The sequence below is a fragment of the Glycocaulis albus genome, from assembly GCF_014639075.1.
GTDB classification, from domain to species: Bacteria; Pseudomonadota; Alphaproteobacteria; order Caulobacterales; family Maricaulaceae; genus Glycocaulis; species Glycocaulis albus.
In genome coordinates this window covers 1-57,671 of sequence record NZ_BMFS01000005.1, presented here as the reverse complement: position 1 = coordinate 57,671, position 57,671 = coordinate 1, and the positions used below count along the sequence as shown (strand labels likewise).

47 protein-coding genes and 1 pseudogene (1 of these 48 running past the window's edge) are annotated in these 57,671 nt (G+C 63.7%); 22 read left to right on the top strand and 26 right to left on the bottom strand.

The window, feature by feature from the left end; genetic code table 11:
• The 3 genes from IEV75_RS06760 to IEV75_RS06750 all read right to left on the bottom strand — a co-directional run.
• A protein-coding gene (locus IEV75_RS06760) for a phosphomannomutase/phosphoglucomutase (protein ID WP_188451802.1) crosses the window boundary here: on the bottom strand, positions 1–1,375 show its 5' portion. The gene continues 152 nt to the left of window position 1, outside the view; only the first 1,375 of its 1,527 coding nucleotides appear in the window; it begins with the start codon at positions 1,373–1,375; the stop codon falls past the left edge of the window.
• 51 nt (positions 1,376–1,426) lie between these two features.
• Positions 1,427–2,425 (bottom strand): KpsF/GutQ family sugar-phosphate isomerase, encoded by a 999-nt coding sequence (locus IEV75_RS06755; protein WP_188451801.1) that lies wholly within the window; start codon positions 2,423–2,425, stop codon positions 1,427–1,429.
• A 114-nt stretch (positions 2,426–2,539) separates the two neighbouring features.
• On the bottom strand, positions 2,540–2,767 hold the full coding sequence (locus IEV75_RS06750; protein WP_188451800.1) for a hypothetical protein: 228 nt from the start codon (positions 2,765–2,767) through the stop codon (positions 2,540–2,542).
• A 260-nt stretch (positions 2,768–3,027) separates the two neighbouring features.
• Here IEV75_RS06750 and gpmA point away from each other — a divergent pair, with 260 nt between their 5' ends.
• Together gpmA and ribD are read left to right on the top strand one after the other, a co-directional pair.
• Entirely contained in the window at positions 3,028–3,753 is a 726-nt protein-coding gene (gene gpmA, locus IEV75_RS06745) for a 2,3-diphosphoglycerate-dependent phosphoglycerate mutase (protein ID WP_188451799.1), read from the top strand.
• Between the two features lie 11 nt (positions 3,754–3,764).
• A complete protein-coding gene (gene ribD / locus IEV75_RS06740; RefSeq protein ID WP_233351785.1) occupies positions 3,765–4,325 on the top strand; it encodes a bifunctional diaminohydroxyphosphoribosylaminopyrimidine deaminase/5-amino-6-(5-phosphoribosylamino)uracil reductase RibD in 561 nt (186 codons plus the stop codon).
• Here ribD and IEV75_RS06735 read toward each other — a convergent pair.
• Positions 4,322–5,398, bottom strand: a complete 1,077-nt coding sequence (locus tag IEV75_RS06735) for a glycosyltransferase family 4 protein (RefSeq protein WP_373290515.1) — start codon at positions 5,396–5,398, stop codon at positions 4,322–4,324. The two genes, ribD and IEV75_RS06735, sit on opposite strands and share 4 nt — an antisense overlap.
• 192 nt (positions 5,399–5,590) lie before the next feature.
• Here IEV75_RS06735 and putA point away from each other — a divergent pair, with 192 nt between their 5' ends.
• The 3 genes from putA to IEV75_RS06720 all read left to right on the top strand — a co-directional run bounded on the left by putA (position 5,591) and on the right by IEV75_RS06720 (position 11,992).
• Positions 5,591–8,737, top strand: coding sequence for a bifunctional proline dehydrogenase/L-glutamate gamma-semialdehyde dehydrogenase PutA (gene putA, locus IEV75_RS06730; RefSeq protein WP_188451797.1), 3,147 nt, complete (start codon positions 5,591–5,593; stop codon positions 8,735–8,737).
• 277 nt (positions 8,738–9,014) lie between these two features.
• Positions 9,015–10,895, top strand: a complete 1,881-nt coding sequence (locus IEV75_RS06725) for a ribonucleoside-diphosphate reductase subunit alpha (RefSeq protein WP_188451796.1) — start codon at positions 9,015–9,017, stop codon at positions 10,893–10,895.
• Between the two features lie 185 nt (positions 10,896–11,080).
• Positions 11,081–11,992, top strand: a complete 912-nt coding sequence (locus IEV75_RS06720; protein ID WP_188451795.1) for a DUF2219 family protein — start codon at positions 11,081–11,083, stop codon at positions 11,990–11,992.
• On the opposite strand, the gene IEV75_RS06715 is transcribed toward IEV75_RS06720, so the two are convergent.
• The 3 genes from IEV75_RS06715 to IEV75_RS06705 are packed head-to-tail and all read right to left on the bottom strand — an operon-like array spanning position 11,989 to position 15,076.
• Entirely contained in the window at positions 11,989–13,146 is a 1,158-nt protein-coding gene (locus IEV75_RS06715) for a trans-sulfuration enzyme family protein (protein ID WP_188451794.1), read from the bottom strand. The genes IEV75_RS06720 and IEV75_RS06715 overlap by 4 nt on opposite strands.
• Positions 13,143–14,105, bottom strand: a complete 963-nt coding sequence (locus tag IEV75_RS06710; RefSeq protein ID WP_188451793.1) for an alpha/beta fold hydrolase — start codon at positions 14,103–14,105, stop codon at positions 13,143–13,145. Before IEV75_RS06710 ends, IEV75_RS06715 begins: the two co-directional genes overlap by 4 nt.
• On the bottom strand, positions 14,105–15,076 hold the full coding sequence (locus tag IEV75_RS06705; protein ID WP_188451792.1) for a homoserine dehydrogenase: 972 nt from the start codon (positions 15,074–15,076) through the stop codon (positions 14,105–14,107). The genes IEV75_RS06710 and IEV75_RS06705 overlap by 1 nt, the downstream gene beginning before the upstream one ends.
• A 269-nt stretch (positions 15,077–15,345) precedes the next feature.
• On the opposite strand from IEV75_RS06705, the gene IEV75_RS06700 reads away from it, so the two are divergent.
• The gene (locus IEV75_RS06700; protein WP_188451791.1) at positions 15,346–15,795 is read left to right on the top strand and encodes an energy transducer TonB; all 450 of its coding nucleotides are present in this window, start codon (positions 15,346–15,348) and stop codon (positions 15,793–15,795) included.
• Between the two features lie 114 nt (positions 15,796–15,909).
• Positions 15,910–18,402 (top strand): sensor histidine kinase, encoded by a 2,493-nt coding sequence (locus tag IEV75_RS06695; protein WP_188451790.1) that lies wholly within the window; start codon positions 15,910–15,912, stop codon positions 18,400–18,402.
• Here the strand turns inward: IEV75_RS06695 and IEV75_RS06690 are convergent, their stop codons facing one another.
• From IEV75_RS06690 to IEV75_RS06675, 5 genes and pseudogenes are all read right to left on the bottom strand, one after another.
• Positions 18,403–18,681: a helix-turn-helix domain-containing protein gene (locus tag IEV75_RS06690; RefSeq protein WP_188451789.1), complete on the bottom strand. Its 279-nt coding sequence runs from the start codon at positions 18,679–18,681 to the stop codon at positions 18,403–18,405.
• Positions 18,682–18,742: 61 nt separating this feature from the next.
• Positions 18,743–19,552, bottom strand: coding sequence for an ImmA/IrrE family metallo-endopeptidase (locus IEV75_RS06685; RefSeq protein ID WP_233351784.1), 810 nt, complete (start codon positions 19,550–19,552; stop codon positions 18,743–18,745).
• 111 nt (positions 19,553–19,663) lie between these two features.
• Positions 19,664–19,825: pseudogene (locus IEV75_RS14050) on the bottom strand (helix-turn-helix domain-containing protein); the annotation flags it as partial.
• Positions 19,825–20,475, bottom strand: coding sequence for a hypothetical protein (locus IEV75_RS06680; RefSeq protein WP_188451787.1), 651 nt, complete (start codon positions 20,473–20,475; stop codon positions 19,825–19,827). The gene IEV75_RS06680 and the pseudogene IEV75_RS14050, both read right to left, overlap by 1 nt.
• 140 nt (positions 20,476–20,615) lie before the next feature.
• Positions 20,616–22,427, bottom strand: a complete 1,812-nt coding sequence (locus IEV75_RS06675) for a long-chain-acyl-CoA synthetase (protein WP_188451786.1) — start codon at positions 22,425–22,427, stop codon at positions 20,616–20,618.
• Positions 22,428–22,652: 225 nt separating this feature from the next.
• Between IEV75_RS06675 and IEV75_RS06670 the strand changes: the two genes are divergently transcribed.
• From IEV75_RS06670 to IEV75_RS06660, 3 genes are all read left to right on the top strand, one after another.
• A complete protein-coding gene (locus IEV75_RS06670; RefSeq protein WP_267905769.1) occupies positions 22,653–23,288 on the top strand; it encodes a helix-turn-helix domain-containing protein in 636 nt (211 codons plus the stop codon).
• Between the two features lie 150 nt (positions 23,289–23,438).
• Positions 23,439–23,882, top strand: coding sequence for a BLUF domain-containing protein (locus IEV75_RS06665; RefSeq protein WP_188451784.1), 444 nt, complete (start codon positions 23,439–23,441; stop codon positions 23,880–23,882).
• A gap of 233 nt (positions 23,883–24,115) precedes the next feature.
• Positions 24,116–25,576, top strand: coding sequence for a M20/M25/M40 family metallo-hydrolase (locus IEV75_RS06660; protein WP_188451783.1), 1,461 nt, complete (start codon positions 24,116–24,118; stop codon positions 25,574–25,576).
• Between the two features lie 142 nt (positions 25,577–25,718).
• Here the strand turns inward: IEV75_RS06660 and cydX are convergent, their stop codons facing one another.
• From cydX to IEV75_RS06645, 3 genes are read right to left on the bottom strand one after another with little or no spacing between them, the layout of a single operon-like run.
• Positions 25,719–25,850, bottom strand: coding sequence for a cytochrome bd-I oxidase subunit CydX (cydX, locus tag IEV75_RS06655; RefSeq protein WP_188451782.1), 132 nt, complete (start codon positions 25,848–25,850; stop codon positions 25,719–25,721).
• Between the two features lie 20 nt (positions 25,851–25,870).
• Positions 25,871–27,019: a cytochrome d ubiquinol oxidase subunit II gene (gene cydB, locus IEV75_RS06650; RefSeq protein ID WP_188451781.1), complete on the bottom strand. Its 1,149-nt coding sequence runs from the start codon at positions 27,017–27,019 to the stop codon at positions 25,871–25,873.
• A gap of 12 nt (positions 27,020–27,031) precedes the next feature.
• Positions 27,032–28,627 (bottom strand): cytochrome ubiquinol oxidase subunit I, encoded by a 1,596-nt coding sequence (locus IEV75_RS06645; protein ID WP_188451780.1) that lies wholly within the window; start codon positions 28,625–28,627, stop codon positions 27,032–27,034.
• A 1,085-nt stretch (positions 28,628–29,712) separates the two neighbouring features.
• On the opposite strand from IEV75_RS06645, the gene cydD reads away from it, so the two are divergent.
• Positions 29,713–31,398 (top strand): thiol reductant ABC exporter subunit CydD, encoded by a 1,686-nt coding sequence (cydD, locus tag IEV75_RS06640; RefSeq protein WP_188451779.1) that lies wholly within the window; start codon positions 29,713–29,715, stop codon positions 31,396–31,398.
• The gene (cydC, locus tag IEV75_RS06635) at positions 31,395–33,128 is read left to right on the top strand and encodes a thiol reductant ABC exporter subunit CydC (RefSeq protein WP_188451778.1); all 1,734 of its coding nucleotides are present in this window, start codon (positions 31,395–31,397) and stop codon (positions 33,126–33,128) included. The genes cydD and cydC overlap by 4 nt, the downstream gene beginning before the upstream one ends.
• A 3-nt stretch (positions 33,129–33,131) precedes the next feature.
• Here cydC and IEV75_RS06630 read toward each other — a convergent pair whose 3' ends face one another.
• Complete coding sequence (locus IEV75_RS06630) at positions 33,132–33,368, bottom strand: hypothetical protein (protein WP_188451777.1); 237 nt, start codon at positions 33,366–33,368, stop codon at positions 33,132–33,134.
• Positions 33,369–33,509: 141 nt separating this feature from the next.
• On the opposite strand from IEV75_RS06630, the gene IEV75_RS06625 reads away from it, so the two are divergent.
• On the top strand, positions 33,510–34,460 hold the full coding sequence (locus IEV75_RS06625; protein WP_188451776.1) for a radical SAM protein: 951 nt from the start codon (positions 33,510–33,512) through the stop codon (positions 34,458–34,460).
• Here IEV75_RS06625 and IEV75_RS06620 read toward each other — a convergent pair.
• Complete coding sequence (locus tag IEV75_RS06620; RefSeq protein WP_188451775.1) at positions 34,457–35,458, bottom strand: 2'-deoxycytidine 5'-triphosphate deaminase domain-containing protein; 1,002 nt, start codon at positions 35,456–35,458, stop codon at positions 34,457–34,459. The genes IEV75_RS06625 and IEV75_RS06620 overlap by 4 nt on opposite strands.
• A 153-nt stretch (positions 35,459–35,611) precedes the next feature.
• On the opposite strand from IEV75_RS06620, the gene apaG reads away from it, so the two are divergent.
• A complete protein-coding gene (gene apaG, locus IEV75_RS06615; protein ID WP_188451774.1) occupies positions 35,612–36,004 on the top strand; it encodes a Co2+/Mg2+ efflux facilitator ApaG/CorD in 393 nt (130 codons plus the stop codon).
• Between the two features lie 24 nt (positions 36,005–36,028).
• A complete protein-coding gene (locus IEV75_RS06610; protein WP_188451773.1) occupies positions 36,029–37,483 on the top strand; it encodes a TrkH family potassium uptake protein in 1,455 nt (484 codons plus the stop codon).
• Positions 37,484–37,495: 12 nt separating this feature from the next.
• On the opposite strand, the gene IEV75_RS06605 is transcribed toward IEV75_RS06610, so the two are convergent.
• From IEV75_RS06605 to IEV75_RS06595, 3 genes are read right to left on the bottom strand one after another with little or no spacing between them, the layout of a single operon-like run.
• Positions 37,496–38,464, bottom strand: coding sequence for an Hsp33 family molecular chaperone (locus IEV75_RS06605; protein WP_188451772.1), 969 nt, complete (start codon positions 38,462–38,464; stop codon positions 37,496–37,498).
• A 22-nt stretch (positions 38,465–38,486) separates the two neighbouring features.
• The gene (locus tag IEV75_RS06600) at positions 38,487–39,671 is read right to left on the bottom strand and encodes an aspartate aminotransferase family protein (RefSeq protein ID WP_188451771.1); all 1,185 of its coding nucleotides are present in this window, start codon (positions 39,669–39,671) and stop codon (positions 38,487–38,489) included.
• 23 nt (positions 39,672–39,694) lie between these two features.
• A complete protein-coding gene (locus IEV75_RS06595) occupies positions 39,695–40,540 on the bottom strand; it encodes an ABC transporter permease (RefSeq protein WP_188451770.1) in 846 nt (281 codons plus the stop codon).
• Between the two features lie 243 nt (positions 40,541–40,783).
• Here IEV75_RS06595 and IEV75_RS06590 point away from each other — a divergent pair, with 243 nt between their 5' ends.
• A complete protein-coding gene (locus tag IEV75_RS06590) occupies positions 40,784–41,341 on the top strand; it encodes a GcrA family cell cycle regulator (protein ID WP_188451769.1) in 558 nt (185 codons plus the stop codon).
• Positions 41,342–41,397: 56 nt separating this feature from the next.
• On the opposite strand, the gene phoB is transcribed toward IEV75_RS06590, so the two are convergent.
• From phoB to IEV75_RS06560, 6 genes are all read right to left on the bottom strand, one after another.
• Positions 41,398–42,084, bottom strand: a complete 687-nt coding sequence (gene phoB, locus IEV75_RS06585; RefSeq protein ID WP_188451768.1) for a phosphate regulon transcriptional regulator PhoB — start codon at positions 42,082–42,084, stop codon at positions 41,398–41,400.
• Positions 42,085–42,095: 11 nt separating this feature from the next.
• A complete protein-coding gene (gene phoU, locus IEV75_RS06580) occupies positions 42,096–42,812 on the bottom strand; it encodes a phosphate signaling complex protein PhoU (protein ID WP_188451767.1) in 717 nt (238 codons plus the stop codon).
• 53 nt (positions 42,813–42,865) lie between these two features.
• Positions 42,866–43,687, bottom strand: a complete 822-nt coding sequence (pstB, locus tag IEV75_RS06575; protein WP_188451766.1) for a phosphate ABC transporter ATP-binding protein PstB — start codon at positions 43,685–43,687, stop codon at positions 42,866–42,868.
• Between the two features lies 1 nt (position 43,688).
• Positions 43,689–45,428 (bottom strand): phosphate ABC transporter permease PstA, encoded by a 1,740-nt coding sequence (gene pstA / locus IEV75_RS06570; RefSeq protein WP_188451765.1) that lies wholly within the window; start codon positions 45,426–45,428, stop codon positions 43,689–43,691.
• A complete protein-coding gene (gene pstC, locus IEV75_RS06565; protein ID WP_188451764.1) occupies positions 45,421–47,124 on the bottom strand; it encodes a phosphate ABC transporter permease subunit PstC in 1,704 nt (567 codons plus the stop codon). Before pstC ends, pstA begins: the two co-directional genes overlap by 8 nt.
• A 132-nt stretch (positions 47,125–47,256) precedes the next feature.
• Positions 47,257–48,687: a sensor histidine kinase gene (locus IEV75_RS06560; RefSeq protein WP_188451763.1), complete on the bottom strand. Its 1,431-nt coding sequence runs from the start codon at positions 48,685–48,687 to the stop codon at positions 47,257–47,259.
• A gap of 190 nt (positions 48,688–48,877) precedes the next feature.
• Between IEV75_RS06560 and IEV75_RS06555 the strand changes: the two genes are divergently transcribed.
• The 6 genes from IEV75_RS06555 to IEV75_RS06530 all read left to right on the top strand — a co-directional run bounded on the left by IEV75_RS06555 (position 48,878) and on the right by IEV75_RS06530 (position 57,523).
• Positions 48,878–50,245 carry an efflux transporter outer membrane subunit gene (locus IEV75_RS06555; RefSeq protein WP_233351783.1) on the top strand — a complete coding sequence of 456 codons (1,368 nt, stop codon included), beginning with the start codon at positions 48,878–48,880 and terminating at the stop codon, positions 50,243–50,245.
• A 27-nt stretch (positions 50,246–50,272) separates the two neighbouring features.
• On the top strand, positions 50,273–51,553 hold the full coding sequence (locus tag IEV75_RS06550) for an efflux RND transporter periplasmic adaptor subunit (RefSeq protein WP_188451762.1): 1,281 nt from the start codon (positions 50,273–50,275) through the stop codon (positions 51,551–51,553).
• A gap of 24 nt (positions 51,554–51,577) precedes the next feature.
• Entirely contained in the window at positions 51,578–54,790 is a 3,213-nt protein-coding gene (locus IEV75_RS06545) for an efflux RND transporter permease subunit (protein WP_188451761.1), read from the top strand.
• 132 nt (positions 54,791–54,922) lie between these two features.
• Positions 54,923–57,010 (top strand): M13 family metallopeptidase, encoded by a 2,088-nt coding sequence (locus IEV75_RS06540; RefSeq protein ID WP_188451760.1) that lies wholly within the window; start codon positions 54,923–54,925, stop codon positions 57,008–57,010.
• Between the two features lie 158 nt (positions 57,011–57,168).
• A complete protein-coding gene (locus IEV75_RS06535) occupies positions 57,169–57,297 on the top strand; it encodes an entericidin A/B family lipoprotein (RefSeq protein WP_188451759.1) in 129 nt (42 codons plus the stop codon).
• A 133-nt stretch (positions 57,298–57,430) separates the two neighbouring features.
• Entirely contained in the window at positions 57,431–57,523 is a 93-nt protein-coding gene (locus IEV75_RS06530) for an entericidin A/B family lipoprotein (RefSeq protein ID WP_373290513.1), read from the top strand.
• Positions 57,524–57,671 lie beyond the last annotated feature (148 nt).

Sequence of the window (57,671 nt, the reverse complement as noted above, 5' to 3'; positions counted from 1 at the left end):
ACGCCCCATCGGCAAAGGTAAAGCGCACGCCATTGACCGTATTCACATCGACGATCTCGCGGCCCGCCACCTTCTCACCCTTCTCCTTCTTGCCTTCAAAGCTGGCGATGATGCGGTCCACGACGGCGTATTTCACCTCGTCCGCGCAGGCAGGCGACATGGTGGGTGAGCCATAGCTGACCGGCAAGGCGCGTTTCAGGTCTGCCATCGAGCTATCGGGGTTATTGTCCAGCATTGCGAGGACGCAGCGCGCCGCCGTCAGCCCGCAATCATAGCCCTTGCCCACGGGCGGCTGCAGGAAGAAATGGCCGGACTTTTCAAAGCCTGCCAGGGCGCCAAGCTTGTGGGAGCGGCGCTTGATATAGGAATGGCCGGTCTTGAAGTAATCGGTCTTCGCGCCATTGGCCTTGAGCACCGGATCGGTGGCGTAAAGCCCGGTCGATTTGACATCGACCACAAAAGTCGCGCCGGGGTGTTCCGCCGACAGGTCACGCGCGAGCATGAGGCCCACCTTGTCGGCGAAAATCTCCTCGCCTTCATTATCGACTACGCCGCAGCGATCCCCGTCACCATCAAAGGCGAGGCCCACATCGGCCTTGTGTTCGCGCACCGCATCGGCCAGCGCGTGCAACATCTTCATGTCTTCAGGGTTCGGGTTATAGCGCGGGAAAGTGTGGTCCAGAGCGCAATCGAGCGCGACCACCTCCACGCCCATGGCTTCGAGTGCCTGAGGGGCAAAAGCGCCCGCCGTGCCATTGCCGCAGGCGGCCACAACCTTCAGCTTGCGCTTTGCTTTGAACCCACCCACCAGATCGGAAATATAGCGCTCGCGCAGGCCCTCGACGCGGACATAGCCACCGCCAGCGCGCGCCTTGCCAAGCCCCTCCAGAACGATCGTCTTCAGACGGCCCATCTCGTCCGGACCGAAGGTGAGCGGGCGCTCCACGCCCATCTTCACGCCGGTCCAGCCATTGGAGTTATGGCTGGCCGTGACCATGGCGACTGCCGGCACGTCCAGATCAAACTGCGCGAAATAGGCCATGGGCGACAGGGCAAGGCCGATATCGTGCACGGTCACACCGGCCTGCATCAGCCCGACTTCCAGCGCCTGCTTCACCGACAGCGAATAGCTGCGGAAATCGTGGCCGGTGACGATGTGCGGCGCGATGCCAAGCTCATGCATCAGCGTGCCAAGGCCGAGCCCGAGAGCCTGCACCCCATAAAGGTTCAGCTCTGGTGCCTTGTCGGAACCCGGATGACCAAACCACCAGCGCGCATCGTACTCGCGAAAGCCGGTCGGCTTGATGAGCGGGCGGGTCTCGAAATCCCAGCTATTGGGCTGGATGTCGGCGGCGGGGCGCTGGCTGTCGGTCATTTAGGCCTCACGGTGGGTCAGGTCGGAGCGGGGGTAAGCAGGAACGGCGGGCTAGCTGAGGCCGGCACGCAAAAGATCGTGGATATGCAACAGGCCTAGGGGCTTGCCGGTTTCATCGCAGACGAACACGGACAGGATTTTGTGCGACCCGGCGGTCATCAGCCGCAAGGCATCGGCGGCGAGGTCACCCGGCCGGACACTTTTGGGGTTGGCCGTCATGATTGCCTCGACAGGCGATGCGGTCAGGTCCGGGCTCATATGGCGGCGCAGATCGCCATCGGTAATGATCCCGGTCAGCTTGCCGCCGCGCGTAATGCCCACACAGCCAAACCCTTTGGAGCTCATCACGATGAGCGCATCCGACATGAGCGTGCCTTCTTCGGCCAGCGGCATGTCGGCATGCATCAGGTCACCGGCCTTGAGGAAGGCCGCGCCCAGCGTTCCGCCCGGATGGAAGGTGGCAAAATCGGCCGCCGTGAACCCGCGCGCCTCTATCAGTGCCACTGCGAGCGCATCGCCATAGGCCATCATCAGCGTAGTAGAGGTGGTCGGCGCGCGTGTCTCACCGGCTGCTTCTGGCGCATCGGGAATGAGCAGGAGGTGGTCACTCGCCTTTGCGAGCGTGCTGTCCGCGCCGGCGGTGAGTGCAATCAGCGGCACACCGAAGCGGCGGCAATAGGCGCTCAGATCACCCAGTTCGCGCGTCTCACCGGACTTGGACAGGGCCAGCACCGCATCGCTGGAGGTGATCATGCCCAGATCGCCATGACTGGCCTCAGCCGGGTGAACATATTGCGCCGGCGTGCCGGTGGAGGCGAGGGTGGCGGCAATCTTGCGCGCGACATGGCCGGACTTGCCGACACCTGCGCAGATGAGACGGCCCTGCAATGTGGCCAGCAGGCTGACCACGCCAACCGCGCGCTCGTCAAATGCGTCCTCCAGCGCGGCCAGTCCCTCGCGCTCGATCCGCGCGGTGCGGCGCATGGCATCAAGGATACGCGCGGTATCTATCCGGGCATTCGGTCGGGTCAGGCTTTCGGGTTCGGACATGGAAAAGGGATCAACCTCAATCGTGGTGCGCAGACCAGCGCCGGTTTCCGGGGCATACGGTCTGGCGTTTCACTCCGCTTGAGGCTTTAGCAGCGCTGCATGACGCTGGCCAGTTCAGAAGGCGTGATTGCCGATCTGGGTGGCGACGAAGGACAGGAAGCGGTCCAGCGTTTCCTGGGTCTCTGTCTCGATGATGCGCGCGCTGGCATGCCCGCCCGGCTCTGTCATGTAGAACATGCATTCGGACGTGCGTGCCGCCAGCTCCTCGGTAAAGCTGGCCACCAGCCGGTCGAGTAACGCGGCCTCGTCCCCGTTTGCGGGGGTCACTACCTGCCGGATCATCCCAACACCCCTAGCACTCTGCCGGGCGCCGTTTGCCGGCGCCTCATTAAAGCCGCCACTTTCAAGGGCTAAGCTTTTAAGGACCGGTACTGTGCGCCTCCTGTCCGGCCATGCAAAGAGCGCGCCGGAAACGCTGCCCGGTTTGGAAACAATGTGTGTCTTTTTTGCCAATCCGGCGCGACGGGAGTGGTCAAGCGCGCGCCTGCGCGCTATTGCCCGGTGCCGACACACAGCCATCCGCCCGCCTTTTGGAGTTCGCCATGCCCCGCCTTGTCCTCACCCGCCATGGCCAGAGCCAGTGGAATCTGGAAAACCGCTTTACCGGCTGGGTGGATGTCGATCTGACCGAGCGCGGCGAAGCCGAGGCAAGACGGGGCGGCACGCTCATGAAGGAGGCCGGCTTTGCCCCCGACATCGCCTTCACCAGCTATCTGCGCCGCGCCATCCGCACCGCGCATCTGGGTCTCGATACGCTCGACCGGCTGTGGATTCCGGTGATGCCGGACTGGCGGCTCAATGAGCGCCATTACGGCGCGTTGACAGGCCTGAACAAGGCCGAGACCGTCGCCGCCCATGGCGAGGAACAGGTACTGGTCTGGCGGCGCTCCTTCGACATCCCGCCGCCGGCGCTGGACCGCGCTGATCCACGCCACCCTTCTCATGACGAGCGGTATGCGCATCTTGACCCGGATGTGCTGCCCGGTACGGAAAGCCTGAAGGACACGCTCTCGCGCGTTGATGATGTTTTCCGCGCGCTGGTGGCGCCGCGCCTCAACGGGGGCGAGAGCGTGCTCATTTCAGCACATGGCAATTCGCTGCGCGCGCTGGTGAAAATCCTCTTCCAGGTCGGCAATGAAGATATACTGAAAGTGGAGGTGCCGACCGGCAATCCGCTGCTGATCGAGCTGGATGGCCTTCGCCCGGTTGAGGCGCGCTATCTGGATGAGGACCGCGCCGAGGCCCTGCCCCGATGCCCGAAGGGCTGACCCCTTCTGATATGCGGTTCATGGACGCCGCGCTGGCGCTGGCGTTTTCCGGGCTGGGCACCACCGCGCCGAACCCGTCTGTGGGCTGCGTCATTGCGAAGAACGGCCATGTGATCGCCACCGCCGTCACCGCGCCGGGCGGACGCCCGCATGCCGAGGCGCAAGCGCTGGAGAAAGCCGCAGAGGCCGCGCGGGGCGCCGATGTCTATGTGACACTGGAGCCGTGCTCCCACCATGGCCAGACGCCGCCATGCGCGGAGGCCCTGGTCCGGGCGGGGGTGGCGCGCGTGCTGATCGCGTCGGGCGATCCCGATCCGCGTGTCTCAGGCCGGGGCGTGGCCATGCTGCGCGAGGCAGGCATCAGTGTGGTTGAAGGCGTGAGACAAGCTCAGGGCGACACGCTCAATGCGGGCTTCTTCAGCCGCGTGCGCACCGGCCTGCCGCTGGTCCTGCAGGACCGGCGGGCGAATATTTTCGACGCCGATCTGATGCCGGGGCCAGATGAAAGCCTGGATTCTGCAATCCAGCGCCTTGGCCGCGAGGGCATGACGCGGGTGCGGATTGTGCGCTAGCCCTTGTTGCGCCGCAGCCGTCTCAGGCGCCGCCAGAAGCGTTTGCGCTCCGGGCGGGGCTGGGGCTTGAGGTTGGCGACGAATTGCTCGGTGCAGGCCCGCCAGGAATTCTTCTCGGCAAAGGCGCGCGCGTCCTCGCGGTTCAGCTCCAGCGCCTGCAGGCAGGCTTCGCGCAAATCGTCTGACACCACACCGGCATTGGAGCCGGGAATGATGTCACGGGGCCCTGGCGCAACGAAGGCCGCCACAGGCGTGCCGCACGCCATGGCCTCCAGGATCACCAGCCCGAACGTGTCGGTGAAGCTGGGGAACACAAACACATCGGCATCGGCAAAATGGCGCGCCAGCTCCTCGCCGGACTTGCCGCCGGTGAAGTGCACGTTCTTGTACTTGCGTTTCAGCTCTTCCAGCTGCGGGCCCGGGCCGACGACGACCTTGGAGCCGGGCAGGTCGAGCTTCAGGAAAGCCTCGATATTCTTCTCCACCGCCACCCGGCCGACATAGGCAAATACGGGCTTTGGCAGGTCCTTGTAGACGCCGCCATCAATCCCGCGCAGATCGGGGCGGAACTGCTCTGTATCCACACCACGCGACCACGGGACGAGATTGTTGAAGCCGCGCTTGACGAGGCCCTGACGCATGGTCTCGGTCGCGACCATGATGCCGTTGCCCGCATTGTGGAAGCGGCGCATGAAGGCATAGCCGGCCGCCAGCGGAATGAACGGAAAGCGCGCGTGCACATATTCGGGAAACTGGGTGTGATAGCTGGTTGTGAAGGGCAGCTTCCATGACAGGCAGATGCGCCGGGCCACATGGCCGAGCGTGCCTTCGGTCGAGATGTGGATGGCTTCCGGCTCGAAGGCACGGAAGCGCGCTTCGAGATCCTCGCGCGCGCCGAGGGCCAGCTTGATATCAGGATAGGTCGGCAGAGGGATTGTCCGGAAGCCCAGGCCGGGATGGATCACCTCCACCTCATGGCCCATCGCCCGGCACTCATCGACCGTGCGCGACAGGGTGCGCACCACGCCATTGACCTGCGGTTCCCAGGCGTCGGTAACCAGAAGGATGCGCAGCGGCGTGTTGTCCATTTACCAGCCTCTTGTCGAGCCGCCGGAAGCCTTTACCGGCTGCCGGTCCAGAATATCAGGCCGGTGCTCATAACGTGTTTTTACCGCCAAGCGAAGGGTAACGGTGCTGTAGCCTTGCCTGCCCGTTCGCGTTGTGGGCAATGTCGGGGCAGCTCTGGCCTGGAACACGGATTGATAATGAACGGTGCACCTTCTCCTGCCTCCGGTATCGACTGGAACGCCATTGACGCGCTGAAATTCGCGCCCGAGAGCGAGGCGGTACGCGCGCTGAACGCAAAGGCCGGCCTTGATAGTACGGCGCGCGCGCGCGTGTCGGCAGCGGCCATCGATCTGGTGGAACGGGCAAGGGCTGCGAAAAACCGCACCGGCCTCATGGAGTCCTTCCTTCAGGAATTTGGCCTGTCCAACAAGGAAGGGCTCGCCCTCATGTGTCTGGCCGAAGCGCTGCTTCGCGTGCCGGACGCCAAGACCGCTGACGCGCTGATCGCCGAAAAGATCGGATCGGGCGCCTGGGGCGAACATGCGTGGAAGTCGGAAAACTGGCTGGTCAACGCCTCCACGCTAGGCCTGATGCTGTCAGGCTCGCTGATGGATGTGGATCCAGCGGCGCGAAAGGATCCCGGCGCCTATTTCCGCAATATCGCCGGCCGGGTCGGCGAGCCGGTGATCCGCACCGCCACACGCCAGGCCATGCGCATTCTGGGCGAGCAATTCGTGCTGGGCCGCACGATTGGCGGGGCGATAAAGCGCGGTCATGCGTGGAAAGTACCTGAAGGGCACCATCCGCTCTTCTCGTTTGACATGCTGGGTGAAGGCGCGCGCACGCACGCTGACGCGGCGCGCTATCACACCCGTTACATGGAGGCGATTGCCGCCGTGGCCAAGGCCCGCCAGGAGGGGCCGGTGGAGGCCGTGGACGGCGTCTCGGTGAAGCTCTCGGCGCTGCACCCGCGCTATAATATCTTCAAGCTGGATGCGCTCTGGCGCGAGCTTTATCCCAAAGTGCTCGAGCAGGCTGAGGCGGCCAAGGCGGCCGATATCGGCTTCTGCCTCGATGCGGAGGAATCGGACCGTCTCGTCCTGCAGCTGATGATGCTGGAGCGGCTGGCGCATGAGCCTTCGCTTGCCGGATGGAATGGTCTGGGCCTCGCCTTGCAGGCCTACCAGAAGCGCGCCCATGCGGTGATCGGCAAGCTTGCCGAGCTCGGCCGGGCGAGCGGGCGGCGTCTGATGGTGCGCCTCGTGAAGGGTGCCTACTGGGACACAGAAGTTAAGTTCTCCCAGATGAATGGCTGGCCGGATTTTCCGGTCTGGACCACCAAATCGGCGACCGACCTGAATTATCTCGCCTGCGCGCGCGCCCTGCTGGGTGAGCCGGACACGATCTATCCCCAGTTTGCCACCCATAACGCGCATTCGCTGTGTGCCGTGCGCGAGATCGCCGCCGAGCTGGACAATGACGCCTACGAGTTCCAGCGCCTGCACGGCATGGGCGAGCCCCTTTATCTGGCTGCCGCCAGCGCGTTCACGCTGCGCCCGGTGCGCGTCTATGCGCCCGTGGGCAGCCATGAAGACCTTCTGCCCTATCTGGTGCGCCGCCTTCTGGAGAATGGCGCCAACACCTCCTTCGTCCATTCCTTCCTCGACCCGGATGTTCCGGCTGCCGATGTGGCGCGCGGACCGTTCGAGGGCGCAGACAGCATGGACCGCCACCCTTTCATTCCCGCCCCGCCGCGGCTCTATGGCCCGCACAGGCAGAATGCGGCGGGCGTGGACCTCTCGCAGAAAGCCGTGCGCAGAGCCCTGGCGGACGCTCAGGCCCGGTTCGACAAGGCCATGCCCCATGCCTGCGGTCCGGTCATTTCCGGCAAGGTTAAGACCGGCACGGCCCGCGAGCAGGCAAGCCCTGCCGATTCCTCAGTGATTGTCAGCAAAATCACCGAGGCCGACGAAAGCATGGTCGATGCCGCCTTTGCGGCCGCCCACAAGGCGTTCGACGCATGGGACCGGCAGGGCGGTGCGGCACGCGCGGCAGTCCTGCGAAAGCTCGCCGATGCGCTGGAGGCCGATACCGCCCGCTTCATGGCGATCCTGACGCGCGAAGCCGGCAAGACGCTTAATGATGGTGTTGCCGAGGTACGCGAAGCGGTCGATTTCCTGCGCTATTACGCGGCGGAAGCCGAGACCAAGTTCAGCCATGCCGACCGCATGCCCGGGCCGGCAGGCGAAACCAACCATCTCGAGCTGTGCGGGCGGGGCGTCTTTACCTGTATCAGCCCTTGGAACTTTCCGCTCGCCATCTTTACCGGCCAGATTGCTGCCGCGCTGGCGGCGGGCAACACGGTCGTGGCCAAACCGGCCGAACAGACACCGCTGGTCGCGTTCGAGGCCGTGAAGCTCTTCCAGAAGGCGGGCCTGCCCAAGGATGTGCTGCAACTGGTGCCCGGAGACGGCAAGGTCGGCGCGATGATGACCTCGCACGAGCTTCTTTCCGGCGTCGCCTTCACCGGCTCCACGGATGTTGCCCGGATCATCAACCGCACGCTGGCAGAGCGAAACGGGGCGATCCTGCCGCTTGTCGCGGAGACGGGCGGGCTCAACGCCATGTTCGTCGACACCTCAGCGCTGAAAGAGCAGGTCGTGGACGATGCGATTCTCTCCGCCTTCGGTTCAGCCGGACAGCGCTGTTCGGCGCTGCGCGTCCTGTTCCTTCCGCGCGAGACCTCGGACGGGCTGATCGAAGCCCTGAAAGGGGCGATGGACGCTCTGACGCTTGGCGATCCGGCCGATCCGGCAACCGATGTCGGCCCGGTCATTGATGACGAGGCCTTCGCCATGTTGACCGACCATGAGAGCCGCATGGAGCGCGAGGCGACAATCCTCCACCGCGCGCCGCTGAGCGATGAACTGAAAGCGCAGGGGCATTATTTTGCGCCCCTGCTGGTGGAGCTGCCCTCGCTGGACACCGCCGACCGCGAGGTCTTCGGGCCGATCCTGCATGTCATCCGCTACAAGCGCGCCGATCTGCCAAAGCTCGCCGCCCAGCTAGCGGGCAAGGGGTACGGGCTGACACTGGGCGTGCATTCGCGTCTCCAGCGATTCCTTGATTCGGTGCGCGAGGCGGTTCCGGCGGGCAATACCTACGTGAACCGCAACATGACCGGCGCGGTCGTCGGCGTGCAGCCATTCGGCGGAGAAGGCCTTTCCGGAACCGGCCCGAAAGCCGGGGGACCGCACTATCTCTACCGCTTCGCCGCAGAGCGCGTGGTGACGATCAACATCGCCGCCCAGGGGGGTGATCCCGAACTCCTGAATCTGGGTTGAACCTGCCAGCGGACTTTCCACATTTAATGACAGCAGGGCTACAGCCCCGAAAGCGTTAAAGAGTCCGGATGCGGAGCGGTCTGTGGTAAGGCTTCATTAACCAAAAAGTTGGGCTGAAGCGTGTTTGGGCCGTTGACGCTGGCCGAGACCCTTAGCACTATATGTTGCGGTTTCCGGGGGAAGCCACACAGCATGTATAGGTTTTGTTAAGGCGGCGCGCACTCATCTGCCCAGCGCCCAGGATTTTTGCGCCCTGCACGAAGGAGCGGTTTGGACCATGACGCCGTTTGACTCTAGCCCGATCTCCGGCACCGCAGCGCAAGGACCCGTGCGCTCGCGACGCGGCAAGCCCAAGGCTGTCACGCTGCGCCTTGTGGAGAGCGTGAAGACCGATCCGTCCCGCGACGCACTTCTCACCGATTTCGGCAAGAAGACGCTGGTCGACCGCTATCTCCTGCCCGGTGAAAGCTATCAGGACATGTTCGCGCGCGCGGCCACCGCCTATGCCGATGACACCGCCCACGCGCAGCGCCTTTACGACTACATGTCGCGCCTGTGGTTCATGCCGGCCACGCCAGTGCTGTCCAATGGCGGTGCGGAGCGCGGCCTGCCGATTTCCTGCTTCCTCAATTCTGTGGGCGATTCGCTGGACGATATCGTGGCGACCTGGACGGAGAATGTGTGGCTGGCCTCCAATGGCGGCGGCATCGGCACCTATTGGGGCCATGTACGCTCGATCGGCGAGAAGGTCGGCCAGAACGGGCAGACCTCCGGCATCATTCCCTTCATCCGCGTGATGGATTCGCTCACCCTTGCGATCTCGCAGGGCTCGCTGCGCCGGGGCTCGGCGGCGGTCTATCTCGACATCCACCATCCGGAAATCGAAGAGTTTCTGGAAATCCGCAAACCGTCGGGCGATTTCAACCGCAAGAGCCTCAATCTCCATCACGGCCTGAACATCACTGACGAGTTCATGGTCGCCGTGCGCGAAGATGCGGACTTCCCGCTGATCTCGCCGAAATCGGGCGAGGTGGTGAAGTCCATCTCGGCGCGCAAGCTCTGGCAGAAAATCCTGGAACTGCGCCTGCAGACCGGCGAGCCCTACATCATCTATGCCGACACGGTGAACAACGCCCTGCCGATGTTCCAGAAGAAGCTCGGCCTGAAAGTGCGCCAGTCCAATCTGTGCTCGGAGATCATGCTGCCGACCGGCGTGGATCATCTGGGCCGCGACCGCACTGCCGTGTGCTGCCTGTCTTCCGTGAATGCGGAGAAATTCCTCGAATGGAAGGACGATCCGCTCTTCATCGAGGATCTGTTCCGCTTCCTCGACAATGTGCTGCAGGACTTCATCGACCGGGCACCCGACGAGATGGACCGGGCGACCTATTCGGCCTGGCGCGAGCGGTCTGTCGGTCTTGGCCTGATGGGTTTCCACTCCTTCCTGCAATCGCTCAACATCCCGTTTGAGTCGGCGATGGCGGCGAGCTGGAACCGGAAGCTGTTCAAGCATTTGCGGCAGGGTGCGGACCGGGCCTCGGTGAAACTTGCCGAAGAGCGGGGCGCCTGCCCGGATGCGGCCGAAAGCGGCGTCAAGGCGCGCTTCTCGCACAAGCTGGCCATTGCGCCGACAGCGTCGATCTCGATCATTTGTGGCGGGACGAGCGCCGGCATCGAGCCGATCCCGGCCAATGTCTACACGCACAAGACGCTGTCAGGCTCGTTCACGGTGAAGAACCCGTATCTGGAAAAGATCCTCGACGAGAAGGGCATCAACACACCTCACACCTGGAACTCGATCCTGGAGCACGAAGGCTCGGTGCAGCATCTTGATGCGCTGACGCAGGACGAAAAGGACGTGTTCAAGACCGCGTTCGAGCTGGACCAGCGCTGGGTGATCGAACACGCTGCGGACCGCACGCCCTATATCTGCCAGGCACAATCGCTGAACATCTTCCTGCCCGGCAATGTCGATAAATGGGATCTGCACATGCTGCACTGGACGGCATGGGAGCGGGGCATCAAGTCGCTCTACTATTGCCGCTCCAAATCGGTCCAGCGCACCGCCTTTGCCGGTACCGAGGGCAAGGATGACATGGAAAGCTCCATGCAGGCAGCCGCCAAGACCGAGTATGAGGAATGTCTCGCTTGCCAGTAAGGCACGGGTAGATAAGAGGGTTGCCAAAGGGGAGGCTGCGCGCCTCCCCTTTTTCGTTGCAAGGTTGCATCGCCTTAATCCCCGGTTAATGGCGTTTGAGCGATTTTAGACGCACAGCCTCGGGGAACATGTTAGGCTCAGGGGTGTTTATTCAGGTGACGAAACCGGCACTGGGGAGCGCCATCGTGACCACCGCGAAGCACATTGCAGGGCGTTTGACCGCAGGAGCACACTGCCTTGCCGGTCTTGTGGCTTTTGCCGGTGCCGGACTCGCAGCCGGTGGGCCAGCTGCCCACGCGCAGCAGGCCTCGCTTGCCGATACCAATGCCATGATAGTCGAACCGCTGCTGGAAGAGCTCTCGGCCGGGCCGCTGCCATCCATGCGCCTGTCCATGGACCGGGGCGAGACGATGGCGGCCCCCTATGGGACGCGTGATGCCGCCACGATTGCAACGTCAGGCCTTGCCTCCACCGAAACCCGCGAATTGCGCCAGAGCTTCGGCGCTTTCCATGCGCCGCAGACGGTGATTGCCCGCAGCGCGGCAGGCAGCGAATTGCGCGTAGCCATGTTCGATGCCGAGGAACCCGACTGGGTGACCGCCGCCCTGTCACCATCCGGGCTGGACATGCCGGCCTGGCGATTCTCCGCCAGCCGCGCACGCGGCCGCGCGGTCGCCCTGCGGTATGAGGGCCGGTTTGACAGTGCGGGCGGTGATGGCGAGCTGGATATGGGCCTTCGCCCGCGCGCCGGACTCAGCTTCGGCGATTCGGGCTCGGCAACAGAGTTCGGCGCCACGGTGCGTGTCGGCCAGTATGTTGGCAGCGAACATGCCGCTAGTGGCGGCTGGTGGTTCTTTGCCGGCGCGGACCGGCAGGCGCTGATCTACCGTCCGGGCGGTGAACGGTCCTTGCGGGAAACCCTCACGCTTCAGCCCTACGCCATGGTGGGCGACCAGCAGGCCGGCCTTGCCATGCGCGTGCAGGGCATTGATGTGTCGCTGGCCTATGTGCGCCGCGAGACAAGCTGGTCCCTGCCGACCCAGTCCTGGGACACGTCTGAGGACTTCGCGGCCTTCTCGCTGACCTGGCGGCGCTAGAGGCGCGCCAGCGCGGTATCAATATCGCGCCAGAGATCGTCCACATCCTCCAGTCCCACCGACAGGCGCACCAGCGAATCGCTGATTCCGGCGTGCGTGCGCGCCTCAGGCGTCATCGCCGCATGGGTCATCAGCGCAGGAACCGAGACGAGGCTCTCCGCCCCGCCAAGCGATTGCGCCAGCGTGAACAGTTCCAGCCCCTCAAGAAAGCTGCGTGGATCGCCTTTCACCTCAAGGCTCAGCAGGGGTCCGAACAGCCCCGCCTGCTGGCGCGCGGCAAGCGCGTGGCCGGGATGTCCTGTGAGACCCGGATAATCCACACGCTCTACACGCCGGTCGCCGGAAAGCCGTGTGGCGAGCTCCAGCGCGGCATCTGACTGCGCCTTTGCCCTCAACGGCAGTGTACGAAGGCCGCGCGTGGCGAGAAACGCGTCAAACGGGCCGAGCCCTGTACCCGAGGCGTTGAGCCACCAGGCAAGGTCATCCAGCAACGCCGGATCGCGCGCAGAGACCACCCCGCCCACCATGTCGGAATGGCCATTGATGATCTTGGTCAGCGAACTGACCGAGATGTCTGCCCCCAGCTCCAGCGGACGCTGTATGGCCGGTGACAGCACGGTATTGTCCACCGCCACAATGGCGCCGGCCTTGCAGCCGAGCGCGCTGGCGGCCTCGATATGGGTAATGCGCAGGCGCGGATTGGACGGCGTTTCCAGAAACAGCAGCGCCGCGCCGGGCTGCAGCGCCGCTTCCAGCGCGGTCAGGTCCGTGGCATCGGCATAGACAATCTCGAAGCCGCGCTGGGGCGCGCGGGCGTTTAACAGGCGCTGCGTGCCGCCATAGCAATCATGCGCCGCGACGATGCGCGCGCCTGCGGGCAGCAGGTTCAGGACAAGATCGATCGCGGCCATGCCTGAGGCTGTCAGGCAGGCGCCGCTTGCGCCTTCCAACCCGGCAATCGCGTCTGCCAGCACGGCGCGCCCCGGATTATGCGTGCGCGCATAATCGAACGGGCCGGGAACAGCCGGATCCTCCCGCAGATAGGTCGCGGCCAGATTGATGGGCGCAACGATGCCGCCATGGCCGGGATCGGCATTGATCCCGGCGCGCGCCGCGCGGGTCGCGAGGCCTTCGCGTGTCCGGTCCCGGCTCATATCGCCTCCAGAAAGCGTGTCACCGCCTCTACCTCCTTCAGGAACGCGTCATGGCCGTAAAGGCTCGATATGCGCGTGAGCGCCGCGCCCGGTATGGCATTCGCCAGCGCGGCCACATCGCTGGCCGGCACCAGCCGGTCCTCCTCCACCGCAAAAAGGCGCAAAGGCGCGCGGATGGACGCCGGATCGATCCGCGCCGCATCCATGGAGCGCGATAGCGCCAGAAAGCGCTGCGGGCTTGTATGGGCGGCATAGTCCGCGCCGCGGGCGGCGAGATAGGCTTCCACACCGGCTGCATCACACGAACCTGGCGCGGGGCCGGAAAAGCGCGCCTTGAACTCGTCCGGCGTGCGATAGGTCGTCATGGCCAGGCGCCGGGCGAGATCCACCCCGCCTGCCCCGTCGCCGCGCGCCAGCGCGAACTCGACAATATCGCGCTGAATGGCGCGAAGCGCCGTGGTCATCGGATGGGGACAGGCCGCTGCGCACAGCACATGCAGCCCGGTCACCCGCTCCGGCGCCAGGGCCGCCAGCGCCAGCGCGATTGTGCCGCCATAAGACGCGCCGACAATCTGGAAGGTTTCAAACCCGGCCGCATCGGCAAGCGCGAGCAGGGCTCTGGCCTGATCCTCGACGCGCGGAAAGGGGCGCACCTCCCCGGCGAGAAAATCGAAGGCCAGCAGCTGATGGCGCAGCGGGTCAAGCGCCAGGCCCGGCCCGGCGATGCCCGGCCACCAGCTTGCCCGGTCGGCGTGATCACCCAGCAGGAAGCGGTGCGCGGAAATCCCGCCCAGCACGATAATGCCCGGCGCGCCAACAGGGCCGTAGACACGGGCCTTCGCCGTGACAAAGCTGCCGCAATCGAGCTCCAGCGTCGTGATATGGTCATGGATCGGGAAGGGACAGGCCGGTTCGGCGCTCCCCTCCCCCGCCGATGTGGCGGACACGGCCGCCGGCATCAGCCGTGTTCCGCTACCAGGCGGGCAATGTCCCCGGCCATACTCGCAGCGGTAGGCGTGCCGCCCGCGCCCTTGCCGGTGAGGATGACGCCCGGCGCATCTTTCAAGGCGATGACAACACCATTGCCTTCGCGCTCCACACGGTAAAACACGCTGTCGGCGCCCACCGCTTCGAGACGCACCGCGGCATGCACGCCGCCCCCTGACCGGGCTAGACGTCCCACCTGGCGGATACGCAAACCCTCGCGCGCCGCCTTCGCTGCGAAGCCCGGGGCCAGGTCACGGATGGACTGGCGGGCAATGCTGGCCGGGTCGACATCGATGCCCCAGGCGGTGCGCGCGGTCAGGACCAGCTTGGCGGCTGCATCATCACCATCCAGATCGGCACTGGGATCGGCTTCGGCAAAGCCTGCATCCTGTGCAGCCCGGACGGAATTATCGAGCGTCTCGCCCTTGGCCAGACGGTCCAGCACGAAATTGGACGTGCCGTTGAATACACCCTTTACCGTAGTGATCTCGCGTCCGCGCGCGTTAAGCGCGCCAATCGTCTCCAGCACCGGCACGCCGCCGCCGACGGCTGCGCTGTAAAGAAAGGCGCGGCCTCTGGCCTTCGCGGCGCGTTCAAGGTCCGGGCGGCGCGCGATCACGGCCTTGTTGGCCGAAACCACATGCGCGCCCGCCTCAACAGCGCGTTCCAGTGCGCGCTCTGCGCCTGCGCAGCCCGGCAGGGCCTCGATGACCAGATCAGGGGCAAGGTCCAGCGCGGCATCAAGGCTGTCGAGCACCCGTACGGTGCCCTTTCCCAGATCACGCCAGCGCCTCACCGCAATCGCATCGATCGCCACGCCGTGCGGCAGGCGCGCCGTGAGGGCATTGCCTACCGTGCCGCAGCCCAGCAGGACCGCGCGCATCGGGCGGCTGCGTACGGCTGTCGTGGACAGGTGGGTCGGGGCGTAATCCAGCGGGGCCATGGCGATACCACTCTTCTTTTCCGTCACGCGGGACACGGAAAAATGCAAGGGCGCCGAAGGCAAAGGAATGCAGGACGTTCATCCGCGCCCTTCATGGGCGGCTTGTCATGTCCTGCTTCGCTTTAGCTGCATTTGTTCCGCGCCCGCAAGCTGAAGCTCAAATCGGCGCGAGATCAGGACATAAAGATATCCTTATATGGTGTCAAGCCGAGATTGATCGCTGCGCAAAAGCGCTGGCGCGTCCGCCCGCAGAGGCTAGTCTGGCCGCCATGCGCAACGCTCGTCTCCTCGCCCTTGCGGCCGTCATCACTGCCCTGTCGGGCTGTGTTTCCATCCCGACGCCAATGACCGATCCGCGGACGCGCGCTCCATTCATGCCGCAATCGCAAATGCCGCTCATGCCCAATATCGCCCGGATGGCACCCAGCGAGGGGTGTCAGGGCGAGCCGCTGAGCGCTGTCAACGCGCCCCTGCCGGAATATCCGGCGCGCGGATGGGCGCGCGGCGAACAGGGCTGGTCCATCGTGCAGTTTGATGTGCTCCAGAGCGGCGCGGTGGACAATGTGCGCATCGCCGAAGGCGTGCCGGGCCGGTTCTTCGACCGCGAGGCGTTGCGGGCGGTCGAGCAATGGCAGTTTGCCCCGCTATCGCAGGGCGCGCACCTGTCGGGCTGCACGGTAATGTTCGAGTTTGTGCTCGGACAGGTACGGATACGCTGATAACCTCTCCTCGCTTGTCGATTCACCTTCCGTTAAAGTACTGATTCGACCGGCCGCACCGGCACGATGGCCACGTGCCCTGATGATGCAGCCGCGCAATGAAGGGGGCATGCCATGATGGCCACCGAGCCGGCTCAGCTGGCAACGTTGATCGTTACCGGCGGAGCTGTCGGATTTGCCGTGGCTACCGCGCTCTGGGCATGGCGCCTGACCGAGGGCGTGCGCAACGCCCGCTCCCACTGGCAAAAACGCATTGGCTGGCTGGAAGACCGGCTGGCCCGCGCAGACAGCGTGTTTGGCGCGCATCCCGGCCTTGTCCTGGTCTGGGAGACGCCGCCCGATCCGGATGCGGCGGGCTGGTCCTCTCCGCGTGTCTATGGCTCGCCCACTGCCCTTGCCTCGCTGGTCCAGTTTGCCGATCTGGGATCGGGCGTGATGAACGAACCTGACCCGGCCACAGCGTTGCTGGACGGCATTGCCGACTATGAGGCGCGCTCGGCGGGCGGTCAGGAAACCACGCTGCGCCAGCGCATGGGCGATCTGATGCGTGAAGGCAAACCCTTTTCGCTCACCGTGTCGGGGCCCTCAGGCCGGTTCATCGAGGCGGACGGACGCCCCGCCGGATCACAGCTCGTCCTGTGGATCGCGGACGCCACCATTCGCGGGCTGGAGGAATCCGGGGCGCGCGGACGCCTGGAAGAGGCCCGCTCCGTCGTGGCGGACGATCCGCTGGCCTTCCTCGACATGCTGGGCAAGGCGCCCTTCCCCTCCTGGCGGATTAGCGCTTCGGGGCGGCTGCACTGGGTCAATCCGGCCTATGTGGACGCTGTCGAGGGCAAAAGCGTTGCCGATGTGATCGACCGCCAGCTCCTTCTGGAGCCGGGCCTGCCTGCGCAGGCAGGCGAAGCGCTGAAAGCCTCCGCCCCCGTGGCCCATGTGCGCGGCGCGGTCATCAAGGGCGAACGCCGGGCGCTGGACGTGGTGGTGTTCCCCATTTCCGGCGGCGTGGCCGGCGCGGCCTTTGACATTACGCGCGGCGAGGAAGCCCGCGCGGCGCTGAAACGCTTCCGCGAGGCGCATGACGAGACCCTCAACCACATGGCCGAGGCGGTCGCCATCTTCGACCGGACCAAGCAGCTCATCTTCTACAATCGCGCCTTTGCCCGCCTGTTCTCGCTGGAGGAAGCCACGCTCAACGAGCGCCCGTCGCACGGCGCTCTGCTGGACCGGCTGCGCGAGGATCAGCGCCTGCCAAACTCGGCCAATGCCGACTACAAGACATGGAAGGCTGGCGAGCTGGCCTATTACGAGCGCCCGCCCGGCACCGAGACACCGGACGAGCTGTGGCCGCTGGCCGATGGGCGCACGCTGCGCGTCGCCCGTCAGCGCCATCCGCTGGGCGGGGTCCTGCTGATCTTTGAGGACATGACCGACCAGCTGGCCCTGCAGGCCCGCTACAACACACTCATCAAGGTGCAGCGCGCCACGCTGGACCGGCTGCACGAGGCCGTTGCGGTGTTCGGCCCCGAGGGCGAGCTGCAATTGCACAATCTGGCGTTCGAGACGCTGTGGAAGCTACCGCCGGAAACACTGGACGGGGCCGACTTCACGGCCATCGCCGACGCCTGTCACACGCTTCACCCCGACAAGGAGGCGTGGAATGCGCTCAAGGCGCGCATCACCGACACCTCACCGGAATCGCGCACGGCCAAGACCGGCGAGGTGCGCCGCTCTGACGGCTCGGTGCTGACCTGGCTGAGCCGTCCGCTGCCCGACGGCGCGACGCTCATTGCATGGGACGACATTACCGACTCACGCCGCGTGGAAGAGGCGCTGCGCGATCGCGCCGAGGCGCTGGAAGCCTCTGAAAAGATCAAGACCGGCTTTGTCGGTCATGTCAGCTATCAGCTGCGCACCCCCCTGACGACGATTGGCGGCTATGCCGACCTGCTGGCAGGCGGGTTTGCCGGGCCCTTGAGCGAACGGCAGAAAGACCCGGTGGCCGCGATCCAGACCGCCTCGGCCCAGCTGGCCAAGCTGATCGACGATATTCTGGACATTGCGGCCATCGATGCCGGACAGCTGGAGCTGGATCTCGGCGATACGCGCCTTGATGCGCTTGCCGCCGAAGCTGCCGAACTGGTCATGCCGCGCGCCGAGCACGCAGGGATCAAGCTGAATGTGAAGGCAGACAAGGCCGAGGGGCCGGTACGCGCCGATGGCGGACGGCTGAAGCAGGTTCTCTACAACCTGCTTACCAATGCGCTCGATCATGTCGACCAGGGCGGCCGGATCGAGATCGGCGCCGAGGTGAAAGACGGCGATGCCCGCCTGTGGGTGTCCGACAATGGCGAGGGGATCGACAAGGACCGGCAGGCATCCGTTTTCGAGCGCTTCGAACGCGGTCAGTCCAACCGCGCCGGGGCGGGCCTCGGGCTCGCGCTGGTGAAGGAAATCGTGCGCCTGCATGGCGGCTGGGTGGAGCTGGACTCCACACCCGGACGCGGCACGAAAGTGATCTGCCATCTGCCGGTCAACGCGCCGCTGGACCATGCCGCGCCGGAGCTGGACCTGGCCAGCGCCCGCAAGGAGCGCAGCAAGGGCTGATCAGTTCAGGGCCTCAGCCACCATGTCTGGATGGCGGGCAATCACCTGCACATAGGCAATCGCGAAATCAGGCGCGGTAACGCGCGCCTGCTCCCAGTCACGCAAGGTGCCGACCGGCACGCGGAAACGCTGGGCGAACTCGGCCTGCGACCGGCCGAGATTATTGCGCGTCTGCCGGATGAGCCGGGCGCGCTGACCGCGCTTCATGCCTTCGGCGGAGACGGCGAAATCCTCGTCATCCATGGGATCAGCCGGCAGAATGATAGGCTCTTTCTTCACCGGGATTACTCCTGCGAACCGAGATGAAGCGGGGATGGTCCCGCTCATAATCCATCACGCTTCAATTAATTATACGAAGTCTAGGCATTGTCGGCAGATCGCCGCCATCCATTCGACCATACAAAGATTCAAACTCCTCCTTATACAACTTGGTCATTCCAAGTAGCTCGTCAAAGGTATACCCCAAATCATTTAGGTGTATCTTTATAATATCACTCAAAACGACGGGTTCGTCATTGGGAAAATCTAGTTCTGCCGGCTCTCGAGTTCTCCACCCCCTCTTGCTGAACTCAGAAAATAAATACCGAGATTTATTATCATCCACAGCCCCGACGTTTCTAGCAGACATCAACAATGACTGCATAGACATTCTCCATTCTTTCTTTAGCGCCGCCAAGTACTGGACAGTTAATTTCCGTCCGCGGAAAATCTGACGCATTTCATCAGACGGCATCATAAACTCACTTGCAAACTCGTTTGCTTCACTTTCCATGCTTGATGTAGGGAAGCGATGCATAACCAAATGACCAAGCTCATGTGCCAATGTGAATCGAACCCGATCCGCAGGGTGCTTTGGATTATACAACATAATTGGCGGTGCCGAGGGTGGCCTAAACATCACGCCGCTAATCTGCGCGCCTCCAAAATCGGATACTCCAACTATGACGCCAGCGCGCTCTAAAAGGCGCGTCAGGTTTTTCACTGGCCCACGCGTAAGCTGCCAATGCAGTCGAACTTTCTTGGCGACAGCGCGCGGCGATTCCTCCATTTCCACATCAAATTCAGGTACATTTATTGATTTCGAATAATCTACATTTGCCAGAAAACTTCTTAGATTAAAAAGTCTTATATTTAATTCAGCCGTCAGCATGTCGACGTCCTTCGCCGACACTTTCGCCGACCCTCTCAGCATCGGGTGAACGCTGACAGGTGGCCCCAAGACGGTTTCATTCTGCAGGAAAAACGAGCGAGGGAACTTAAACGCGGTGGAAGCTCTTTGTAACAGGTCGTCTGCTATTTCAATTAAACCGTTTTCCATTCGGGAAAGCACGGTTTGCCGCAAGCCTAGCAGTGGTGCCGCTTGAATCTGAGTGAGGCCCCTACGCTGACGCGCGAGCCTCAAAAGGTCGCCACGATTACTCATTATTCGCCTGAAGGCTCTTTCTCTGCTTCATCCGAAGCCTTGGGTAAAACCAGCGCACCCAGTTGATCGTCGCTGTCCGGCCGATCGCCGATGGGCGCAAATGGCAAAACATTGCCGCTATCGCGCATCTCACTACCGATATCGCTAATCGAGTAGCTCCAAAGCACACGATCACCATCGCGATAGACAACCAATACCTTTTCGATCTTGGTTCCCAGTTCATCGCTAGCGTAGGTGATATCAATACAAGCCGCGTCTTTCGGGAAGCCTGGCAGGCATTGCTCAGGATCGGTAAAGGCTATCACGGTTTGTGTCAGATGGTTTTGCCCACGCCCCTCCTCATCGCCCTTCTTGAACCGGGCCAAGATGGGCTGCTCTCCACGGGGGTAAAAAAGCACCTTGAAGGACTGCGGCTCGAAGATCACCGATACGTCATTCTCGTCGTCAAAGACGTCGCCAACCAAATTGGCCATTGCGTCGTATATGCTGTCGGCCAAAGTCCGAGGATAGCGGTAATCTCGCATACCCTGGCCGCGGCGAAACGCCTCCATTACAGCGACCTCAGCACGCGCGCCCTCAAAGACCGTGCGTATCTTATCGTGAAATGGCGTTAGAAGGGATTTAACTTCTACTTCTGTAACGATGGGCATGTGGAACTCCGCAATCCGAGCAGCAGGATCGCTTCGAAAATCTGCAAAATCAAGATTTTTTATGCAGATTATATTTTTTGCATATATACCAATGCGTTAATGCGCCATCAGGTGCATGATGGCGTGCGACCGCGTGCGAATCAAACCCGCAGCTCCCCGCTTTCGATAGCGGCGCGGATTTCCTCGGTCAGGGGCACATAGGCCTTCTGTTCGGGATGATCGATATAGAGCGGTTCGGAGATTTTCGCCGGGTCCCAGCCTTCAGCCACCAGATCGGTCTTTTTCAGCTTGAACGTACCGGTGGTGTGCTCTGACGGGTCTTCCTGGTGGATGCGCACAAAGAGCGGGCGGGCATAGGCCGGCAGCTCTTTGGTCACATGGGCGTGGACGGCCGCGAGATCGAAATCCTTGTTCACCACCAGGGCCGCCATGCCGGCCTTGCCGGGGTAATCGGCCACGGGCACACCATAGATATTGGCCTGCACGATGCCGCTGGCCATGCCCATGATCTCGGCCACCTCGGAGGTCGCGACGTTCTCCGACTTCCAGCGGAAAGTGTCGCCCACCCGGTCGATGAAGTAGAAATAGCCTTGGCGGTCGCGCTTCATCAGATCGCCGGTGCGGAAGTAGAGATCGCCTTTCCTGAACACGTCGCGCAGAAGCTTCTTCTCGGTGGCTTCCTTGTCGCCATAGCCGTCGAAGCGGTAGCGGGCATCATCGGAGCGGATCTCGCCAATGGCCTCGCCCACCTCGTCCGGACCGCAGGGAATGCAGCGCCCCTTCGCGTCGCGCACGGGCATCTCCGAATCCAGATCGAACTTCACCAGATGCGAGTTGAACCGGCTTTTGAGATAAGGCGGCACGCGGCCAATGGCACCGGGCTTTGAATCAAGGTTCAGGAAGCCGACATTGCCTTCGGTTGCGCCATAGAACTCCATGATGCGTTCAATGCCCGAACGCTCCACAAAGCGCGGCCAGACATCCGGGCGCAGCCCATTGCCGATGGCGACGCGGATCTTGTGCTTCTTTTCCTCCGGCGAGGGATCGGCCGCAACGAGGAAGCGGCACAGCTCGCCGACATACATGAACATGGTTGCCCCATGCTCGGCGGCGTCCTTCCAGAAGGCGCTGGCGGAAAACTTGCGCCGGACGATCAGGGCGCCGCCCTGGCTGAGCGCGCAGCCCACACCGCAAAGCCCGCCCGTGGCGTGGTAAAGCGGCAGTACCATCATCATGCGGTCCTTGGGCGAGGCGTGGGCCGCCACCGCAAAGACCTGCAGATAGTAAAGCGAGCGGGTATGGGCGACGATCGCGGCCTTGGGCAGGCCCGTCGTGCCGGAGGTGTACATTTTCAGGCACGGGTCCTTGGCAAGCAGGTGCTCGCGATGCTCGCGGCCCGGGCGCGCGTCGGACACCGCTTGAAGCGCCCCGCCGAGATCCTGCCCGCCGGGCACGCTGTCAGCAGCACCATCGAATATCCAGGGCGTGATCGGCCCTATCGCGTCCGCTGCCGCCGCATAGGCGGCGCTCAGCTCGCCCTCGATAATGGCATGCGCGGCCCCGGCGATATTCACCCCGTGCGCCAGCGCCTTGCCCGTAACCTGGTTGTTCAGGAGAGCGGCGATCACACCCACTTTCGACAGGCCATACCAGAAGGCGATGTATTCCCAGCGATTGCCCATATAGAGCGCCACCGTGTCACCGGGCTTTATGCCACTGGCCAGCGCCCAGTTGGCGACGCGGTTCGCAAACGCGTCAAACGCGCCATAGCTGATCGTGGAGCCATCCTCCAGGATGAAGGCGGGGCGGGTCTTGTGCGCATCGACATTGCGCTCAAGAAGATCGGGCGTCAGATCGGGCGAATCCGGCGTGATGGACTTGAGCGTTTTCAGGAGCCGGACAAGCTCCCTCGTGTAGAAAATCTCACGCTTGATCGCGCTGAAGAAATCCATCTCGTCTGACCTCCCGCTGACCGCCTCTTTCCGGGCGGACCCGCGACAGTAATTGCCGCGGGGGGCGGGTCAAGACAACGCCATGCCTACAATGCTGCAAAGCACAGTATGTGCAGCACGGTACGCATCCGTTACGTACTGCAACGACATAAAAACATGCATGCATCCATGTCAGAGCGCGTTAATCCGTAGTTTCGGAGGGGAAATTAGACGGGGAGTATATGGTTGACGCAGGAGAATGGGACCGGGTGTGAGGGGACACCTGGCAGGTGGGGACCAGCGCTGCGGGCCTTGCGGCTGCGCAGCAATATGAAGCAGGACGATGCGGCGAGCCGGCTAAGGGTCAGCCAGTCCTATATCTCGCGGCTGGAAAACGGGGTTGTCGAGCCTTCGCCCGATATCATCTCACGTTTGCGCGCGCTGCTGCACAATCCGGTGCACCGGCCCCTGGTGGACCAGCTATGCGCCATTGTGCGCCATTCGCCACATGCGGTGGCCTTGCTGGCCTACAGGGACGGTGCGGTCAGCGTGATCGAGGCCAGTTCACGCTACCGCCATGCCGGGCCGCCGTTTGACGCCTATTTGCCGGATATGCAAACCGCCGATCCGCTGGGTCAGGCTGTATCCAACATTGTCCGGCAAGTGCTGGCCTGCGGGGCGTTCGACGGCGAAATCGCCTGTATGGAGGTGGTCTGGCGGGCGCCGGTGGACGGCGAGATGCGCAGTTTTCATTCCGTACAAACGCCGGTGTTCACCGGCACTGAATGGCTGGTCCATTCGGCAACCGCGGCCATGAGCGCTGCCGGGTACAAGGCGTTTCTGGCCCGGAATGGCGGGCCGGAAATCGTGCACGGTTTCTGAACCGCCAGGCGTAGGAAATGCCCCTGGAAAGCCAATCAACCACATGAATTTATTTATGCTTCGGTATCAGGCGAACACCCGCACGATTGAATGCTCCCTGATGCATTCCGCCAGGGACACGATAGAGGCCCTTTTCAAGGACAGAGCCCCATGTTCCTGACCCGTCTCGTCTATCACAGCCTTGCTGATTTCATGTCCGGATCGGGCAGCGTGTCCGACGAGATGGGCCGCATATTGTCGGCCGGGTTGCGCAATAACCCGCCTGAAGGGCTGACCGGTGTGCTGGCGGTTGACGGTGACCGCTTCCTGCAGGTGCTGGAGGGCTCAAGGCAGGCGGTTTCCACCACTTTCCGGCGGATTGCCCGCGATGCAGCGCACAGGGGTCTGCAGATCGTGTTCTGCGGCGAGGTGGACCAGCGCTGCTTTTCCGACTGGTCGGTCGCGGTGCTACGGGAAGATTCCCTGCCCGCCCCGGAGGCCCGTGAGGTGGATTATGACCACATCACCGCAGACGGCCTGGTGGAGCGGGCACGGCGCATCCGGGAAACCGGGCTGATCGCGCGGCGCGAAACCCTGAACGCCGATAGAGCGTGACGCAAACTGGACGGAAGCGGCAGGACAGGTCCGTCCGCCACGCTGAAAAACGTCGCTGCCGCGCCAGGATTCTGCGGCTTCACGGCCCGCTTCGCCCAACTTCCGGCGTTTGCGCGGCCACAGACACCGCTCAGGGCGAACAAAACTTGTTCGACTGGCAAGATTGGGCGAGCATGGCGTCAGACGGCAGGCCGCTTGGGGAATGTCGGGCGAAAAATCTGGGAGATCCTGTCATGCGCCTGGCGCTAGCGGCGGCTGCGGCCGCATTCCTGTCGATCCCTGTCCAGACCGGCCCTGTCCGGGCGGCCGAATTGCCTGAAGAGGCCCGCGTCCATGCTCGCGCCCTTGCCGAGACGGGGCTGGAGAGTGATCTGGCCTACCGGCTGACCGAATCGCTGACCACTGAAATCGGGCCGCGCCTGGCGGGCACACCGCAAGAGGCGCGTGCGCGCGACTGGGCTGTGGAGATGTTCAATGAGCTGGGCTTTGAAAATGTCCGGGTCGAGAACTTCCCGATGGATTTATGGACGCGCGGCTATTCCATCTTCGAGGAAGTGGCGATCACCCATCCCTTCCCGCAGGAGCTCTACGCCACCTCTCTGGGCGGTGCAGCGGCCACGCCCGAGGATGGGCTGGAAGCGGAGATCGTGTTCTTTGACAGCTTTGATGACCTGCTGGAATTTGACGGCGCGGACGATGCGCTGGAGGGCAAGCTGGTCTTCGTCAATGACCGCATGACCGCCGCGCGCACCGGCGAGGGCTATGGCTGGGCCAATCGCAAGCGCACCCTTGGCTGGGTAGAGGCGGAAAACCGCGGCGCGGCGGGCCTGCTGATCCGGTCGGTGGGCACGTCCTCGCACCGCTTCGCCCATACGGGCATGATGAGCTTTCCTGCCCAGCGTCTTCCCGGCATTCCTGCGCTCGCGGTCTCGGCGCCGGACGCTGACCAGATCGAGCGCATCCACGCCATGGGCGAGACGATACGCGTGGCGCTGCGCACCCATGCCGGCTGGCGCGGCGAGGTGACCAGCGGCAATGTCATCGCCGAAATCGTGGGCGCCGAGGCGCCTGAGGAAATCGTCATCATCGGCGCCCATCTCGACAGCTGGGATAACGGCACCGGCGCGCTGGACGACGGGGCGGGCGTAGGCATCGTCACCGCCGCGGCCAGGCTGATCATGGAGGCAGGCGTGCGCCCGCGCCGGACCATCCGCGTGGTGCTGTTCGGCGCCGAGGAGGTGGGGCTGGTCGGTGCGCGCGCCTACGCCCGCGCCCGCATGGCGGACGGCACGGTGGACCAGCATGTCATCGGATCGGAATCCGACTTCGGCGCGCGCAATGTCTGGCGTCTGTCGTCAGGGGTGGGCGAACATGCGGTGGGCTTCTTTGACGCCATGCAGGGCGAACTCGCCTTCCTGGGCATCGAGCGCGGCGGCAATTCATCTGGCGGCGGGCCGGACATGATCCCGCTGGCGGCGATGGGTGTGCCCATGGCGCGCCTGGACCAGGACGGGACGGATTATTTCGAGTTTCACCACACCCCCAATGACACGTTCGACAAGATCGTGCCCGAGGAAATGGCCCAGAATGTCGCGGCCTGGGCCATGTTCACCTGGTTCCTGGCCGATAGCGACATGGATTTCCGCGCGCGTCCCGAAGCGGGAGACGCAGAAGAGGGCGAACCGGCGCAATAATTTTTCCGCCGGAAACCTGATCCTGCGCGATCCCGGCCTAAATCCCGCGCCGCCAGCGCCCGGTTCGAGACATCGGTCAGCCGTGAGGCTGGCGCGCGCACCCTCGCAGGCACCCGGAGAGGAATCTATCAGACGACCTGCGTTACCAGCGCGCCGCTTCCTCGCTGGAGCCGCGATCGCCCTCATCACCCAGCGACATCTCGTGCCACATGGCGTTGAGGATGGCGAAGGAGCAGGCGAGGCCGATGCCCAGAATCCATGCGAAATACCACATATCTGTCGACTCCTGAGGTGCTAGTAATAGTCGCCGCCGCTGGTCACGTCCTCGGTCGTCACCCGCCCCCACATCACCTTGAAGGCCCAGGCCGTGTAGGCGAGAATGATGGGCAGGAAGATCGCTGTCACGATCAGCATGATGAACAGTGTGAGCTGGCTTGAAGAGCTGTTCCACACCGTCAGGCTGGAATTGGGATCAAGGCTCGAAGGCAGGATGAAGGGGAACATGGACAGCCCCGCCGTCGAAATGATCCCGAAGGTTGAAAGCTTGGAACCGATAAAGGTGATGCTCTCCGAATTGAGCCTCAGTCCGATAAGCGCCGCAAACGCCCCGCCAAAGCCCAGAACGGGCGCCAGTATCATCCAGGGATGGGAGGCATAATTGGCGAGCCACGCGCCCGCCGCCGCCACCGTTTCGGTGCGCAAGGGGTTGGACGGGCCCGCCGGGTCCACCTCGCCCACTTGCGCAAAGCCATAAGGCCCGTAGGCCATGGCCAGCCCGCCACCGGCAAACAGCACGATCGAGGCAATCGCAAAAACCGGGGCAAGCGTGCGTGCGCGGTCGCGAACGGGTCCGTATTCGGCCTTCATCGACAGCCAGGCCGCGCCATGCAGGCCCATCATGGTGACCGACAACAGCCCGCACAGGATCGCGAACGGGTTCAGAAGGTCGAAGAAGGAGCCTTCCCAGAAGGCGCGCAAGTTTTCGTCCAGCCGGAAGGGCACACCCACCAGCACATTGCCTACCGCCACACCGAAGAGGAGGGCAGGCACGAACCCGCCGGTAAACAGCGCCCAGTCCCACATCGCCCGCCAGCGCTTGTCTTCCCGCTTGGAGCGGTATTTGAAGCCGACAGGGCGCAATATCAGCGCAGCCAGCAGCACGAACATCGCCAGATAAAGCCCGGAGAACGAGACCGCATAGACCATCGGCCAGGCGGCAAAGATCGCCCCGCCACCCAGGATGAACCAGACCTGATTGCCTTCCCAGGTCGGGCCGACCGTGTTGATGGCGACACGCCGTTCGGCGTCTGTCTTCGCCACGAAGGGCAACAGGCCCGCCACGCCAAAATCAAATCCGTCCGTCGCGGCAAAGCCGATCAGCAGGACACCCAGCAATCCCCACCAGAGGACGCGCAAGGTTTCATATGAAATCGGGATTTCCATCTTGCAGCTCTCCTACTCGGCAGGAACAGGGGCCATGCCGCCGTCACTGGCAGCCGGCTTGTGGGTGGGGCGCCGCGCCGCATCACCGCCCTTGCCCGCATACGGACCCTTGCGGATGAAGTGCAGCATCAGCATGACCTCGATCACGGCCAGCGCGCCATAAAGGGCGGTGAAGCCGGCAATCGTCATCCATATCTGCGTCGCGTTGAGGCTGGAGACGCCCATGAAGGTCGGCAGCATGCCCTCGATGATCCAGGGCTGGCGGCCATATTCGGCCAGCAGCCATCCCAGCTCCGCCGCGACCCAGGGCAGGGGCAGCGAGATGAGCGCCACCCACAGGAACCAGCGTGTCTCATGGCGGCGCAGCGTGCACAGCACAAAGGCCGTGCCGAAGAGCAGTATCATGTAGAAGCCGATCCCCGCCATGAAGCGGAAGGACCAGAACATGACCGGCACGTCGGGTATCGTATCGAAGGCGGCCTGACGGATCTGGTCGGGCGTCGCCTCGCGCGGATCGGCGATATAGCGGGTAAGAAGGAGGGCATAGCCAAGGTCGAACTTGGTTTCCTCGAATTGCGCGCGCGCCTCGGTGTCCGTCTCGTCTGCCCGCAGGCGCTGCAGCGCGTCATAGGCCAGGATGCCGTTCTCCACGCGCGTCTCGGCAATTGCGACCAGCGGCAATATGCCCTCCACCTCGGAATCGAGCGAGCGCGTGGCGATGAGGCCCAGCACCCAGGGCACATCAACGGCAAAGTGCGTGGTCTGGTTTTCCACGTCGGGGAAGCCGACAAGCGTGAGCGGGGCAGGCGCTTCATGCGTCTCCCACATCGCTTCGAGCGCGGCGAGCTTCATACGCTGGTTATGGGTGAGCGCATAACCGCTCTCATCGCCCAGCACCACGACCGAGAGCGAACCCATCAGGCCGAAGGCGGCTGCGACCGTCATCGAGCGCTTGGCAAAGCCGCGATGGCGGCGCTGCAGCAGGAACCAGGCCGAGATCGCCAGCACGAACAGCGCGCCGGTGACATAGCCGGCCGCCACCGTGTGCACGAATTTGGCCTGCGCCACCGGATTGAACAGGACCGCCATGAAGTCGGTGACTTCCATGCGCATGGTTTCGGGATTGAACTGCGACCCCACCGGGTTCTGCATCCAGCCATTGGCGATGAGGATCCACAGCGCGGAGAGATTGGTGCCGAGCGCCATGAACCAGGTCACCGCGAGGTGGGCCTGCTTGCTCATCCGGTCCCAGCCGAAGAAGAACAGGCCCACAAGTGTCGCTTCGAGGAAGAAGGCCATCAGGCCCTCGATCGCCAGCGGCGCGCCGAACACATCGCCCACATAGTGGGAGTAGTAGGACCAGTTCATGCCGAACTGGAACTCCATCGTGATGCCGGTGGAGACGCCGAGCGCGAAATTGATGCCGAACAGCGCGCCCCAGAATTTCGTCATGTCCTTCCAGACCTGACGGCCGGTCATCACATAGACGCTCTCCATGATGGCGAGCATGAAGGCGAGGCCGAGCGTCAAGGGCACGAACAGGAAATGGTACATGGCTGTCAGCGCGAACTGCCAGCGCGATAGATCGGCAACTTCCATGTCGATCATGGAAAAACTCCCCGCAGCGATAGATGCAAACCTCTACGGGAAATACCCATAGCCGATTTGCGGACTTTTATCCCTATGCCTTGTGCGGATTTCTTTGGATAGCGCGCATTCTGACGCAGGGGCGCGGTGCCGCAGGGGGGCAGACGCGCAGGCGGGAATGCGTTGCGGAACAAAAAAAATACTGGGTTCCAGATAGCGGCTACGCCGCTTCTGGAATGACGAGGGGAACGGGCTCTGCGGAGAGAAAATTGGACCCCGGCTCGGGGGCCGGAAACCCGGTTGAGAGTAATGCGCTTCGATCTGCGCCGCCGCGGAATCGCCGGACCTTAGAAACCGCGGTCCCGCCCCCCGAGCCGGGACCCATACACTTCGTTTCACCGGGATGAGCCGGTGCCTAGTCTTCTTCTGCTCTGGACCCCGGCATTCGCCGTGAAAACGCGGGGAGGGAACAGCAGAGATGCCCACGCGAAGCCCCCTCCCCATCGTCATTCCGGGGGAGCACAGCGACACCCGGAATCCAGCTCTTTATTTTGATGTTCAGCCCGTCCGGGCTTCGCGCCTCGCATAGGCTCCGGCGGCCTTGCAGGCCGCTTCTGGAATGAGGAGTGGCGCAAAGCGCGTGGAGCAGAAGATGGACCCCGGCTCGGGGGCCGGGGACCCGGTTGTCTTGCGGGTTCGATAGCTCTGCCAGGTTTGGCACCAACCTCTCCAATTTGGGTCTCGGCCCCGCCTGTCCCCGTGAAGCCGGAGAAGCCGCGATCCACACTTTTCGCTTTCCCGCCTCCTGCCCCTCCTGCTCACCTGCCCTACTGCCCTCCTGCCATACGGCCCCACCTACCCCACTGCCCCTCCCGCCCCGCCTGCCCAACCATTCCCGCGCTTCGCGCGTCCGTGCCGCTGTGTTAATACGATATGCAGGAAAAGGGAGACGGATGACAGCTCCGGCCAGAGGGCGACGGCCCGCTATAACCCCCCACCTCCCCCACTCCCCCCACTGGCAATTCGCGCCCGCTTCGCTAGACAAAGCCCCCTGAGACGCTGCGCCGCAGGGCGCTGCTGAGCGATATGCGTGATTAACGGCGGCCATGAGCAATCCTGCCCTCACTTCAGAAGCCCGGCGTGCGCTGGGCGGCCTTCTCTCCGCATGGGGGAAGGCCGGGCGCGGGCCGTCAATGCTGGCGAGCGTGTGCGGGATTGCGCAATACGCGCTCTTCATCGGCTTTGCCGGCTTTGCCGCCAGCGCGATTGCGGGCCTCGTCAATGGCGAGGCCTTCCTCGCGCCCGCCCTCATCGCCGCCCTGTTTGCTGCTTTCCGCGCGGGGGCGCAGGCGCTGGAGACGCGCGCAGGCTTTGAGGCCGCCGCGCGGGTGAAGGCCCATGTCCGGCGCGAGGCGGCCCACGCGCTCGCCGCCAAGGGCCCCGCCTTCACCGAGCGGCTGGAGACCGGCGCAGCAGGCTCGGCCCTCACCGACGCGGTGGAGAAGCTGGAAGGGTATTTCGGGCGCTACCGCCCGCTCATGCCGGTGATCGCGGGCGCGCCTATCCTGATGGTTGCTGCTGCCTTCACCCAGAGCTGGGTGGTGGGCACGCTCTTCATCATCACCGCGCCCTTGCTGCCGCTTTTCATGGCGATTGTCGGCGGCGCGGCGGCGGCAGCCAGCAAGGACCAGATCGCGGTGCTCGCCCGCCTCGCCGGGCGCTTTAATGACCGCTTGCAATCACTGGCACTCCTGAACGCGTTCAACGCCGCGCCGCGCGAGCGCGAGGGGCTGGCCGCGGCATCGGAGGATTTCCGCCAGCGCACGATGAAAGTGCTCCGGCTTGCCTTCCTCTCCTCCGCCATTCTGGAATTTTTCGCCGCCCTCTCGGTCGCGGCCATTGCGGTCTATGTCGGCTTCTCGCTTCTGGGGGAGCTACCCTTCGATGCGGGCGAAACTGTCACCCTGCGTGAGGGGCTGTTCGTCCTTATCCTGGCACCGGAATTTTACATGCCGCTGCGGCGTTTATCCGCCGCCTATCACGACCGCGCCGACGCCGAAGCCGCCGCCGGTACTATAAAACCCCTGCTGGAATACCCGGAATTAGGGCTTTCGAGGGTAACATTCGCCCCCTTTCATACCTCACCCTCTCTGGACCTCTCTCGCGTCTCGTGCACTTACGAAAATGACCGCAAGGCATTGAATCCCATCACGCTTTCCATTCAGGCGGGAAGATTGAGCGTTTTGTGGGGACCGTCGGGTTCGGGCAAGTCCACACTCCTCAAAATCCTGATGGGTTTTGCGCCTCTATCCTCCGGCGAGGTGCGGATAGACGGCGAACCGATGGACGCCCCGCTCGCCGGGCGCGCAGGCTGGATTGGCCAGAACCCGCGCCTGTTTCATGGCAGCTTGCGGGATAATATCACCCTGCATGACGAGACTATCCCGGCAGAGATGATTGAGCGCGCGGTGGCAGAGGCCGGCGTCGCCGACTTCCTTATCCACCTGTCGGACGGTCTCGACACACCCCTTGGCGAACGCGGATTTGGTTTGTCTGGCGGGCAGATACAGCGGGTAGCTCTCGCGCGGGCGCTGGCCCGTGACATGAAACTTGTCCTCATGGACGAGCCCACCGCCCATCTTGATGGCGAGGCCGAGGCGCGCTTTCTCGAAGCGCTTCTCTCCAACAAAAATGGGCGGACAATCCTCATCGCTACCCACAGCCCGGCCGTGCGCGCGATTGCCGACGAGGTGTTCGAGATTGCTGAGCTGCAAGAGGGCGGAGCGCCATGAAAACGCTCACCTTCTTCCTTGCTTTGGCAAGGCCTGACCGCTGGTGGCTGCGCGCCGGGGCTGTGCTTGCCATCCTCACTCTGCTCGCCGGAATCGGGCTTTTATCCCTGTCGGGCTGGTTCATAACCGCAGCCGCTATCGCCGGGGCAGCGGGGCTGGGGCGCAGTTTCAACTATCTTTTTGCATCAGGCGGTGTGCGCGGATTTGCCATGGCACGTACCCTCGGCAGATATGCCGAGCGGCTGGCCACCCACGAGGCCACTTTCCGCATCCTGGCCCGCCTGCGCCTTTGGGTGTTTGACCGGGCCGCACCGCTAGTCCCGGCAGGGCTTGGCGGCCTGCGCGCAGGCGATCTGCTTTCGCGTGTCACCGGCGATGTCGATGCGCTGGACGGGCTCTATCTACGGCTGGTAACGCCCGCCCTGTCCGCGCTTTTCGGTGCGCTGGCAGTCGTCATTGTCCTCGGTTTTGCGGCTCCGGCAGCGATATTGCCCGTGATCGGGCTCTTTATCCTGTCAGGATTAGGCCTGCCTCTCCTCGCGGCAAAGCTTGGCCAATCCGCCGGAGAAAGCGTCACGCAATCGGCCTCCGATACGCGTTCAGAGGCCGCTGACCTGATCGCGGGCATGGCCGAGCTCAAGGCCTATGGCGCTGAAGGGGCAGTGCTTTCCCGCCTCGATGCGGCGAGCGATAGCTGGATCTCCGGCCAGCGCCACCTTGCCGGACTGGCGCTGATGAATACCGCCGTACTCGCCTTTGCCGGTCCGGCCAGCTTCGTCGCCGGTTTCCTTGCCGCTGCGGCGTCGGGCGCATCGCCGCCTCTGGCTGCATTGGCAGGCTTTATTGCCTTTGGTTTGTTCGAGGCTGCCGCCCCGCTTGTCCTCGCCGGGGAGCAGTATGGGCGCACGCTCTCTGCCGCCAAACGCCTGAAAGCGCTCGATGATCTGCGCCCGGCCGTGGAAGAGCCGCAAACGCCTCTCCCCCTGCCTGATGGCCATGATGCGGTGTTCAGCTCGGTCGGATTTACCTATCCCGGCGGCCAGTCCCGCCCCGCCCTCACCGATGTCAGCTTCACCCTGCCCGAAGGCGGGCGGGTAGCCCTTGTGGGCGCCTCCGGGTCTGGAAAGTCGAGCATTATCCGTTTGCTGATGGGCTTTTATGCCCCGGATAGCGGGGCGATCCGCCTCGGCGGAACTGACCTTGCCGCTCTCGGGCCTACGCGGACAAGAGAGCGCCTGTCCCTTGTCGATCAGCGCGCCGATCTGCTTTCCACCACGGTGCGGGCAAACCTGCTGCTCGCCCGGCCCGACGCGACAGAAAGCCAGCTCTGGCAAGCCCTTGAACAAGCCAGAGCCGCCGATTTCGTGCGCGCTCTGCCCGATGGATTGCTGACCTGGATTGGCGAGGAGGGGCGCCTCATATCCGGCGGACAGGCGCGGCGTATCGCGCTCGCCCGCGCCTTCCTGCGCGATGCCCCTGTCATGCTGCTCGATGAACCGACCGAAGGGCTGGACAGCCGGACAGAGGCCGAATTTCTTGATGCGCTCGATGCGTGGCTCGACGCTGATCCGCGCCGCTCTGTTCTCATTGTCACCCACCGCCCGGCCTTGCTGGCGCGGGCGCGCGAGGTGATCGTGATGGAGGATGGACGCATCTTGCAGACGGGCAGCGTGGACGCGCTGACCGCGCAGGACGGCGCGTTCAAGCGCCTGTTTGGCAACAGGGTTTAAGCGTCAGTCATTGCGCCAGAACATCCACCAGGGGTCGGGCTCGGGCTGGTGAATACCCAGCCATTCGCGCACCTGGAGGATGGCGGGCGAGAGCCGCTCCCATGCCGGAACATGGCCGATTATCCACGCATCCGCCGCCGGCCAGAACACCGATAGCAGGAAGGCGCCAAGGAAGATCGTGACCACGATGGTCAGGATAGGCTTGAAAACGTCCCCGATGAATTTGAACAGACCGCCCATAAGGACCTCCCCTGTCTATCTCTCCACCCTAGCCTGCCTGACGCTGAATGGGGAGTGAAAGCGCGCGCTTTGCCTCGGGGTGTCTGCGCTGCTAGCGTCGCCGCGTGATCCGCTGGCATAGCCCGCTGCGTAGAAAGCCTTATGACCCAGACGCTTGCTCAATCGGGCCCCGCGCCCTTCGCCGACCCGGACATTACCGCCAAGGGCGAGACCCGCGCCAGCGTGGCGTTTGACAGATTGCAGACGCTCTGGGTGATGACCGGCACGCTGTGCAACATCGCCTGCACCAACTGCTATATCGAAAGCTCGCCGGAGAATGACCGGCTTGTCTACATCACGCCGGACGAGCTGGAACCCTATCTGGACGAGGTGGGGGCACTGGTCCCGGAGCCCATCGAGATCGGCTTTACCGGCGGAGAACCCTTCCTCAACCCTCATATGGCGGCGCTGGCCGAAGCGGCGCTGAAACGCGGGCACCGCGTCCTCATTCTGACCAACGCCATGCGCCCGATGATGCGCCCGCGCGTGCAGTCCGGATTGCTGGATCTGCAGGCCCGCTATCCGGGGCAGATAACCCTTCGCACCAGCCTCGATCACTACACGCCTGAGGTACACGATACGGAGCGCGGAGCCGGCGGTTTCGCCGCGACGCTTGAGGGCATTAACTGGCTGAGCAATAACGGGTTTTTGCTCGCGCTGGCAGGCCGTCAGATGACCGATGAAACCATGGCGGAGGCGCGCGCGGGCTATGCGGCCCTGATCGCGGCGCACGGGTGGGATATAGACGCGGCCAATCCGGCGCAAATGGTGATCTTCCCGGAAATGGACGAGGCCGGATCGCCGCCCGAAATCACCGTCGATTGCTGGGGCATTCTGAATAAAAATCCGGCCGATATCATGTGCGCGTCCAGCCGGATGATCATCAAGCGGCGCGGTGCCAAAAGGCCCTCGGTGGTCGCCTGCACGCTCCTGCCCTACGACCCGCAATTTGAACTGGCCACGACCCTCACCGAGAGCCTGAGGCCTGTGAAGCTGAACCATAAATTCTGCGCGCAGTTCTGCGTGCTCGGCGGGGCGAGTTGTTCAGCTTAAGCCTTGAAATGTTTGCCGAGTTTCAGGCCCTGACCTTGGTAGTTGGACCCGTTCATGCCATAGGCCGAACCGATTTTTCCCGCCATCGGCTCATGGACGAGGCGGGCCACGGCCTGACCATGTTCAAGGATAAAGGGCACGTCACGCCCCCTCACCTCAAGCACGGCTTTTGCCGGTGCGCCAAGGCCGAAGCCGGGGTCGAAAAACCCGGCATAATGGGCGCGGAACTCCCCTATTTCCGGGGCGATGGGCGCCATCTCGGCAGCATCGGCGAGCGGGATTTCTACCGCCTCGCGTGAGGCGAGAATGTAGAACTCCCCCGGATCGAGCACGATCTGCCCGCGTGGGGCGTATAGCGGTTCCCAGAAATCCAGCGCGGCATGCGCGCCGATCCGGCATAAATCCACCAGCGGGCTGTGGCGCTTGGCCCGCCAGCCGACAGGCGCGTTACCTGCCGCCTGCAGATCAACGCTAAGCACTTGTGAAAGCCCGGCTTTGAGCGCGCCGCGCCGCAGGCGCACCTGCACCAGCCGGTCGCCCGGACGGGCAAGGATGGAAAAGGTGCGCGGGGAGATTTCCACCCATAGCGGGCCGCAATAGCCCGCGGGCAGCTGGTCGAAGGCGGCCGCATTATTCCCGATGACCCGGGTGAAGACATCCAGCCGTCCAGTGGAGCTTTTCGGGTTCATCGCCGCGCTGAGGCCCGCCGGCAGGGCGAGGCTTTCCATCAGCGGGACAAGATAGACGCAGCCTGTCTCCAGCACGGCCCCGCCCGTCAGCTCGATCTCGTGCATGACAAGGCCGGAAGCGAGGCAGTCATCAACAGTGCGCGCCGGGCCGGGAAGGAAGCTGGCACGCAACCGGTACGCCTTTGTTCCCAAACGCAGATCAAGGCTCGCGGGCTGGATCTGACCGTCCTCGATATCCGGCGCAACAATACCTCCGGCGGAGACCAGTGCGGCAAGGTCAAGATCGGTCAGGATACCGGGCGTGGACATGATGCAAACGCGACTCACGAAGGGGGATAGAGGGCGCACCGTTCCGCATGGCGAGAGGCTTTGCAATGGCGCAGGCAGGCGCGTCTGCGCGAAACCCCTTGAGCGGACGCGCCAAGAGGTGTCTCATCCGGTGCAGAGGAGTTTTGTACCGCCATGTATATGCTGGAAACCGAAGGCGTTATCATCCGTGTCGAGCCGGATTATCTGGAAACAGAATCCGAGCCGGACGAGAACCGCTATATCTGGTCGTACACTGTCGAGATTGAAAATTCGGGCGCTGCCCCGGTGCAGTTGATGACGCGCGAATGGCGGATAACCGATGCCAAGGGCCGCACCCGCGTGGTCAAGGGTGAAGGCGTGATCGGGGAAAAGCCGGTTATCGCCCCGGGAGAATGCTTCCGCTATACATCGGGCGCGCCCCTGCCCACGCCGTCGGGCTTCATGAGCGGACAATACGAGATGCGCCGGGCGGACGGAGCCGTTTTCAATGCCGCCATTCCATCGTTTGCACTGGACAGCCCCCTCATGCCGGCCACGCTGCATTAGGCTGGCGCGCCGGAAGGCTGACGCGTGAGCATCTATACCCGCACCGTGATCTTCATTCTGGGCGTGCTGCTCGCCGCGCTCGGCGGTGCCATGCTGGTGCCTGCCATCATCGACCTCAATGTCGATGCAGAGTCCGCGCACGCCTTTTTCGGTTCGGCCGTGCTGTGCGGATTTGTCGGCGGCATCATGGCCCTGATGGGGCGCGGGGACGGGTTCGACCTGGACGCGCGCGGCGCGATCCTCGTCACATCCGGGTCCTGGATAGTGCTGGGTCTGGCTGCGGCTATCCCGCTGCATCTGGCCGGGATCGGCATGAGCTGGACCGATGCCATTTTCGAGTCCGTTTCAGGCATCACCACCACCGGCGCCACCGTGCTGACCGGCCTGCAGGATCTGCCGGCGGGTGTGCTGATCTGGCGGGCGATCCTGCAATGGATTGGCGGGATCGGCATCATCGTGACGGCGATGGCCATCTGGCCCGTGCTGGGTATTGGCGGCATGCAGCTTTTCCGGCTGGAAAGCTCTGACAAGATGGACAAGGCCCTGCCGCGCGCCGGCGAGATAGCGGGCGCGGTAGGTCTGATCTATCTGGTACTCACCTTTGCCTGCTTCATCGCTTATGGCTTCGCAGGCATGAACGCGTTCGATGCGGCTGCCCACGCCATGACCACTGTCGCCACGGGCGGATTCTCCACCCACGACAATTCGATCGGCGCCTGGGCGCATGAAGGCGCAGACCTCGTCGCGCTCGTCTTCATGTTGCTCTCTGCCCTGCCCTTCCTGGTTTTCCTGCGCGCCCTGCAGGGGCGCCCGGACCGGATCATCACCGATCCGCAGGTGCGCGCCTTTCTGGCCGTTGTCCTGATTGCCTGTGCGGGCCTGACCCTGATGCTGATCGTCAACCCGGTGGATACTGGCGGCCTGCCGGCCTGGCGCGCCGCGGCGGTAAATGCCGTCTCGGTGATGACCGGAACGGGCTATGGCAGCGCCGATTTTGCACAGTGGGGCACCATGCCGGTCATGGTGTTCTTCATCCTGATGTTTGCGGGCGGTTGCGCAGGCTCGAGCACCTGTTCGATCAAGATATTCCGTCACCAGATCGCCGCCTCGGCCATGCTGACCTATCTGCACCGCTATGCCCGGCCACGGGCCGTGCGCTCAGTGCACTATGATGGCAAGCCCGTGTCCGAAGCGACCGTGCGCTCGGTACTGGGCTTTGTATTCCTGTTCTTCGGAGCGTTTGCGGTGTCGGCGGTGTTGCTGTCGCTGATCGGACTGGACCCGGTCACCGCCCTGTCGGGTGCCGCCACCACCATCGCCAATGTCGGCCCGGGCCTGGGCGATATTATCGGCCCGGCGGGCACATTCCAGCCTCTGCCCGATGCCGCCAAATGGGTGATGAGCTTCACCATGCTGGTCGGCCGGCTGGAAGTGCTGACCATGCTGGCCCTGTTCACGCCCGCCTTCTGGCGCAGCTGACAGGACAGCAGGTCAGCCCGCCGCGTCAATCTCGGCTTCGGTGAAGCGCCAGTCGCGATTGCAATACTCGCACGTCATCACAACGGCGCCGTCCTTCACCATGTCATCACGGTCCTCTGCCGGGAAACCGGCGAGGATGCGCGCCAGCCGTTCGCGTTCACAGGTGCAACGCCTCATCACCTGCTTGCCGGGCTGCAGGCGCACGCCATCCTCGTGGAAGAGGCGGTAGAGCAGCTTGCCGGAGGAGACACCCGGATCGAGCAATTCATCATCCTCGACGGTGTCGAACAATACCTGCGCATCGGCGAAGGCATGGGCGTCATGGCCGCGCGCATCATCGCCGGCAATGCGCTGCAATATCGCGCCGCCCGCGCGCCAGCGCATGGAGCCGCCATCGACCATTTCCTGACCCACCGCGAGGCGGATACGCGTCGGCACCTGTTCAGACTGGGCGAAATAGTGCTCGGCGCAGGCCGCCAGCGAGGGGCCATCCAGCGCCACCACGCCCTGATAGCGGTCCATGTCTGCACCCTGGTCAATCGTCATGGCGAAGGCGCCGGAGCCGAGCAGGCGTTCAGCGCCCGGCCGCGGGCCATGTTCGGCCTCAAGCACAGCAACGCGATCGGCGTCATAGCGGGCAAAGCCGCGCACGCCCTCGCCCACGGCATAGTCTGCGACGACGAAGCTGACAGCGCCTTCACCGCCCAGCCCGCCGGGATTGGCATTGGCGCCGCTGGCCTGCACGATAAGCCGGCCCTCAAACTTGAGCGAATCCCCGATCAGCACCGCGAGAAGGACGGCTTCGCCCAGCAGCGCCGCGACGGGCATAGGCAGTTCGTGCGCGGACAGGATCTCGTCGATGACCGGGCCGAGCCGGACCACCCGGCCCGATACGGGCCGCTCTTCCAGCTGGAATGCCGCCACAATGTCATCGTCACGGCCCAGCTCTCCGGGGGCCGGTGCAGCACTGCTCTGATCCATGGTCCGCCTTGCTTGTTCTTGCCTAGCCCTGCTCAAGCGCGGCGAGGGCAGCGTCGAGCGCCTCTACCGCCTGCCGGGCATGGGCTTCTTCAATGATCAGCGGCGGGGCCATACGGGCCACATTGTCACCAGCCGCTCCGATCAGCAGATGGTGATCGCGCGCGTGCTTTGCCAGTGTCTTGTTCACATAGCCGGTCTTCAGCTTCAGCCCGGCCAGAAGCCCCTTGCCGCGAACCTCCTCGACCTTGGCCGAATGCGTATCGGCAAGGCCATGCAGTTGCTGGTGCAGGAAGTTGGAGATGTCCACGACATGATCCATGAAGCCCGGCGCAGTCAGCTCGTCATAGACGACATTGCCAACGGCCATGGCCAGCGGATTGCCGCCAAATGTGGATCCGTGTGTGCCAACCACCATGTGTGCGCCGGCATCGTCGGTAGTCAGGCATGCGCCCATCGGGAAGCCGCCGCCCACACCCTTGGCCACGGCCATGATGTCCGGCGCCGCGCTGCCCGCCCATTCATGCGCCCACAGCTTGCCCGTGCGCCCGGCGCCACACTGGACCTCGTCGTAGATCAGTAGAAGGCCATGCTCGTCGCACAGCTCACGCAGGCCGCGCAGGCAGACATCCGGCAAGGCACGTACGCCGCCTTCGCCCTGCACCGGCTCCACCAGAATGGCGGCTGTCTCTTCGGTAACGGCAGCCTTCAGGGCGTCGTGATCACCGAACGGAACGGAGTCAAACCCCTCCATGCGCGGGCCGAAGCCTTCCAGATAGGCCGGGTTTCCACCCGCATTGATGCCGCCATAGGTGCGGCCATGGAAGGCGCCGGTGAAGGTGATGATGCGGTAGCGGTCCGGGCGCCCGTTCACGAAGTGATAGTGGCGCGCGGTCTTGATCGCGCACTCGATCGCCTCGGTGCCGGAATTGGTGAAGAAAACGCGGTCTGCAAAACTGTTCCGGCAATACTTGGCGGCGAGCTCGTGCTGGCCGGGCACCGTGAACATGTTGGAGGTGTGCCAGAGCTTGTCGGCCTGGGCTTTCAGGGCTGCGACCGCCTTCGGGTGGGCATGGCCGAGCGCGTTCACTGCGATACCGGAAATGAAGTCGAGATATCTGTCGCCGCTGCGCTCAATCAGGAAGACGCCTTCGCCACGCTCGAATATCTGCGAGGGCGGAGCATAGGTGTCAAAAAGCGGTGTCGGCATGTTCGGTATCTCCGGTAAAAAGATCAGGTTCTCAGCCGCCAGCCAGAGCGTAAAACGCCATAGCAGGCCACCAGAAGCACAGCGTTGATGACCAGCGTCACCGCGACGCCAATGGCGATATTGCCGTCGGCATAACCGATAAAGCCGTAGCGGAAACCGTCGATCAGATAGAAGAACGGATTGACGTGACTGATGGTCTGGAAAGGCTCGGGCAGGATCGAGATCGAGTAGAAGGTGCCAGACAGGAAGGTCAGCGGCATGATGATGAAATTGGTGATGACCGCCAGGTGATCGAATTTCTCTGCCCACACACCGGCAATGACACCGGCCATGCCCAGCATGGCTGCCGCGCCGACGCCGAAGAACACAATTGCCCAGAGATGGGCAACTGGCAGCGAGGCAAACGGCACGATCACAGCAGCAGAAGCTGCCGCCACAAGGACGCCGCGCGTAATCGCGCCGCCGATAAAGGCAGCCGCCAGCTCGCCGGCGGACAGAGGCGGCATCAGGAAATCGACCGTATTGCCCTGCACCTTGGCCACGATCAGCGAAGAGGACGAGTTGGCGAACGCATTGTTCAAAAGCCCCATCATGATGAGGCCGGGGCCTAGAAACACGACGAAGGGAAGTCCGCCAGGAGCCTCGCGCGTAACGCCGATGGCCAGCGAAAACACCATCATGTAGAGCAGGGTCGTGGCGACCGGGGCTGCGACCGTCTGGAAGCTCACCTTCAAAAAGCGGCGCACTTCCTTCTTGTAAAGCGTCCACAGGCCGAGCCAGTTTACCGCGCCCATCACGCGCGGCTGCGGCGGCACAGCCCCGGCAAGGCTGGCCTTCACGGCATCGCTCTGGCTGGACGTGTCTGGCATGACCGGACCCTTTTCGCCTTGTTCTGACGGATGGTTGACCGTCCTCTAGCACGGTCCGGCGCAACGACGCGAGTGCGCAAGGCGCAAGTTTTCCACGTCCGAATCAGTGCCGCATCTTGTGCTATCAGAACCCGCCGATACTGTATTTCGTGTCCGACCCCAAGATGTAGGGTTTAGCAGCAAGCCTGCTACCAATCCATTGGGGTCCAATATCGAAGCGTATAAGGCGAGGAGCGCACCGCCATGGCATGGACTGATGAACGGGTGGAAACCCTGAAAAAATTGTGGGCTGACGGTCTGAGCGCCAGCCAGATCGCCAAACAGCTCGGCGGCGTAACCCGCAATGCCGTGATCGGCAAGGTACACCGGCTTGGCCTGTCAGGCCGGGCAGCACCCTCCCGCCCCACACGGCGTATCGCTACGCCCAAGCTGGCCCCCAGACCGCGGACGGCCACCTCTTCATCACCGGCCAGCGCGAAGGCCAAGCCGTCCAATGGCAGCGAACCGGCTGTGGTGCGCGCGCCGGCGCCGGCGCCTGTTCCCGTCGAACCGCATGTCCTGCCATCAGGCGATTACGCCACGGTGCTGACCTTGCGCGAGGGCATGTGCAAATGGCCTGTCGGTGATCCGGCTGATGCCAGCTTCCGCTTCTGCGGTCACAAGACCACGCCGGGGCAAGCCTATTGCGAAGCGCATTCGCAGATGGCCTACCAGCCCCAGGCCAAGCGCAAGCGCAAGCCCGCCGATGACGCGCGCGCGGTGCTGGACAGCCTGGCGTCGGGCCGCCGGGCCAATTTCTAGGAAAACAGCCCCTGCGCTTGAAAGAAGAGCCCCGGTGATGTCACCGGGGCTTTTTTCTAGTCCGCGTTCAGCGCATAGCCGGCAGACCGGACGGTGCGGATCGGATCAATCTCGTGTCCGTTATTGAGCGCCTTGCGCAGCCGCCCGACATGCACGTCGACAGTGCGTGCCTCCACATAGACATCCGAGCCCCATACCGCGTCGAGCAATTGTTCGCGCGAGAAGACCCGTCCGGGATGCTGCATGAAATAGTCCAGCAGGCGGAACTCGGTCGGGCCGAGATGAATGTCGCGTCCCGCACGCGACACCCGGTGCGCTACACGGTCAATCGTGATCTCGCCGACCACCACCTTGTCATCGGCCAGCCCGGGCCGGATGCGGCGCAATATGGCGCGGACACGGGCAAACAGCTCATTCATCAGGAAGGGCTTGATGATGTAGTCATCGGCGCCGGTATCAAGCCCGCGGATCCGGTCTGCCTCCTCGCCGCGCGCTGTCAGCATGATGATCGGAATATTGCGCGTCTCCTGACGCCCGCGCAGGCGGCGGCAAACCTCGATGCCCGACACGCGTGGCAGCATCCAGTCGAGCAGGATGATGTCCGGCTGGCGCTCCTCCACGAGGATCATCGCCTCCTCGCCATCGGCGGCGACCGTGACGCGGAAACCTTCCTTCTTCAGATTATACTGAAGCAGCTCGGCCAGCGCATCTTCATCCTCGACGACCAGAACATGCGGTTGCATGGCAGTGCCCTCTAGCTAGCGCCGCTTTCGAGCGGCGTGCCCTTGGGCCGTTCGGCCGTCAGCTCGCTGCCCGTGACGGCATAGTGAACCAGCTCGGCGATATTGGTGGCATGGTCGCCCACCCGCTCGAGATTCTTGGCGATGAACAGAAGGTGCGTGCCCGGCCCGATCAGCCGGGAGTCCCCGGCCATGCAGGTCAGAAGCTCGCGAAAGAGCGCATTATAGTGCTCGTCCACGTCGTCATCGCGCTCCCACACGCCGACTGCGCCGGCAATCTCGCCGCTTACATAGGCGTCCAGCACCTCATGGAGGTGACGCTGGACCAGCCGGCCCATGCGTTCGACCGACTTGGTGAGCGGCAGGGGCTCGGCCTCGTTCAGGGCCCGCGTACGCCGGGCGATATTCTTGGCCAGATCACCGACACGTTCCAGGTCTGCCGAAATCTTGAGCGCCGCGATGCAGACGCGCAAATCCCACGCCAGAGGCTGGCGCAGGGCGAGCAGGCGGATTATCTGGCGTTCAACATCGTGTTGAAGCGCGTCAATGCGCTTGTCGCGTTCAGCCACATCCAGCGCGAGATCGCTGTCGCGGGTGATGATGGCGTCGATCGCATCGGAGATCATGCTTTCGGCAAGGCCGCCCATGGTGGCGACCGAGGCTGAAAGCTGTTCCAGCTCCTCGGAAAAGGCCTTGACGATATGGTGACCCTGCTGTGCCGGGCTGTTCATGGCGATTACCTTTTTGCGGAGCAAAAGCGCTCCCTGGTCAGGCGGACAGCCGCTTATCCGAAGCGGCCGGTAATGTAGTCCTGCGTGCGGCGGTCACGCGGGTTGGTGAAAATCTCCTCGGTCGGGCCGTACTCGACCAGATGCCCAAGGTGGAAAAAGGCGGTCATTTGCGACACCCGCGCGGCCTGGGCCATGGAGTGGGTGACGATGATCAGGCAGTAATTCTCGCGCAGTTCGTCGATGAGCTCTTCAATGCGGGCAGTGGCAATCGGATCCAGCGCCGAGCACGGCTCGTCCATCAGGATCACTTCCGGGTTCACCGCGATGGCGCGCGCAATCACCAGGCGCTGCTGCTGGCCGCCGGACAGGGAGTTGCCCGGCTGGTCGAGCCGGTCAGCCACCTCGTCCCACAGGCCCGCCTTTTTCAACGAGGTCTCGACTATGGCGTCGAGCTCGTCCTTACCGGAGGCGAGGCCGTGAATGCGCGGGCCGTAGGCCACATTATCATAAATGCTCTTGGGAAACGGGTTGGGCTTCTGGAACACCATCCCGACGCGGGCGCGCAACAGGACCGGGTCCACGGCACGGTCATTGATTTCCTCGTCATCAATACGGATGGAACCGGCCACCCGCGCGGTGTCGATCGTGTCGTTCATCCGGTTGATGCAGCGCAGGAATGTCGACTTTCCACACCCTGACGGCCCGATAAAGGCGGTCACAGAGCGGTCCTGGATATCGAGATTGATACCGTGCAGGGCCTGCTTGTCAGCATAGAACACCTCCACGCCAGACGCGGCCACCTTTACAGGGTGAGTGTTCGCGACGGAGTGATAGACCGTCTTGGCGGTGTGCGCGGGGGCAGCAGAATCTGCCATCTCACCATCTCCGTTCGAAACGGCGGCGCAGGATGATTGCAGCCGCATTGAAAATGATCATCAGCGTCAGCAGCACCAGAATGGCGGCGGCTGTGCGCATCTCGAAGGCGCGTTCGGACGCGCCGGACCACAGGAAAACCTGAACCGGCATCACTGTGGAAGGCTGGGTCAGCCCGGACAGGCCAAGCGAGGGCGCGTCGGCCACAAAGGCCACCATGCCGATCATCAGCAAGGGCGCCGTTTCACCCAGAGCCTGTGCCAGACCGATGATGGAGCCGGTCAGGATGCCGGGCATGGCCAGCGGCAGTACGTGCTGGAACACGGCCTGTGTACGCGAGGCACCGATACCCAGCGCTGCTTCCCGGATGGAGGGCGGAACCGCCCGCAGGGCGGCACGCGATGAGATGATAACGGTCGGCAGGGTCATCAGCGCCAGCACGAACCCGCCCACCAGAGGCGCCGAACGTGGCATACCGAACGTGTTGATAAACACGGCAAGTCCCAGAAGGCCGAACACGATGGAAGGCACGGCGGCCAGATTGTTGATATTGACCTCGATAAAGCCGGTCAGGCGGTTTTTCGGCGCGAACTCTTCCAGATAGATCGCTGTGCCGACGCCGATCGGAACGGCCAGCAGCATCGTGACCAGCATGGTCAGCACCGAGCCAATGAACGCGCCCATCACGCCGGCAAGCTCGGGCTCACGGCTATCGGCATTGAGAAACAGATTGGTATTGAAGCGGCGCTCGACCATGCCGCGCTCTTCAAGCGCGCGGGCATAGACAGCCTGCTGATCCGTGATACGCCGCGCGGCCGCCGGGGTCTCGATAACCCATTCGCTCCAGCTGGCAGACGCTTCGGCGCTCTCCAGCGGCAAGAGCACGCGGCCTTCGGCCTCGCGGCCATCGGGCGTCAGGGCGGAGACGGCGACCACACCGCCATTGAGGCGGATCAACAGGCTGGCCGTACGCGGGCCAAGCGTGATCCGGGTTTCGGGATCAATGACGGTGTCAAAACGCGCAGCTTCCTCGCGCGCACGCCGGGCTGCTGCCAGCCCGGCCTCGCGGGCGTCACGGCTGGCCGCGCCGGCCGCATCGGCTTCCAGGCGTGCGGCACGACCGAGCAGCGCATCACGCTCCGATGAGGCCTGCTGGCGGATACGTGCGATCGCATTGGCAAAGGCCGGGCTGTCCGACGACAGTGTGATATCGCCCGATATCGCGCCAGCCTGAATAGTGCCGCTGCCCGCCGTGATACTCTCCTCGACCGTCACGCCCTTGAGATAAAGATCAATCTCGTGATTGGCCGGCATCGTCACGTCAATCGTGGACCCTACCAGCGAGGGATCGGCGATGACGCGATGCATCACCGAGGCCGCGTTGAGCCCGCTATAAAGGCCAAACAGCTCACGCAGATCCGCACGCGAGGACGCGGCCGGAAACTCCGACTGCAGGCTGCGCTGAATGAGCTGGTTATAGCTGCCCCGGCGCAGGGAAGCTTCGCTCATATCGCCGCGCGGATCGGCAATCTCGCGCTCCAGCGTGACCGGCAGGGTGAGCACATAATTGGTGAAGGCGCCGCTGGCCTGCAGCACGATAGTGCCCAGCAGCACGCCCAGAAATGCAATGGCAAGCGCAATGGCGCCCATACCGAAGGCCCTGAAACGGCCTTCGGCACGATGACGGCGCGCAAGGCGCTGGCGGACCGCGTCCGCTATCGCTGGCCGGGGCGCGTCAGTCATATTTTTCCCTGTAGCTCTGCACCACGCGCAGCGCGATGATGTTGAGGATCAAGGTCAGTACGAACAGCACCAGGCCCAGCGCAAAGGCGGAGAGCGTCTTGGGGCTGTTGAACTCCTGGTCGCCGGTCAGCAGGGTGACAATCTGAACCGTGATTGTGGTCACGGACTCCAGCGGATTGGCCGTGAGATTGGCGGCCTGCCCGGCCGCCATCACCACGATCATCGTCTCGCCAACCGCGCGCGAAACCGCCAGCAGCAGGGCGCCGACAATGCCGGGAAGCGCTGCGGGGAAAACGACATGCCGGATGGTCTCCGACTTCGTTGCACCCATTGCATAGGCGCCGTCTCGCAGCGATTGCGGTACAGCATTGATGACATCGTCTGACAGTGAGGACACGAACGGTATGATCATCACGCCCATGACGAGGCCCGCAGAGAGCGCGCTCTGGGTCACGGCGTCCTCGTAGCCGAGAAACAGGGCAAAATCACGCAGGAGCGGGCCGACCGTGAGCAGGGCGAAGAAGCCGTAAACAACCGTCGGCACACCGGCGAGAATTTCCAGCGCCGGCTTTGCCCAGGCGCGCACGCGGCTATCGGCATATTCGGAAAGGTAGATGGCCGCGAAAAGCCCGACCGGCGCTGCCACCATCATCGCAATCAGGGTGATCAGGGCTGTGCCGGCAAACAGCGGCACGGCACCGAACGAGCCTGACTGGCCGATCTGGCCGGGGCGGATCGCGGTTTGCGGGCTCCATTGCGTACCGAACAGGAAGTCGGCCACCCGCCAGTCGATCGCCGCAAAGAAGCGCAGGCTTTCAAACAGGAGCGAAAATACGATGCCCAGCGTGGTCAGGATGGCAATCAGGGAGGCTAGAGCCAATGTGGCCGAGATGACCCACTCCACCCTGTTTCGCGCGCGGAAGCGCACCGCCAGATGCGTGCGGGCAAAGGCGAGACCTGCCAGGGCCAGACCCAGCGCGCCAAGGCAGGCCCCCCAGGCAATTGCGGAATGGACAGGCTGCAGCGCGCCAGCCGTAGCGCGCAGTTCGGGAGTATCCCGGCTTGCCAGACCGTCGCCAAAGGCGAGGGCGCGGGCATCGGCAAGGAAGACCTCGCGTTCCTGGACCGGCAGGCGGGCGAACTCGAAGCCGGCGCGGGCGAGCGCATGATCGCCGGCCTCCGGCACAGCCTGAATTATATCACCGGCGATCGTGTTCGCGCGGGCATCACGCGTGAAGCGCGCATCGTCCTGTGCGAACTGAAGCTCGTCCTGCCGGGCGCGCAAGGCCTCCACGGCGTCTGACTGCACGCCTTCAGCGGCAATTACCTGTTCGGCCTCACCACGCAGCGCCGCCATCTCATCGTCAAGCCGTGCTATTTCGCGTTCGGCCTCTGACCAGATATCGTCATTCGCCAGCGCCAGCTCATACCGGGCCTGCAGCGGCTCTGCGGCGCGCTCCATGCGGTCAAGGACGATCGTGTTGACAATCATGGTCCCGGCGAGCGCGTAGGCCGCCAGAACGGCGAATCCCGGCAAACCCGCCCAGAGCGCCACATAATACCCGTGATAGCCGGGCAGCGAATGAAGGCGCGATCCATCCTTTTCGGCAAGCGCAAGCGCACGGCTGCGGCCGGCCAGAAAGCCGACGGCCGTGAGCACAAGCAGCGCGAGTGCCGTGATAAGGGACAGTTGCATCTATGACCTCGCCCGGCGGATGGCTTGCTGGTCCCCACCCGTCCGGTTAGCGGCGCAAACTGGCGCGGATCGATCACCCAAATATGACGGTCGCGTTACAGTTTTGCGACAAGGCGGGCCGGTGGCCGGGGATTACCCGGCGTCCACGCCGGAAGCGGTATCGGCAAGGACGCGTGCGGCTGCGTCCGCATCCGGCACGGGTTTGGGCAAGAATACCGAGAATGCCGACCCTGTGCCGGTAGCGCTCTCGACGCTGAAACCGCCCCGATGCCGGGTGATGATGTGTTTCACGATGGCCAGGCCCAGGCCGGTACCAGCCGTCGGGCCGCTTTTCTGTCCGTCCACCCGGTAGAAGCGCTCAGAGAGGCGGGGCAGGTAGCGCCGGTCAATGCCCGCGCCATTGTCACGTACACGCAAGACACCATAGCGCTGGCGCGGATCGAACGGCGGGCCGGCCAGCAGAAGGCGTGCGCTTTGCGGCGCCAGCCTCTCGGGCGCGTGCTCGGCGATATCGCGCGTGCAATTATCAAGGGCCTCGATGGCGACAATCGCACCTTCAGGCGAGTACTTGATGGCATTCTCGACAAGATTTTCGACAACCTCGTACACCTGGTCCCGGTCACCCGTTATGCGGGCTGGCGCATCTGGCAGCGACAGTTCGAATGTGATGGCGCGCGCATCGGCCATGGGCCGCAGGCTGTCGACCACATCGCGCGCAATGGCCGCCAGGTCCGCTTCGCCGGACGGTGGCAGGTGCTCATTCATCTCGACCCGGCTGAGCGAGAGAAGGTCATCGATCAGGCGGCGCATCCGGTCGGTCTGCTCACGCATGATGGTAAGGAAGCGGTCACGCGCCTCCTCGTCGTCGCGGGCCGGGCCGCGCAAGGTGTCGATAAAGCCCGAGAGCGATGCCAGCGGGGTGCGCAGTTCGTGGCTCGCATTGGCCAGGAAGTCCGCGCGCATACGCTCTGCCCGCTTGGATGATGTCTCATCGGCCAGAACCAGCATGGCCCGCCACGGCATGGGGCCGGCCACCGGCATGCGCAGCGGCTCCACGAAAGCGCGTACATGACTTTCTATAGGTGCGAGGCTGGCATACTCCACAACCGTGCCGCGTTCGCCGCGCAGAGCTGCGCTGACCGCCTCCAGAACGCGCGGCTGGCGCAGCGAGGTGGACAGCAATCCGCCTTCGGCCCCCAGCGCAAGAAAGGCGCGCGCAGCCGGATTGGCCCGCTCGATCCGGCCGCCCGGACCTATCAGCAGAACGGGGACTGCAATCTTCTCGAGCATGGCATTGGCCGATTCCAGCTCGCTGGAGACCACCGGACGCGTGATCTGGGCTGACGGCCGGGGCGCGCCCCGCGTCACGGCGGTCAGAAAATAGATGAAGGCCAGCGCCGAGAAGGCCAGCGATGCCGCGAGCCACGCGCCGGGTTCCAGAACACCGCCGATCAGGAGGACCAGCAGCACCATCAGGCCCAGCAGCGCCGTAATTACAATGTCACGGCGCCGGGGACGGTCCGGAGCCGTGCGCGCTCTGACTGAGGGATGTTCGTTTGCCATCTGCCGGTCTTAGCACGGGTTTTTGACGGCTCAATGTGGCCGGGGCACGAAAGATGTGACGCGAAGCGCAAGATGAATTTTCTGTAATTCGAGATATTTTTAGCGTTTTTCGATAAACTTTTGTTGACATTCGCATAGTCGCCAGTAGGGTGCCCCCATCTTGAACCATCATCAAAAGAAGGAATCCCGGGTGTTCCGGTATAGCCTCATACTTTCCTCCTCCCTGATCGTCGTGGCGTGCTCAGGTACGCCGCAGCTCTCTGTCGCACCGGATCTTGCGCTGCCCGACACTTTTGTCAGTGCGCCGGAAACGGCTGGCCCGCAGGAGCCTGACTGGGTCAGCGCCCTGGGCGATGAGGCCCTTCCGGGCCTGATCGGCACGGCACTGGCCAACAACCCCAATCTGGCGGCAGCGCGCGCGAACACAGAAGCCGCGAGAGCTTTGGCGCGCGCTGGCCAGGCGCCGCGGCTGCCTTCGGTTGATATCGGCACGACAGCCACCACGCGCCCCTCTGGCGAGGTGTACTCTGCTGGGCTCGATGTGAGCTGGCAGGCCGATGTCTGGGGCCGGATCTCCAATCAGGCACGCGCCAGCGCCCTGGGCGCGGAAGCAGCCGAGGCCGACTATGCCGGTGCAGAGCTGTCCATCGCCGCCAGCGTTGCCAGCACGTGGTTCGCCCTGACCGAAGCGCGCCTTCAACGCGAGCTGTCGGAACGTGATGTTGCGACGCGTCAGCGCCAGCTGGATATTGTCGAGCGCCGGTTTGTCCGCGGCGTCGTAAGATCCTCGGATGTCCGCACCGCGCGTTCCGCGCTGGCCAGCGCCCAGGCGACCCTGGCCATACGCCAGCGCGCCGAAAGCCAGACAGCCCGGAGCCTGCAGACCCTGCTCGGCGCTTACCCTGATGGCGGCATCATGCCGGGAACGGAACTGCCGGTGCTCACGCCGCTGCCTGCACCTGGAACGCCGGCCACACTCATTGCACGCCGTCCGGACGTCGTGGCTGCCGAGTTCCGGCTGGCGGCTGCAGGCTTCTCTGCCGAAGCGGCCAGAAAGGCGCTCTATCCCTCATTGTCGCTGTCAGCCTCCTATTCCGGGCAGACGGCCGATATTTCGGACCTGTTCTCGCCCTCAACGCTGGTTGAAAGCCTGGCAGCGTCCATTACCGCACCGATATTCCGCGCCGGTGCCCTGCGCGCGGAACGTGACCGGACTGCCGCGCTGGCCCGCGCGCAGGCCGCAAGCTATGTCGACACCAGCCTTGGCGCGCTGCGCGAGGTTGAAAATGCGCTGACGGCGGACAGCCTGCTGGCAAGCCGTGTGACCGCCCTTGAAACAGCCAGGGAGGAGGCACAGGCCGCGCTCGAACTGGTAGAACGTCAGTATGCGAGCGGTGTCGGCACCATCTTCGAACTGATCGATGCACAGACCCGGCTGATTCAGGCAGAAGGCCAGCTGATAACGGCCCGCCGCGAGCGCATCGATAACCGCATCGCCTTGCACCTTGCCATAGCCGGACCGTTCAGTGCGGCCGGTTTCACCCCGTCACAACAATAAAAAGAATACGTCTTCAAGAGGTTGGTCATGTCAAAAATCACCGGACGCTTCCTGCTTATCGGCTTGCCGATACTGATTATCGCCGGATTCATCATCCTGTTCATGGTGCTGGGCGCGACACAGCCGCGGCCCGAGCGCGAGATACCTGTTCCCCGGCCTGCTGCCGTTTTTGTGGCCGAAGCGGTGGAAAGCCCGGTTCAACTCATGGTCAGCACCCAAGGCGAGGTATCGCCGGTGACCGAAATCGGCCTTGTTGCCCAGGTTTCCGGCCGTATCGTCTATGTGAACCCGAATTTCACACAAGGCGGCTTCTTCGAGGAAGGCGATGTGCTGGTGCGGGTGGAGGATGAGGATTACCGGCTTGCGGTAATCCGCGCTGAAGCGCTGGTCACCCAGCGCCGCCAGGCCCTGATCCGCGAAGAGGCCGAGGCCGAGCTTGCCGCCGAGGAATGGCGCGCCATCGGGGACGGAGACGCGTCCGCCCTGACCTTGCGTGAACCGCAACTGGCCGATGCGCGCGCCCAGCTGGCTGGCGCCGAAGCCTCTCTGCGTGAAGCGCGCCTGGCCCTGTCGCGTACCCGTATCACGGCACCGTTCAACGGACGTGTGCGCGAGAAAATGGCCGATCTCGGCCAGTATATCGGCCCGGGCGCCCGCATAGGCGAAATCTTCTCCACCGATACGGCGCAAGTCCGCCTGCCGTTCACGGACAGTGATCTGGGCCGGGCCGGCATTCCGGTAGCGTTCAGCGCGGCGGACCGGGAATCGGCTCCTGTCATCACGCTCAGCGCCAATCTGGGCGGCGCGCTGCGCCAGTGGCAGGGCCGTATCGTGCGCACCGATAGCGCGATCGACCCGCAGACCCGCACCCTTTATGCCATTGCCGAGGTGGACGACCCTTACGGCACGGCAGCAGAAGCCGCCGGCGCGCCTCTGGCCATGGGCCTGTTCGTGGAGGCCAGCGTGCCCGGCCGCGACCTTGCCAGCGCGATCACCCTGCCGCGCAGCGCGCTGCGCGGTGCCGACCAGGTGCTGGTTGCGCGCCCCGACGGAACGCTGTCAGTGCGCACGGTCGAGGTTATTGACAGCCAACCCGACCGCCTCGTCATCGCAAGCGGGGTGGAGGCTGGCGAGTATGTCGTCACCTCGCCCTTGCGCGGCGCGGCCGACGGCATGCGCATCCGTGCGCTCGACAGCGATGGCGAGCCGCTCTTCCCCGATGCGCAACCTGCAGCGGCCCCGTCAACCGACGAAGCCACCCCCTCCACCGACGAAGCCGGCAACGCCTCTGTTGCCAGCGCCGGCTGAGCCGAAGCGCGCAGGAGCTGATCCATGACGGAAGAACACGATAACGAAAAGCCCCGTGGCGGCATTCTGGCCTGGTGGGCAGGCAATTCGATTGCCGCAAACCTCCTGATGATCATCGCGCTGGTCGGCGGGATTATCGGCTACTCCCAGATACAGCGCGACGAGAACCCTGCAGCATCCTTTGCCGGAGCCACGGTATCTGTCTCCTGGCCGGGCGCTTCGCCGCAAGAGGTGGAAGAGCAGATCATCTTGCGCATCGAGGAGGCGATGACGGCCGTCGACGGTGTGCGCCGTATCACGGCCACGGCCGTTGAAGGCAGCGGCTGGGTCAATATCGAGGGCAACAGCACGGTTGATCCGGCCGAATTTCTTGATGCGGTGAAGCTGCAGGTGGACTCCATCAACAACTTCCCCGTCGAGGCCTTTCAGCCGCGGGTCACCGAATGGCAATCGCGCAGCCAGATCGCCGGTATCGCCGTTCACGGCAATATCGACCGGCGTGAATTGCAGCGCATCGCCCGCGAGATGCGCAACGAGATCAGTGCCGCCATTCCCGAAGTCGCGGCAGTGAACATACAGGCACGCCTGCCCGAGGAAGTTTCCATCGAGATTTCCGAAGAGAACATGCGCCGGTACGGCATCACGATTGCGGAGTTGTCGCGTGCGATCTCGACGAGTTCGCTGAACCTGTCTGCCGGATCGGTGCGCACTGATCTGGGCGATGTGCGCGTCGCTGCCCGCCAGCTGGCTGATACAGCCGAGGAGTTCGGCAATATCATCGTGCGTCAGACACCCGGCGGCAGCGTGATCCGCGTGCGCGACGTGGCAACAGTGATTGACGGGCTGGAGGACCGCCCGTTCGAGGCCACGTTCAATGGCGAACCCATGGTGCTGCTGACGCTCATGTCGGTCGGCAATTCGGACGTGATCGACGTTTCAGGCAGTCTTGCCGCCTATATCGATCGCAAGCAGCGCGAACTGCCCACAACCGTCACCATTTCGGAATGGTGGGACGGCGCCGACCAGTTCAACTCGCAGCTCACCGTGATCGGCAGCTCGGCGCTGCTCGGGCTGGCGCTTGTGCTGGTGGTGCTGATCCTGTTCCTGCGCCCGATCGTGGCTTTCTGGGTCACAATCGGCATCGCCACCGCCTTTGCCGGCGCGTTCATGCTGCTTCCGCTCATCGGCGTTACGCTGAACTTCCTGTCGCTCTTCGCCTTCCTGATCGTGATCGGGGTCATCGTCGATGACGCCATCATTGTCGGCGAGAACATCCATAACCGGGTAGAGCGTGGCGAGCAGGGCCTGACGGCCGCCGTGGTCGGCGTGCAGATGGTCGCCAAGCCGGTCATTTTCGCCGTCATCACCTCGATGATGGCCTTCGCGCCCTGGATGATGCTGTCCGGGCCGGAAGTGCAGTTCACCCGCCAGATCTCGCTGGTCGTGATTGCGGCACTGTCCTTCTCGCTGATTGAAGCCTTCCTGATCCTGCCGGCTCACCTCGCGCACATCAAACCGCAAGAGCCCAAAGGCATATCGGGCCATTTCATACGCTTCCAGGCAGGCATTGCGGACAGCCTGGTCTGGTTCTCGCGCCATGTTTACGGGCCGATGCTGGCAGTATCGCTGCGTCATCGCTATGCGACATTCGCAATCTTCTTAGGGCTGTTTGCCCTGGCCATCGTGCTGATGAACACCAACCGGGTGCCGTTCCGCTTCATGCCGGAAATCGAAAGCGACCAGATCCAGGTGAACATCCAGCTTGCCGAGGGCACGCCCTGGCAGCGTACCGACGAAATCCGCGAGCGGCTGGAAGCGGCCCAGATCGTGGTCCAGAACGAGTATCGCGAAATGTATCCGGGCGAGGTGGATGTCATCCGCAATCGCTCCACGCTAGCGACACAGGGCCAGGTGCGTGCCTGGATCGGCCTGGCACCCCCTGAGTCACGCCCGGGCCGCCTGCCCTCTGCCGAGATCGCGCAGCGTATCCGCGACGAAATGGGCCCTGTGCCGGACGCTGAGGAAATTCGCTTTGACGCCACGCTGAACGATGTCGGGCCGGCTATCGACTTCGCGATCAACCACCCCGATCTCGACGTGCTGCGTGCAGCGGCCGACGATCTGAAGGACGCTCTTCGCGGCTTCCCGGCAACGTACGATGTCGTCGACAATCTGCAGACATCGGCGGAGGAATTACGCCTGACCCTGCGTCCGGACGCACAGGCTCTCGGCCTGACACTTGTCGATGTCACCCAGCAATTGCGCCAGGCCTTTTACGGCCAGGAGGTCCAGCGCCTCCCCCGCGGCGGCGAGGACGTCCGGGTTATGGTGCGCTACCCCCGCGCGGACAGGGAAAGCCTTGATGCCATCAATCAGGTGCGCATCCGTACCGCCGATGGCAGGGAAATCCCGCTGGCCGCGGTGGCACAGGCCGAGTTTGCGCCCGGCATCAACCGCATCCAGCGCCGTGAGCGCCAGCGCACGGTACGCGTCAGCGCCGAGGTCAGCGACCCCGATGCTGCGCGGGCGATCCGCCAGCAGATCAACGAGGAATTCTTCCCGGCCTGGCGGGAACGCTATCCGGGTGTCTCGGTGGGGGCCATCGGCCAGGCCGAGGGCGAAGCCGAGTTCATGGGCGAGATCGTCATCCTGCAGATCATCATGATCGGCATGATGTATGTCCTGCTGGCCGTCGCCTTCCGCTCCTACGCCCAGCCGCTGATGATCATGACAGCGATACCCTTTGCGTTCGCGGGCGCGGTGTTCGGTCACCTCGCGCTGGGCGTGCCCTTTGCCCTGTTCTCCATGTTCGGGGTAGGCGCCGCTGCCGGTATCGTCATCAATGACAACCTGGTTCTGGTCGACTTCGTGAACCGGCTGCGCGAGCGGGGCGTCGGCGCCTTCCAGGCGCTCGTCGATGCGGGCGTCCAGCGCTTCCGGCCCATCCTGCTGACCTCGGTGACCACTTTCATCGGCGTGCTGCCCATGATTGCGGAGCGCTCGACCGCCGCGCAATTCCTCAAACCCATGGTGGTATCACTGGGGTTTGCGGTGATGTTCGCCCTGTTCCTGACCCTTTTCATGGTGCCTGCGCTCTACGCCATTGGCGTCGATATCAAGCGCAGCGTCCTGTCGCTGTGGACCGGCGAAAAGCGGCCCGGGATCGGCTCTGGCTATCATGGTGACACCAGTGGGACTGATGTTGATATCGGTCAGATCAAGCAACCAGCCGAGTAGTCTTTTGTACGGCCATGGCGGGTACGCAAACTGCGTCCCGCCATGGCCATTTTTACTGGCAGAGCCTAGCTTTCTGCCAATTCAGGAAACGGAATGGCCATCAGGTTGGCGTATCCGCAAGGGGAGACAGAGATGAGACACTTTCTGCTAGCAGGGTGCTGCATTGCCGTGCTGATGGCGTGTGACACCCAGGGCACCGCCAGCAGTGACGGCGCCGAAGATGCAGCCGTGGCTGAGACAACCGAAGCACCTGCCGAGCCGCGCTTTGGCACGTTCGGCTTTGACACGGCCGGTATGAATACCGACGTGGCGCCGGGTGACGACTTCTTCGCCTATGCCAATGGCGTATGGGCCGAGACCACCGAGATTCCTTCCGACCGCGCGCGCTATGGCGTGTTCGACATGCTGTCGCTGGAGGTTGAGGAGCAGGTACAGGCCATTGTGCTTGAGGCTGGCGAGCGCGGCGGCCCTGCCGGGTCCAACGAGCAGATGATCGGTGATCTGTATGCCAGCTGGATGGATGCGGACGCGATTGAGGCGCGCGGCCTGGAGCCGGCCCAGCCCTATCTCGACACGATTGCCGCCGCCGAGAGCTTTGAAGACATCGCAAACCTGATGGCGCAGCGCGATTACCACGCGCCCTACTGGGTTTCGATAAGCCCGGATCCGGAAAACCCGGAAGCCTATATCATGCGGTCCGGCCAGGCGGGCCTCGCCCTGCCCAGCCGCGACTACTATCTGCTGGATACCGGGCGCTTCCCGGAGTACCGCGATGCCTACCGTGCCTATATCGCGCAGATTTTCGAGCTGGCGGGCATGCCCGATGGCGAGATGCGAGCACAGCAGATCCTCGAGCTTGAGACTGCACTGGCCGAAGCTCACTGGACGCGCGAAGATTCACGCGATGTGACGCTGACCAATAACCGCATGAGCGTCGAGGAATTCATTGCGCTGGCCCCTGAGCTGAACCTGCAAGCGGCCCTTGAGGACCGTGGCCTGCCAGCGGAAGGCGAAATCGTGGTCGCCCAGCCGAGCGCCATCACCGATGCAGGCGCGCTCATGGCGCAGACGGATGTAGACCTGCTGCGGGCATGGCTCAGCTTCCACTTCATCTCGGGCCGCGCATCCTGGCTGCCCTCGGCGTTCGATCAGGCCAATTTCGACTTCTACAGCCGCACGCTTAGCGGCACCGAGGAACAGCGCACGCGCGAACTGCGCGGGGTACAGCTGGTCAATGGCGCCCTGGGTCACCCTGTCGGCCAGGTCTATGTGGAACGTCACTTCCCGCCGGAGGCGAGCCGTCAGATGGACGAGCTGATCCGCAATCTGGTGGAGGGCTTCCGCGGCCGGCTCGAGCGGCTGGAGTGGATGGACGATGAAACGCGGGAACAGGCGCTGACCAAGCTGTCGACGTTTGAACCGCGCATCGGCTACCCGGAAATCTGGAACGAGTATGACGGGCTGGAAATCCGCGCCGATGACTATTTCGGCAACCGGATGCGCCTTTCTGAATTTGCCTGGGCCGAGCAGCTGCGCCGGTTCCCGGATCCGGTCGACCGCCGCCTGTGGAGCTGGCCGCCGCAGATCGTCAATGCCAGCTATAATCCGCTGATGAAGCAGATTACCTTCCCGGCGGGCATCCTGCAGGCACCGTTCTTTGACATGAATGCCGATCCGGCAATGAATTACGGCGCAATCGGTGCTGTCATCGGTCACGAGATCGGCCACGGCTTTGACGATAACGGCCGCCGGTTCGACGCGGAAGGCCGCATCCGTGACTGGTGGACGGCGGAAACCAATGAACGCTTCGTGGAGCGGTCTGACCGCCTTGTCGAGCAGTATAACGGCTTCTGCCCCTTCCCCGATGAGTGCGTGAACGGCCGCGTGGCCCTTGGCGAGAACATCGGCGATCTGGGCGGCATGCAGATGGCCTACGAGGCCTGGCGCAGCTATGCCGAGGCCAACTACCCGGACGGTGAAGCGCCGGTGATTGACGGCTATACCGGCGATCAGCGCTTCTTCCTGGCGTGGGCGCAGGTCTGGCGGACACTGTTCCGCGATGATGCGCTGCGGGCACAGCTGGCCACCGGGCCGCACTCGCCTGGCATGTACCGGGTCAACGGTGTCGTACGCAATCTGGACGCCTGGTATGAGGCGTTCGGCGTGACGGAAGAGCACGAGCTCTACCTGCCACCGGAGGAGCGCGTGCGTATCTGGTAGGGCGTCACCCGCCTGACCTTAGCGAACGCCCGGACCGTCGTGTCCGGGCGTTTTGCGTTGGATCACAGGGCGCCAATCAGAAAGAGCCAAATCGGCCCCTCATGCGTATAATGAGGGCGTAGAGGCCAGTTACGGCCCATGAAGATGGAGACATGACGATGACGCGTATGCTGATGGCAGCGGCCCTGTCCGTGCTGGCGCTAGGCCTTTCGGCCTGTAACACCATACAAGGCGTAGGCCGGGACATTACACGCACCGGTGAGGCGCTCGAGGACATTACGACCTGACGGACGAAAATTGCGGGGGCTGCGGAGCCAAATCCGGTCTAGCGCGTTAACGGTCTACACGCGGCACCACTCGCCGGTTGTAGACAGGAGAAATTCGATGCGTGAGACACTTCAGATTCTGAGCGTGGCCGTCATGGTTTTTGCCCTTGCCGCCTGCAACACAGTGCAGGGTGCGGGACGGGACGTACAGGAAGCGGGCGACGCCATTGAAGACGCCGCTGACTGACACCGGCATCAAACGCCAATGAAAAGAGCGGCTCTAATCCGAGCCGCTCTTTTTTTATTCCGATACCGGGCGACCAGGCCCTAGGGCGTGGACTCATAAGCTCTGACCCAGAGTCTTGCTGATGCGAGTGCGATGGCGGCCAGGAAGT

Coding starts and splice junctions, on each gene's coding strand:
- cydC (WP_188451778.1), top strand. CDS start 31,395: ATGAAAACGCTCACCTTCTTCCTTGCTTTGGCAAGGCCTGACCGCTGG.
- cydX (WP_188451782.1), bottom strand. CDS start 25,850: ATGTGGTATTTCGCATGGATTCTGGGCATCGGCCTCGCCTGCTCCTTC.
- IEV75_RS06590 (WP_188451769.1), top strand. CDS start 40,784: ATGGCATGGACTGATGAACGGGTGGAAACCCTGAAAAAATTGTGGGCT.
- gpmA (WP_188451799.1), top strand. CDS start 3,028: ATGCCCCGCCTTGTCCTCACCCGCCATGGCCAGAGCCAGTGGAATCTG.
- pstB (WP_188451766.1), bottom strand. CDS start 43,687: ATGGCAGATTCTGCTGCCCCCGCGCACACCGCCAAGACGGTCTATCAC.
- IEV75_RS06595 (WP_188451770.1), bottom strand. CDS start 40,540: ATGCCAGACACGTCCAGCCAGAGCGATGCCGTGAAGGCCAGCCTTGCC.
- IEV75_RS06535 (WP_188451759.1), top strand. CDS start 57,169: ATGACGCGTATGCTGATGGCAGCGGCCCTGTCCGTGCTGGCGCTAGGC.
- IEV75_RS06625 (WP_188451776.1), top strand. CDS start 33,510: ATGACCCAGACGCTTGCTCAATCGGGCCCCGCGCCCTTCGCCGACCCG.
- IEV75_RS06560 (WP_188451763.1), bottom strand. CDS start 48,687: ATGGCAAACGAACATCCCTCAGTCAGAGCGCGCACGGCTCCGGACCGT.
- IEV75_RS06710 (WP_188451793.1), bottom strand. CDS start 14,105: ATGCCGGCGGCCGTGTCCGCCACATCGGCGGGGGAGGGGAGCGCCGAA.
- IEV75_RS06660 (WP_188451783.1), top strand. CDS start 24,116: ATGCGCCTGGCGCTAGCGGCGGCTGCGGCCGCATTCCTGTCGATCCCT.
- phoU (WP_188451767.1), bottom strand. CDS start 42,812: ATGAACAGCCCGGCACAGCAGGGTCACCATATCGTCAAGGCCTTTTCC.
- ribD (WP_233351785.1), top strand. CDS start 3,765: ATGCGGTTCATGGACGCCGCGCTGGCGCTGGCGTTTTCCGGGCTGGGC.
- IEV75_RS06630 (WP_188451777.1), bottom strand. CDS start 33,368: ATGGGCGGTCTGTTCAAATTCATCGGGGACGTTTTCAAGCCTATCCTG.
- IEV75_RS06700 (WP_188451791.1), top strand. CDS start 15,346: ATGCGCAACGCTCGTCTCCTCGCCCTTGCGGCCGTCATCACTGCCCTG.
- IEV75_RS06545 (WP_188451761.1), top strand. CDS start 51,578: ATGACGGAAGAACACGATAACGAAAAGCCCCGTGGCGGCATTCTGGCC.
- IEV75_RS06750 (WP_188451800.1), bottom strand. CDS start 2,767: ATGATCCGGCAGGTAGTGACCCCCGCAAACGGGGACGAGGCCGCGTTA.
- IEV75_RS06705 (WP_188451792.1), bottom strand. CDS start 15,076: ATGGCCCCGCTGGATTACGCCCCGACCCACCTGTCCACGACAGCCGTA.
- IEV75_RS06755 (WP_188451801.1), bottom strand. CDS start 2,425: ATGTCCGAACCCGAAAGCCTGACCCGACCGAATGCCCGGATAGATACC.
- IEV75_RS06550 (WP_188451762.1), top strand. CDS start 50,273: ATGTCAAAAATCACCGGACGCTTCCTGCTTATCGGCTTGCCGATACTG.
- IEV75_RS06685 (WP_233351784.1), bottom strand. CDS start 19,552: ATGCTGACGGCTGAATTAAATATAAGACTTTTTAATCTAAGAAGTTTT.
- IEV75_RS06725 (WP_188451796.1), top strand. CDS start 9,015: ATGACGCCGTTTGACTCTAGCCCGATCTCCGGCACCGCAGCGCAAGGA.
- IEV75_RS06600 (WP_188451771.1), bottom strand. CDS start 39,671: ATGCCGACACCGCTTTTTGACACCTATGCTCCGCCCTCGCAGATATTC.
- IEV75_RS06605 (WP_188451772.1), bottom strand. CDS start 38,464: ATGGATCAGAGCAGTGCTGCACCGGCCCCCGGAGAGCTGGGCCGTGAC.
- putA (WP_188451797.1), top strand. CDS start 5,591: ATGAACGGTGCACCTTCTCCTGCCTCCGGTATCGACTGGAACGCCATT.
- pstC (WP_188451764.1), bottom strand. CDS start 47,124: ATGCAACTGTCCCTTATCACGGCACTCGCGCTGCTTGTGCTCACGGCC.
- IEV75_RS06665 (WP_188451784.1), top strand. CDS start 23,439: ATGTTCCTGACCCGTCTCGTCTATCACAGCCTTGCTGATTTCATGTCC.
- IEV75_RS06530 (WP_373290513.1), top strand. CDS start 57,431: ATGGTTTTTGCCCTTGCCGCCTGCAACACAGTGCAGGGTGCGGGACGG.
- cydD (WP_188451779.1), top strand. CDS start 29,713: ATGAGCAATCCTGCCCTCACTTCAGAAGCCCGGCGTGCGCTGGGCGGC.
- IEV75_RS06715 (WP_188451794.1), bottom strand. CDS start 13,146: ATGAGCCGGGACCGGACACGCGAAGGCCTCGCGACCCGCGCGGCGCGC.
- IEV75_RS06695 (WP_188451790.1), top strand. CDS start 15,910: ATGATGGCCACCGAGCCGGCTCAGCTGGCAACGTTGATCGTTACCGGC.
- IEV75_RS06680 (WP_188451787.1), bottom strand. CDS start 20,475: ATGCCCATCGTTACAGAAGTAGAAGTTAAATCCCTTCTAACGCCATTT.
- pstA (WP_188451765.1), bottom strand. CDS start 45,428: ATGACTGACGCGCCCCGGCCAGCGATAGCGGACGCGGTCCGCCAGCGC.
- IEV75_RS06620 (WP_188451775.1), bottom strand. CDS start 35,458: ATGTCCACGCCCGGTATCCTGACCGATCTTGACCTTGCCGCACTGGTC.
- IEV75_RS06645 (WP_188451780.1), bottom strand. CDS start 28,627: ATGATCGACATGGAAGTTGCCGATCTATCGCGCTGGCAGTTCGCGCTG.
- apaG (WP_188451774.1), top strand. CDS start 35,612: ATGTATATGCTGGAAACCGAAGGCGTTATCATCCGTGTCGAGCCGGAT.
- IEV75_RS06675 (WP_188451786.1), bottom strand. CDS start 22,427: ATGGATTTCTTCAGCGCGATCAAGCGTGAGATTTTCTACACGAGGGAG.
- IEV75_RS06540 (WP_188451760.1), top strand. CDS start 54,923: ATGAGACACTTTCTGCTAGCAGGGTGCTGCATTGCCGTGCTGATGGCG.
- cydB (WP_188451781.1), bottom strand. CDS start 27,019: ATGGAAATCCCGATTTCATATGAAACCTTGCGCGTCCTCTGGTGGGGA.
- phoB (WP_188451768.1), bottom strand. CDS start 42,084: ATGCAACCGCATGTTCTGGTCGTCGAGGATGAAGATGCGCTGGCCGAG.